The organism is Acinetobacter sp. YH12140 (genome assembly GCF_013418475.1).
GTDB lineage: Bacteria > Pseudomonadota > Gammaproteobacteria > Pseudomonadales > Moraxellaceae > Acinetobacter > Acinetobacter amyesii.
Genome location: NZ_VPBZ01000006.1, coordinates 115,343 through 173,013 on the forward strand (window position 1 = coordinate 115,343; position 57,671 = coordinate 173,013).

Sequence of the window (57,671 nt, forward strand, 5' to 3'; positions counted from 1 at the left end):
GCAGAATTCAGGTATTGTTTTTCCTTAAAAATTCCAACACGGACACCGAATATGATTGGCGCATTAATGCTCGACATTGCTGGCACAGAACTTACCCAAGAAGATATTGAACTATTACAGGCACCACAAGTTGGCGGCATGATTTTATTTGGTCGCAACATTGAATCTCCTGAACAAGTTCGTGCCCTGACCGATCATATGCGTCAAATCCGTCCTGATATTTTAATTGCGGTCGATCAGGAAGGTGGTCGTGTACAACGCTTAAAGCAAGGCTTCACACTCCTACCAGCTATGGGTAAGTTTGGTGAACTTTACTTAACTGAACCTGAAAAAGCAGTTGAACTGGCTGAACGATGTGGCTGGTTGATGGCAGCTGAAGTCCTGGCGGTCGGCATCGATTTCAGTTTTGCACCGGTGCTTGATTTAAATGATGTCAGTGATGTGATTGGTGACCGTGGTTTTGCCAAAAATATGCAAGACATTATTCCATTGGCAAGTGCTTTCTTAAAAGGTATGAAACGTGCAGGAATGGCATCTACAGGTAAGCATTTCCCAGGCCACGGTTCAGTGAAAGCAGACTCACACGTCGCTGCTGCTATTGACCATCGTAGTTATGAAGAGATCTACCAAAAAGACATGCAAAGCTTTATTCAACTGCAACCACAGCTTGATGCCTTAATGCCTGCGCATGTGATTTATGAAAATATTGATCCTAATCCTGCTGGATTTTCACCGTATTGGATTCAGAAAGTCTTACGTCAAGAGCTCCAATTTGATGGCGTTTTATTCTCCGATGATTTAAGCATGCAAGCCGCTTGTGTCGCTGGCGGCGCAGATGCTCGTATCCAAGCAGCATTAAATGCAGGTTGTGATATGGGCCTTGTATGTAATAACCGTGAATCTGCATGCATTGCGCTGGATGGCATTCAAAACTTGGCTCTCCCAAATCAAGAACGCCTAGAACGTATGCGCGGTAAAATCCCACAAATTGAGATTGGACAAAGCATTGAACTCGGGGCGGACTGGCAAAACGTGCGTAACCGTATTGTGGATTTTAAAAATCAATATTGCTAATCCAAGACTTTCAAAATTCTAGAAAATGGAGCACGACAAGGTGCTCCTTTTTGATTTATGATGAAGACAAAATAAGTGCTTCGGCGCTATACAAAAATTGCCAATAAAAACAACATTAGGTCAGGACGACATGACACAAAGTTTATCGGAACATCGACACATTTCCTTTACTGCACATTACACCGGCTATATTTGGTACAGCATGGGGATTTCGCATCCCGTTTTTGCCACACGTAAAGGCAAATTTTTAGCACGTTTAGTCCATCCTTTAGAAAGCTGGGCAGAAAAGAATGTGGGCGGTAGCATGCGTTCGACGCTTAAACAGCGCCATGCCATGATCGATCAACATTTAGATCAACTCATTACCCAATATCCACAGCTACAAGTCCTTGAAATTGCCTGTGGCCTCTCCCCGCGCGGTTGGAATTTTCGTACCAAGCATCCTGAAATTGACTATCGTGAACTCGACTTGCCAGATATGGCAAAAATCAAAACACAGGCACTTAAACAGATTGACCCGCATGCCCCTGAGGTCTTAACTGGCGACATTTTCACTCAAGATTTTGAACGTATTTTTCAGAGTTTTGACCCTGAACGCCCTTTGGTGGTGATTAGCGAAGGTCTGATTAATTATTTTGATCAAATCCTACTGAATAAATTATTGCAAGGGATCACCGAATATGGCGCCTCGTTTCAGGAATTGCATTATCTGACCGACATCTATCCAGAACCCATTAAGAACCGTTTAGCACGTTTTATTTGGGCCAGTAGTAAATTACTCAAAGTCATGTCTCGCAGCGCTTTTACTTTTCATTTTCAATCCCCTGCTGAATTACAGCAGTTTTTCAGTCATACAGGATTTGAAGAAGTAGACGTCGTTCAGCCGGCCTTATACTTTCCACAACAGCAGCAAGAACAAGTGATTCCTTTTCACGATGCAGAGCAGCACTGTGGAGATTTGGTTTGGATGGTCCATGCTAAAACAAAAAAACAGCGCTAAAGCGCTGTTTTTTTTTATATGTTCATGTTTTAACTTACAGCTTCTAATATCAACACATCTTCTTTTTGGCGTTGTACAAAGCGCAATAAACGCTCCGCCAACTCAAAACTACCATGCTTAAACAAAGCACGAACCTGCGTATCTACAACGTCAAAGATGAGACATTCAATTTTAAACTCACCTTCTTCATCTTCTAGATGTAATGCCAAATCCCGTGGATATGCGTGCATGGAGTCCAACATTTCAGCCTGCACATTCAACAACACCCCAAAATAATTTAAATCTATAATTTGAGTGTCAACCACAAGGTCTGAATGGCGATGAGATAAATGCGTGAATGGCTGTTGTACACTCACCCGCGCTTCGCCACGGCGTTCGATATTTTGCATTTGCTCTCGGCTCATTGGAATGATCCCTTCCAACTGCTGAATAGACTCACCGCGTAGATAAGTTGCAAACAAATTCATAGTTTCCTTACGACGCTGCAACTGAGGTAAATGATCCGCATTGGCAATCATGGCAAATTGCATATTCGGACATTGCAAGGCAAAGCCCGCATTTTCATGTGGCAAAGTAAAACTGTCGTACTGCCCGCAAGACACCAATACATCACACTGTGGAATTGGCACGTCTTGCAAACGCAGCAAACGGTTACAGTTAATGTCATAACGCTCTTGTTCGGTATTGGTGAATTCAGCCATTTGTCTAAAGAACAAACGCTTCGCTGTCGGTGACATCCGCGTCACATCCAGTTTGGCATGATTAACCAAATACAAAATCACCGCTTGACCAAATTCATCCATGCGCTGTTCTTTCATCAAATGCAAGGATTCTTCAAGCAACATGCGCCAGCTCTTGCGCGTTTTTTGCATTACGCCCATCAATATCATGCGGTCAATCAATTCAGGACGTTGATCCGCCAGTCCTGCAGCCACCACTGAACCGAGCGACATCCCCATCACGGATACTTTTTCTAGCCCGACGATATCCAACCAAACGCCTAACATCTGTGCCAGATCACCCAACTCTAAAGTCCCTGCCGACACCGAAGTATCGACATTGGTAATTTGCTGATTTGAGCCCATAGAGGGTAAATCAATTAAAATAATAGGTCCTGCCGCAAATAGTTGTTCGACACAATATTTGTAGGAATTAAAGTTTTGAAATGCACCACCAATAATAACAATCGGGGTGCGATGAATGGTTTCAGGTTGTGCAATGGCCATATATTCGACCTTCCAGCCATCAATCCATGTCGTTCTGGCAGGCTGTTTAAAGCTTTGCTTGTCATACAGATCGAAAAAACTGTAATGCGTACTTTCCTGTACGGTGGGATCCATTTGGATAATGGAATTCATATTCCTTTCCTCCATTCCTGCCTTATTTTTATTGTCAGGAATTCATTTAGAGACTCTGCTCGACTTAGCGTCCTGCTCTTTAATCGTTATTTGTACGACTTCAATGTCGCTATTGTTTCATTCTATACAGAGGTTCATTTTACAAGCAACTGATATCCCCGCCGCTTATCTACTTTTGCTCTAAAAACAATTTCAAAATGTTATTTCTGGTCAGCAAGTACAGTCGAATATGCACTTAAGTGCTTCATTGTTTAGTCACAGGCTGTTAATATCGAGTTGAAATTTCTAAGTGATCAAACCGCTATGCAAGAGTCTATTGAACAATACATGCAAACGGTAGGACAGCAAGCACGCACAGCATCACGTGTGCTCGCAGGGGCTTCTACCCAGACTAAAAATAATGCCTTATCAGCAATTTATACTGCTTTACAAAACAGTGAAACTGCAATTTTGGCAGCTAACCAAGTGGATATGACCAAAGCGCATAACAACAACTTGGATAGTGCTCTGCTTGATCGCTTAGAACTTACCCCCACACGCTTTAAAGGCATGCTTCAAGGTCTAAAAGATGTAATCGCACTGACTGACCCGATTGGCGAAATCACCGATATGGCCTTTCGTCCGACAGGTATTCAGCTAGGAAAAATGCGTGTGCCACTAGGTGTTGTCGGCATGATTTACGAATCTCGCCCAAATGTAACCCTTGAAGCCGCATCTTTAGCGCTTAAATCAGGTAACGCCATTATTTTACGTGGTGGTTCTGAAGCTTTGGAATCTAACCAAGCAATTGCGGCAGCGATTCAACATGGCTTAACTGCCGCAGGTGTACCTGAACATGCCGTTCAAGTAATTAATACCCCAGACCGTGCTGCGGTTGGCCAATTAATTACTATGCCTGAATATGTCGATGTGATCGTACCTCGTGGTGGCAAAAGCTTAATTGAACGTATCACCAATGAAGCACGTGTGCCTGTTATCAAACATCTTGATGGTAACTGCCATGTTTTTGTGGAAGCTCAGGCTGATTTGCAAAAAGCATTACCTATTGCGCTTAATGCCAAAACACACCGTTATGGCGTATGTAATGCCATGGAAACCTTACTTGTCGATGAATATGTCGCTGAGGAATTTTTACCACGCATTGCTGAACTCTATGCGGAGAAAAAAGTTGAACTGCGTGGCTGTGCTGAAACGCAGCGCATTTTGGGCGAATCGATTGTTCCTGCAACTGAGGAAGATTGGTACACCGAATACTTAGGCCCGATTTTGGCAGTGAAAGTCGTTACAGGCTTAGATGAAGCGATTGAGCACATCAACAAATATGGCTCACACCATACCGACTCAATCATTACCGAAAACTTTAGTCTGGCTCGTCAGTTCTTGGCGCGTGTAGATTCGAGTTCAGTGATGATCAATGCCTCAACTCGCTTTGCGGATGGTTTTGAATATGGTCTTGGTGCTGAGATTGGTATTTCAACCGATAAAATCCATGCACGTGGTCCAGTCGGTCTTGAAGGTCTGACTTCTCAAAAATGGATTGTGTTTGGTGATGGTCAAATTCGCCAATAACACCCAATAAGACAACGAAAGCTGTGCTTTTCTGATTAAAGGCACAGCTTTTTTTATGGTGATTTAAAAAATTAGACCCAGGGTTCACATATTGAAATATAAGCCTGCAAACACACAGGATATAGAATCGAAAACAGATTTTTTGACAATTAAATACTTAAGAAGAATGAGAAAAGTTAAATTTACCTGCTTTTTTGCAACAATTTGAGGATTACAGCGCAGCGAACGCATGTTATGTTCTATGTATATCCCTTAAATCGTATAAATTTTGAGGACTATTTTATTAATAAATGAAAACTATGAACTGATAAATTTTAATTATTATTGTGCTCAGGGTCGATAGTGCTTAAGTCTAATCTCCTAAAGTCTATCTAGGACGATAAAAAAACCCATGATAAAACATCATCACAGATCTAAATTGTATCAATCAATACAACTGCAATCAGATCAATATTATGGATAAGTATTTCAATTAGAATTCGGGTATTTAAACGTGTCTACATCAGTATTAGTAATTAACTGCGGATCTTCTTCTATCAAATATGCGTTAGTTTCTGAGCGCCGTGAAGATCGTATTTTTGGTCTAGCCGAGAACCTAGGTTCTGCTGATGCACGTATTAAAGGGGTCACTACAGGTGGTGATGCGCTTGAGCTGTCTATTCCACATGCTGACCATGAAAAAGCCCTTGAAACTATTTTAGAGCGTTTGGCTCACCATAATCCTCAAGCGATTGGTCACCGCGTTGTTCACGGCGGTACATTAACCAAAGCTGAGCTATTAACACCAGAAATTATTGAACGTATTCGTGAAGCAACTCCACTTGCTCCATTGCATAACCCGGCTCACTTGGTGGGTATCGAAGCAACGATGCGTTTGTTCCCTGAACTTCCGCAAGTAGCCGTATTTGATACAGCATTCCACCAAACCATGCCGTCTCATGCATACCGTTATGCATTACCAAAATTCTTGTACACACAACATAACGTACGTCGTTATGGATTCCATGGTACTAGCCATGCCTACGTATCTGAGCGTGGCTCAATGTTGGCAGGCAGCTTTAAACAAGGTGGCTGGTTAACTGCTCACTTAGGCAATGGTAGCTCGACTTGTGCGATTTGGAATGGTCAATCTGTAGATACGTCAATGGGTCTGACTCCACTTGAAGGTGTGGTCATGGGCACACGTAGTGGTGATGTTGACCCAAGTATTCACAGCTTCCTTGCAAGCAACTTAGGTTGGGATATCTACAAAATCGACAAGATGCTGAACAGCCAATCAGGCCTACTTGGTTTGTCTGATCTTTCAAATGACATGCGTACGTTGATCGAAGCATCGGAACAAGGCAACGAAGATGCCGCACTTGCCATTGAAGTTTTCTGCTACCGTTTAGCTAAATCTTTAGCAGGTTTAAGCTGTGGTCTGCCACGTATTGATGGTCTATTCTTTACCGGTGGTATTGGTGAAAATTCTGCCTACATTCGTGAAAAAACGGTTTCATACTTACCGCACTTTGGTTTCAACCTTAGTAAAGAATTAAATGACAACTTAAAACGCGGTACTGAGGGTCGTATTGACCACGGTACTGGCCCACAAATTTGGGTTGTTCCTACCGATGAAGAAGGCCGTATTGCCAAAGAAACTGAGCATGTTGTAGACGAGGTGACAGCATCTGCTACAAAAAAGCCTGATGCTGAAGCTGCGATTGCATAAGCAATCGCATCAGCCCCTTCGCCTTCAATATTAATTTTTAGCTTTAATTTAGACACCGTATGAAAACAATTTTACTCGTGCCAACTGGGGAAGGTGTAGGTTTAACATCTGCATGCTTAGGTTTAATTTATGCTTTGGAATGCCAAGGGGTCAAAGCAGGTTTTCTGAAACCATTTTCACAGGAAAATGTCGCAGATACTGTAGACCGTACAACGGCTCTTTATCGTCATTTATTTAATAATGAAACGGTAGAACCCATTCATCATGCCACCATCGTGAAGCAACTCAGTCATGATGAAAGTGATGAACTGCTCGAAGAAGCTGTTCGTTTGCACCGTGAAATTTCAAAAAAGCATGATCTGATTATTGTTGAAGGCTTGGTTCCAAACAGCCGAGATAACTTTGCCTCAGAACTCAACGCAACTTTAGCAAAAGCACTCGATGCTAAAGTGATTATTGTCAGCACAGCAGATATTCAAAATGCCACGAAAACGGCTGAGAAAATTGACAGTTCTCTACGCCAATTCGGTGGTGCAGCATCTGAACGCACTGCGGGCGTTTTGTTTATGCGCACACGTGGTTTGCCAGAAGAATCTGCGCAAATTCCTGTCACGCTTGATCCAAATCTGCGTTTAATCAGTGATACCAATAAATTTGTACTCGAATTACAACAAAGTAATCCGCAAATGGGTTCTACACAGCTACCTGTTATTGGTCTCGTTCCATTTAGCAATACGCTCAGCGTACCGCGCATGTCCGACTTGGCGACACATATTCAAGCGGAATGGATCAACCAAGGCGATGCTGCTCATCGACGCGTACTACATAGCAGCTTAGTTGCCTCTAATATTGAACATGAACTTCACAAATTTGTGGCAGGTGAACTGATTATCAGCGCCTCTGACCGTATTGATGTGTTGTTGGCTTCTAGCCTTGCAAGTAGCAATGGTATTCCACTTGCCGGTTTGGTTTTGACTGAACATCATCAACCGAACCCACAAGTTTTAGATTTCTGCCAAACCGCGATTAAGCAAGGCTTACCGATTTTACATACGCCTTTAAGCACGTTTGAAACGGCACAACAACTTTCAAATTTAGGCAATGAAATTCCTGTCGATGACGTCGAACGTGCAGAGCAAGTGACTCGCTTTGTTTCAAGCCACATCAATGCTGAATGGATTACTGAAATATTAAATGGTTCATATCAACCCCGTTTGTCCCCTTCTGCATTCCGTCATGAATTGGTACAAAAGTCCATTGCTGCGAAAAAACGGATTGTTCTACCTGAAGGTGATGAACCACGCACCATTCAGGCGGCTGCCATTTGTCAATCACGTGGCATTGCACACTGTATTTTATTGGCAAAACCTGAAGCCGTGATTGAAGTTGCAAAAGCACGTAATATCGAACTTCCACATGATTTGGAAATTATTGATCCAGATCTGATTCGTGAAAACTATGTGCCTAAAATGGTTGAGCTGCGTAAAGGTAAACTCAATGATCTACAAGCACGTGAACAGCTACAAGATACTGTGGTTTTAGGTACCATGATGCTTGCACTCGATCAGGTGGATGGCTTAGTCTCAGGCGCAGTACATACTACGGCGAATACTGTACGTCCTGCATTCCAATTGATTAAGACTGCACCGGATTATTCATTGGTTTCTTCTGTGTTCTTTATGCTGTTACCGGATGAAGTCTATGTATATGGTGACTGTGCAATTAATCCAGATCCAAATGCAGAACAGCTTGCAGAGATTGCGATTCAATCTGCAGATTCAGCAAAAGCCTTTGGTATTGACCCACGTATTGCGATGATTTCATATTCAACAGGTACTTCTGGTGCAGGCGCAGATGTCGAGAAAGTGGCTGAAGCAACACGTATTGCCAAAGAACGCCGTCCAGATTTACTCATTGATGGCCCGCTTCAATACGATGCTGCTTCGGTGGAAAGTGTGGGACGCTCTAAAGCACCTGACTCTAAAGTGGCTGGTCGTGCCAATGTGTTTATTTTCCCGGACTTAAATACAGGTAATACAACCTATAAAGCAGTTCAACGTTCTGCAAATGTAGTCAGTGTTGGCCCTATGCTGCAAGGTTTAAACAAGCCTGTAAATGACTTGTCACGTGGGGCTTTGGTCGATGACATCGTGTTTACCATTGCATTAACGGCAATCCAATCCGAACAGCAAGAAGCTTAATTTTAGTTTCGAGTTCTAAACCACCCTTTCGAAAGATTGGGTGGTTTTTTTATTCATTCCGATTTTCCCGCATTTCAATCTTATTTATATTGCGATAATTTTCATCTTATTAATTCTTGTCATCTTAGAGTCAATATTATTGCTTATGGTATGAGCGCTTTTTTAATTATTCAAAACTTAGCTATATCATGACAAACTTAAAATTTTATACTCCATGCGCCATCTCTACATTAATATGGGTTTGCTTAAGCGCACACTCCATGGCCGCAGATTCATATCTAACACCTGACTCAGCTCCAAATAGTCTTGAAATATTATCTACTCCTCCACAAGCCTATAGTGGAGATTTTATTCGTGATCAAAGTATTTTCAAACAATCTCAATATTTGAAAAATACGGCTCGCTGGCAGCAAGCACAAATTGATGCTGATGTTTCAAATGCACACTTAGGGCGACCTTTTTCACATGCATTTGGCGTAGAAATTAATGAGAAAAATACACCTATTTTATTTGAAATTTTAAGAAAAATTAAACTTGATAGTAGATACTCTACTCAAACTGCAAAAAAGAAATATAGCCGTGAACGTCCATATGGCTATTTTAATGTCAGCACTTGTACCCCTGAAGAAGAAAATGAAAAAAATCAATATGTTTCCTATCCTTCTGGACATACAACTATCGGTTGGACATATGCATTAGTCTTAGCAGAGTTACGTCCTGAGCGTCAAAGTCAAATTCTTAAACGTGGTATTGAATTTGGTCAAAGCCGAGTCGTGTGCAATATGCATTGGCAAAGTGATGTCGATGCTGGCCGTATTATGGGAGCAGCGCAATTTTCACGCCTACAGGCAGATCCACAATTTAAAGCCGATATGATCAAAGCCAAAACTGAAATTAACCATCTCATTTCTGCCTCACACAAAAAATCTGATTAAAAAGTCAGCATCTTGTCCCATTGCATGGATAGTAGATCACATGCATGGGCAGTGGTTTTTAATAGATGTGCATGTACAATATAAAAATAAAGCGCTTAGAACCATCTAAGCGCTTTATTTGATTTAGCAGGAGTAGTGATCCCTTTTTATTTTGATTCAATCTGCTTCAGTTCTGGCTTGCCATAAGCCACTTCAAAACTTGCAACGGTCGTCATTTTTCCACCTGGTTTTTCAACAAAGTCTAGAACCTTCAAGTCTGTACGCATATAGTCTTTAAAAAAGTCTAAAGTCTGATAACCGCGTTGATCATTGATAAATTTGATATGTGGATTTAACTTCAGCACATCTTCCTGCCCTGGACGGATTGGTTGACCATTGCCGGTAGAGGTTATTGATGTAGTTAAAAATTCGGTTGCAATCGATGGACTCTTAAAATCATTCAAATCACTTGGAATATTCGCTGCAAAATATTGATGCAAATCTCCTGATAAAATTACTGTATTACCATGAGGTGCATTTTTTTTGATAGATTCAATCAAGCGCTCGCGTGCGTATGGATAGCCATTCCACGTATCTTTCCCAAAATAAGCTTTGCCTGATTTGTTATAACGTACCCAAGGCATAACCTGAATTTGCTGTGCCAAGACATTCCAACGCTTATCATGGCGCATTTGCTTCGCCAACCATTGCTCTTGTGCTTTACCAAGAACCTGCTCATTTCGGCTATTTTCCGTACGGCAGTAATCTATTTTATCAAACCCATCTTCTAACTGAGCTTTGGTGCATAAAATTGGAGAACGGTACTGGCGTGTATCCAAAATATTCATCCGTAGCATTTTGCCATAATCTAAAGTGCGGTAAGCAAGGATATCTGGGCCGTTCGGCTTCTGTTTTAAACGCACAGGCATATATTCATACCATGCTTGAAACGCTGCTGCGCGGCGCAGTAAAAATATGTCTTTCTTCTCGCCTTTTTCTTCAATATCTGCAGCCCAGTTGTTATCCACTTCATGATCATCAAAAGTCATCGCAAAAGGTGCAGATGCATGTGCAGCTTGCAAATCAGGATCTGCACGGTACTGTGCATAACGAATACGATATTGCAGTAAAGTTTGAATTTCCGGACCAATATGTTGACGCGCTGGAATAGACACACGCAAGTCACCGATTGCACGTCCCCCGCCTTTACCCTCTGGTCCTTCATAAATATAGTCACCATAATGGAAAACTAAATCTATCTCTTTTTCTTTGCTCAAGTAATCATAAGCCGTGTAATAGCCTGTTTCATAATGCTGACAACCTACTACAGCAACACGAACTCGTTCTGGCATTTGGTGCGCGGCAGGTGCTGATTTTGCTGTACCTACAGAACTTTCATAACCAGCCAATCTAAATCGATAATAATAGCGTGTCATCGGTGCTAAACCACTTATCTCTACATGTACTGTGTGATGTAAGTCAGGATGTGCCTGCGCCTTCCCAGTTTGCACAATTTTCTTAAATTCAATATCTGTAGCAATATCCCAATCCACTTCAACAGCTTCCTTCGGCATCCCACCATCTACAGAAAGTGGATATGGCGCAACACGCGTCCAAATGACAAAGCCATCTGGCCAAGGTTCACCTGAGGCAACACCTAATTGAAATGGGCTAATCGGAAATTTGGCATTTGCCCACGTGCTTACTGGACTCAGTCCAGAAAATAACGCTAAAGACCCGACTCCCATCAAACCCTTTAAGAATTGACGACGATTCGAATTAATATGATTCATTTTTATTTCTCTATAAACTTATTAATAAATTAATCTGATCAGTTTTGGATTAGAAAATTGGCAGGGTATAGGTCAAGTAGATACGGCTTTGTTCCTGCTTTGTTCCTGTACTTTTTTTGAATTTTCCGTATTGAGCGGTAAAACCTAAATTTTTGAATTTGCCTTCCGGCACTTTATAACGCAAGGTATAGTCAATTTCGGACTCAGTTGCACAACCACATTTACCAAAGTCACGTCCTTGTACTTTCAGGAACGATACATTTAAGCCTTTTAAGTATTGATTATTGAAGTCATATCGATAGCCATACCATGTGGACTTTTCGCCTGCATTAGTAAAGTTCTGCAACAAACGATTTGTTGGCAAATAAATGAACGTACCATCCGCACCATTATCTAAACTGCCCTGATTCATATGCAAAAAATCGCCATCATCACCAATTTTTTGCGCACCAAATTGCAGCTGATGATTTTTAAATTTGTATTTGAAGTCTACACTGGCTGTCTGATTATCTACTTTGGCACCATAGCCTTTTTCACCACGTTCATTAGCTCCAGTCGCTTGAGTATCAAATAAACGTAAGTCCGTATTAAAACTCTGGTTTTCACTGAATGGAAATTTGTGTTTCACACCGACAAATTGTTGTACATAAAAATCATCCAGCTCACCTGCATAATACTGCAGCGTTAAATTTTTATTGGGCTTCCAGTCCGCACCGCCAAACATAAACCCATCACTGGTTTCGGTCGCGCCTTTTATAGAAAGCTTTGAAGCATCTCGTGATGCACGTGGAATTGCTTTGGTGACATAACCTCCAGTTAAAGTCAGCCCTTTAACATCTTTAGAAGTGACTTGACCACCTAAATAGGCAGATTCGAGCAAGCGAGCAAAGCTTCGACTCAAAATGGGTAAGTTAGGGCGTAACTCCCCGACTTTTACATCAGTTTTCTGATAGCGCGCTTTTAAAGTGGGATATGCACGTGTCCAATAATTTGTTGGACTACCATCACCCTCTAAAGGAAACATCAATGAATTTTTGGCTTTATCTTTGCTTCCGTCTAAACGTATACCTGCTGCCGCAGTCGCATCTAAACCAAAACCGACTTGACCTTCGGTAAAGCCAGATTGATAACTCAATTCAATACCTTGTCCCCAAACTGTCGAATCTTTATCGTTAGGCTCTTGATCTTGATCAAAATAATAATTTTTAAAATCTATTTCTGCTTTACTATCTTTAATAAATTCTGCTTGTGCTGCCTGCATTTTCAGCATGGGGGTGAAAACCATACAGCAGATGAGTGCTTTGTAATTCAACGTCTAACCTCTTTGGTCCTTGAGAAATACTGCAATAACTTAAAGGCTCTGTATGACAATACACTTGCAATCCCATGACAATTACATGAAAAATAAAACAAAAGTTAAATATAAATATTTGATAATATAAAAATTAAAGTTATTTTTTATTTTTTGTTTTTAAGCACTTAAATACGAAAAAAGTTGACCATTAAAAGAACTGCAAGCACTCCATTTTTTGACTGCTAAGCTCTAAGCCTGATTTTAAAGAAGATTGCTCAAGAACTTTTATAAAACCTTGTTTAGAATAAAATTGAATAGCTCGTAAATTACCTAATTCAACACGAAGTACAATTTTTGTATAACCTTGGTTTGCTGCATATTTTTTTAGATGAGATATTAAAAGATCAGCAACACCCTTTCCTCGATAATTCTCATGTACCCACATTGCAACCACATTAAATTCATGCTGTTCATCAATAATACCTCCAGCCATGCCGACTGCTCTTATTCCGTCAAATGCCAATAGAAACTGACATGGTATTTTTTGCGCAGCTCTATCACGCCATTCAAACTCACTATGAGTTTTGGTTTTTTCATAAGTTGCTGTAAATGCATCGGGACTGTCTTGTAATGCTTCTAGCCGTAAATTTTTCAGTATCTCCCAATCTGATTCAACAGTTGGTCGAACAGTAACAGTGCCCATTTTTAATTTTACCTGTCATCTATTTGCTTCAAATCATAACGTTTAGAATTGAAGTCTTGTAAAAAATTTGAAAGCAACAAAGATCATCGATGATTATCACACACACTGACGCAAAGACTAAAAATTAGCTATTACTCATGATTAGATTTGAAGATTTGAAGATTTGAAGATTTGAAGATTTGAAGATTTGAAGATTTGAAGATTTGAAGATTTGAAGATTTGAAGATTTGAAGATTTGAAGATTTGAAGATTTGAAGATTTGAAGATTTGAAGAAGAATATTATTTTTATAAAATTTAAAGCAAAAAAAAGAAGATAAAGCTTTAGGCTTGATCTTCTTGTTGACCGTAGAACCAAGTTGCTGCGATAAACAGAGAAAAACCAATAACTGACAACACTGGAGTAACCATATAATTCACACTCTAACTTTAATGACGTCATTATGTAAAAGTTTTATGACAGTTATATGACAAATACGAAATATTCAAAAATAATAAATATCATTTATTTTCAATAATTTAAAAATAAAAACATATCTCCCTCTCTAGTTTTGTGACAAATATTTCATGAAATATGACAGTGAAAACGTCATTTTCAGGCCATTTATGACAGCGAGACATGGCACTGTTAAACCCTATTAAACTTTCGGCCAAAGATTAAGCGAAATACCCACACAACTGTGTTTTTGTCTTATAATTTAGCCCGCTAGCTATCAGCCCGCTCAAGAGATATTTGTATGACAACTATTATCAAGCAAGATGACTTGATCACATCGGTAAAAGATGCGCTTCAGTTCATTTCTTACTATCACCCACAGGACTTCATCCAAGCGATGAGCCGTGCGTATGACCGTGAAGAAAACAAAGCCGCAAAAGACGCGATTGCACAAATTTTAATTAACTCTCGTATGTGTGCAGAAGGCCATCGTCCTATCTGTCAAGATACGGGTATTGTGAACGTATTTCTTGAAGTGGGCTTAGACGTTAAATTTGATTTAACCATGAGCCTAGACGATGCAATCAACGAAGGTGTACGTCAAGGTTATCTTGAAAACTCAAACATTCTTCGTGCATCAGTATTAGCTGATCCTGCTTTTGGTCGTAAAAATACCAAAGACAACACCCCTGCTGTAATTCACTACAAACTCGTTCCAGGTAATAAAGTTGATATTACTGTTGCTGCTAAAGGTGGTGGTTCAGAAAATAAATCTAAGCTTGCAATGCTTAACCCTTCTGACTCTATCGTAGATTGGGTACTTAAAACTGTTCCAACAATGGGTGCAGGTTGGTGTCCTCCTGGTATGCTCGGTATCGGTATTGGTGGTACTGCTGAAAAAGCCATGATGCTTGCAAAAGAAGCATTGATGGAAGAAATCAACATGGACGAATTACTTCGTCGTGGCCCACAAAACCAAATCGAAGAACTTCGTATCGAAATCTTCGAAAAAGTAAATGCTTTAGGTATTGGTGCTCAAGGTCTTGGCGGTTTAACCACTGTTCTTGATATCAAAATCAAAGACTACCCATGTCACGCTGCGGGTAAACCAGTAGGTATGATTCCAAACTGTGCTGCAACTCGTCATGCGCATTTCCAATTAGACGGTTCAGGTGTAGCGCATATTCAAGCGCCTAGCCTTGAAGACTACCCTGCAGTGACTTGGGATTCATCAACGTCTAAACGTGTTGACTTAGATAACATCACTCAAGAAGAAATGAACTCTTGGCAACCAGGTGACACACTACTTCTTAACGGTACAATCTATACAGGTCGTGACGCTGCGCACAAACGTATGGTTGACATGTTAAACAAAGGTGAAGAACTTCCAGTTGACCTAAAAGGTAAATTTATTTACTACGTTGGCCCTGTTGATCCAGTCGGTGACGAAGTCGTTGGTCCTGCTGGCCCAACAACTGCAACACGTATGGATAAGTTCACACGTCAAGTGCTTGAAGCAACTGGCATGTTCGGTATGATTGGTAAAGCGGATCGTGGCCCTGCTGCTGTTGAAGCAATCAAAGACAACAAAGCAACTTACCTAATGGCTGTTGGTGGTGCTGCTTACTTAGTATCAAAAGCGATTCGTGAAGCTGAAGTGGTTGCTTTCGCTGACTTAGGTATGGAAGCGATCTACAAATTTGTTGTAAAAGACATGCCAGTATCTGTAGCTGTTGACGTAAATGGTACTTCTGTACACGCGACTGCACCAAAAATCTGGCAAGCAAAAATTGGTAAAATCCCAGTAGTTGATGCTGCTGCGAACTAATTTCGCCACATTCAAGATCTAAAAAAAGCACCCCATCGGGTGCTTTTTTATTGTCAATATTTACACTGTCTGTCGAATGACATTCGCTATTTAATGCTTTCACACACTCAAAAACACGAGCTAATTACATTACCAAGTTAATGGATTCCACAGTTTAAAAGGCTTGGTCAACTGCACATCTTCCGCAGGATCATAATGAGGTGCTTTCAACTTCTGCGCACTTTTCCGCACTTTTCCAGTGTTTTGATCTTCTGCCACAAAGTTAAAACTGTTGGATTTCAACTCTGTAAATGCGATTTCATTTCGACCAATTTTTTCAGGCATGAGCAGCAATGGCCCTGAAACCGTTCTTTTACTGGATAAATTCTCTTCATCATATTTAATGAAGTAAGTTTGACCTGCTTCAACATCAAAGTCTAAATATTTAGGTTTTTGAAAATGATTCACCCCCAAAGGGCGACTCGATGATAAGCGGTAATTCCCCGCAGGTAACTCCACCCAGTAATAATGATTATTCAATAAACTTGGAATACGCTCACTGTTCAGAAATAAGCTGCTGGCCACAATTTCTTGACGATTCCATTTACTGTCTGGACGATATAAATACACAATCGCTGCTTGATCATGCTGAGCTTTCACTTCTTGAAAATGTCGACCTTGTTTCTGATTGACCCAACCACCAATGGTAAACATACCTAAGCGATATTGCTCAATATGACCCGGTGTACTTTCGGGATCCACGGGCTTTAATGTTGAAGCCAATGACGTTTGCTCAACGGCTGATTTTCCATGACAACCCAGCAGCGCTACACTGCTTAAAAGTAGAATTGCAACTCCACGCATGATTATCCCTCACTGCGTCTTTTTTTATTTTTACACTTTTGTTTTCAGTTTTTTACATTCAGGCATCCACGCCATCCTGCTGAGATTAACATTCTGCTTTTATTTTTGGAAATAAAAAACGTGTGCAAATCTTGGATTTACACACGTTTCAGACGAATAGCGCTTAAGCAGATTTAGAGTTCACAACTTTTAAATCTGACTTCGGTGCAGCTTCTTCAGTTTTCTTTGGTTGACGTTCTGATTTAAATTCAGGTTCCGCTTCACCATTAATCACCGCTTCATTGACGACAACCGTACCCACATCTGAACGACTTGGTAGGTCATACATCGTTTCAAGCAATGAATTTTCTAAAATCGAACGTAGACCACGTGCACCCGTATTACGGTCAAGGGCTTTTTTAGCCACGGCACGCAATGCTGAGTCTTCAAATACGAGGTCAACATTTTCCATTTCAAATAAATATTGGTACTGACGTGTCAATGCATTTTTTGGTTCTGTCAGAATCTGCATCAATGCTTCTTCGTCGAGTTCTTCCAAGGTAGCAATCACAGGTAAACGACCAATAAATTCAGGAATCAGACCAAATTTAACCAAATCTGTCGCTTCAACTTGGCGGAATAAGTCAGATAATTTTTTAGTTTCATCTTTCTTACGCACTTCAGCTGTAAAGCCGATACCACCTTTTTCTTGACGCTGCTGTACGATTTTCTCTAGACCAGAGAATGCGCCACCACAGATAAACAGGATATTTGAAGTATCAATTTGAATAAATTCTTGCTGCGGATGCTTACGACCACCTTGAGGCGGAATCGACGCAACCGTACCTTCGATCATTTTCAATAACGCTTGCTGAACACCTTCACCCGATACATCACGAGTAATAGATGGGTTTTCAGACTTACGGGTAATTTTGTCGATTTCATCGATATAGATAATGCCCTTTTGCGCTTTTTCTACATCGTAATCGGCTTTTTGAAGGAGTTTTTGAACAATGTTCTCAACGTCTTCACCCACATAACCTGCTTCAGTTAAAGTCGTTGCATCTGCCATCGCAAATGGCACATCTAAAAGACGCGCAAGTGTCTGAGCAAGCAGTGTTTTACCTGAACCTGTTGGTCCAACCAACATAATGTTACTTTTCGAAATCTCTACTCCGTCTTCTGGTTTTTTACCACTGGTGCCAACTTTTAGGCGTTTATAATGGTTGTATACCGCAACAGAGAGGGTCTTTTTCGCAACATCTTGCCCAATCACATATTGGTCAAGCGCAGCACGGATTTCATGCGGTTTTGGTAAAGGACGAGTTGCCCAGTCATTTGATTCAACTTGCTGACTGGTCTGAACTAGGTCAAGACATACGTCCACACACTCATTACAGATGTACGCGTCCTCACCTGCAATCAGTTTCCCGACTTCAGACTGCGTTTTACCGCAAAATGAACAATGCTTTTGTCCTTGAGGATGTTCGGACATATTCACTCCAATAATTAATTCTTTAAAACTTATGGGCGTTTAGATAAAACTTCGTCCACAAGACCGTATTCTTTCGCAGCTTGCGCTGTCATAAAGTTGTCACGATCAGTATCTCGAGCAACAGTTTCGTAGTCTTGACCACTATGCTCTGCCATTAAACGATTTAAACGTTCTTTGATGAATAGAATTTCACGTGCATGAATTTCAATGTCAGATGCCTGACCACGGAAACCACCGAGTGGTTGGTGAATCATGACACGGGCATTTTCAAGACAGTAACGTTTGCCTTTAGCACCGGCATTAAGCAGGAATGCACCCATCGATGCTGCTTGCCCCATGCAGTAAGTCACAACATCAGGTTTAATAAATTGCATGGTATCGTAAATCGCCATACCTGCAGTAACCGAACCGCCTGGTGAGTTGATATATAAATGAATATCTTTATCTGGGTTTTCTGCTTCTAAGAACAACATTTGGGCAACAATCAAATTTGCCATGTTGTCTTCAACTTCACCGGTTAAAAAAATCACACGTTCACGCAAAAGGCGTGAATAAATATCAAAAGAACGCTCGCCACGAGATGACTGTTCTACCACCATTGGCACTAGTGCGTTTTCAATTGTTGGAACATACATACGTTATTTATTCCTAAATTTTTCTGACTCAACCCATAATTCACAATATGAGGGATATTTGTCGAAATTGCAAAAGATTCCCAATTAAATAACAGATATTTTTTTCATAAGCATTGTGAAATCAGGACAACTTATTTGGGGGCAAATTTCGATAAAAAAAGGCGCTTAATGCGCCTTTTTTTGAAAGCTAGAAATTAGCCTTGTTGACGAGCTTGTTGCTCTTTCAATAAGTCTTCATAGCTCACAGTTGTATCAGTTACTTTAGCAGAAGCTAAGATGTGATCTACAACTTGGTCTTCTAGAATAACAGCTTCGATTTGAGCACGTTGCTGTTTATCGTTGTTGAAGTATTCAATTACTTCTTTAGGATCTTCGTAAGAAGAAGCCATGTCTTCGATGTAAGCATCAACACGTGCAGCATCAACTTCAATTTTAGCATCAGCTAATACTTTGCTGACTAATACGCCAAGTTTAACTGATTTTTCAGCTTGCTCTTTGAATAGGTCATCTGGAAGCATGCTTGAATCAAACGCTTTAGCGCCTTGAGCACCAAACTGTTGAGTGAATTGTTGGATCATTTGTTGACGTTGACGGTCAATTTCTTGAGCAACCATTGCTTCTGGAAGTTCTACTTCGTTTGCAGCTACAAGCGCATCAAAAGTTGCACCTTTCACTTGGTTACGAAGACCGTTTTTCACTTCACGTTCCATGTTTTTACGAACGTCAGCTTTCAGTTTTTCAACGCCTTCTTCTTCAGTTAGACCGAAGATTTTTAAGAATTCAGCATCAACTTCTGGAAGTTTTTGTTTTTCAACAAGCTTAACAGTGATTTTGAATTGAGCAGCTTTACCAGCAAGGTTTTCAGCTTGGTAGTCTTCAGGGAAAGTTACATCGATAACTTTCTCTTCGCCTTTCTTCATACCAACGATACCGTCTTCGAAGCCAGGGATCATACGACCAGAACCAAGTACGAGTTTAAAGTCTTCAGCAGCGCCGCCTTCAAACTTCTCGCCATCAACAGTACCTTCAAAGTCGAAAGTTACTTGCATGTCTTTTTTAGCCATGCCTTTAGTTTCAACCCATGAAGCGCGTTGTTTTTGAAGATTTTCAATCATCTTCTCAACGTCTTTGTCGTCAACTGAAGTTGTTTTACGTTCAACTTCTAGACCTTCGAACTTAACTTCAACTTCTGGATAAACTTCTACAGTTGCTTCATAAACTAAAGCATCATCTTTCATTTCAGTTTTTTCAATGTTTGGCATACCAACAGCATTGATTTTTTCTTGTTGGATCGCTTCGAATACTGTGTCACGAATGATGTCGTTTACAACTTCTTGATAGATACCAGCACCGTATTCACGACGAACAACGTTTACAGGTACTTTACCTGGACGGAAGCCGTTGATCTTCACAGTTTTGGCAGTGCGTTTCAAGCGAGCTTCAAACTGCTCGTTAATACGGCTCGTCGGTACAGATACATTTAAACGACGGGCAACGCCCGAAACCGCTTCAGAAGTTACTTGCATGGCTTCCTCGATAATTTGTTAGTTAAAACAGTTTTAAAAAAAAGTGCCACATTATATGACAACAATTAAAGATATACAAAAATGGATTATAACACTATAAATTCAGGCATGGATGCCCTTCTTATTTTTAGAATTTTTCAGCTTTTTTCGAAGAAATATTGATTATTTCTTAATTCACTATTGAAAATGAGAAACCTTCTCACTATTATTCTTAATGATATTTTTTTTAATTTATTTTCATATATTTATCTTGTCCATATTTGGTATTCTTTTATGAGTAAATTTAATCTCAACCCTCTTTCCGCTGCTTTATTTGGGGCAATTGTAACCACCACGAGTTTCGCACATGCTGAAACGACTGAATCTCAAGCTCAACAGATGGAAACCATTGTTGTTTCTGCAGCGGGCTTTGAACAAAAGATCAAGAATGCTCCTGCTTCAATTACCGTGATTACGGCTGAAGACTTAAAAAATAAACGAATTACATCCGTTGCAGATGCATTAAGTGATGTAGAAGGTGTCGATATTAGCCCTACAGCAGGGAAAACCGGCGGATTAAATATTCGTATTCGTGGTATGGACGCCGAATATACCTTGGTTTTAATTGATGGCCGCCGACAAAATAGTACAGGTGACATTGCCCCTAATGGATTTGGTGAGTCGAATAATAGTTTTATCCCCCCTGTTTCGGCTATCCAACGCATCGAAGTCATCCGCGGACCAGCTTCTACTTTATATGGTTCTGATGCAATTGGTGGTGTAGTCAATATCATTACCAAAAAAGTTTCACCTGAATGGACTGGTTCGGTCACGTTAGAAGGGACAGTACTGCCAAATCACTCAGACTTTGGTAACCAACGCGCTGTCGATGCATTTTTAACAGGGCCAATCATTCAAGATTTATTGGGCTTACAAATCCGTGCACGTAAAGCGGAACGTGATCAATCAGATTTAATACGTAGTGATGACGATGATACTGGTGCTGAACTTAGTGGCGGAAATAGCCCAACTAAATCAGATCTAGAAACTATCGGTGCTCGCTTAACCCTGACACCGCACAGCGACCATGATATTTCAGTTGAATATGAAAAAACTGAACAATGGTATGACAATAGCAAAGGTCAATTAGGGACGCTTGGCGCAAACGGTGGTTATGGTGATGCTCAAGAATATAACCGTGAGAAAATGATCCTCGCACATACTTGGAATAATGCTATTGGCAAACTTGAGTCAAGTATTATCAATACTCAAACAGAAACGGTTGGACGTTTAATTCCTGCACGTGCACAAGGAATGTCAACAGCCATCACTCCTCGTGTGTTAGAAAGTGAAGATACGATTTTTGATACTAAATTTACCACTCAACATTTTGAAGACCACCGTATTACTCTAGGCGGTCAATGGTGGGAAGCCAGTATCAGTGATGGTTTGCGTGTAAAAAAAGAAGTTTCTTTTGAGCAATTAGGTCTATTCGCCGAAGATACTTGGTCGCTGAACGACAATCTTGCATTAACACTTGGTCTTCGTTATGACGACCACGATACGTTTGGTGACTTTTGGACACCACGTGCATATTTGGTATGGAATGCAAATGAAAACTGGACCTTCAAAGGCGGATATAGTGAAGGTTATAAAGCCCCACGTTTAGAACGTTTAACTGATGGTGTGGTCAATGTCAGTGGTCAGGGTCGTACACCAACTTTTGGCAACCCAAATCTAAAACCTGAAACCAGCAAGAACTTTGAGTTTGGTACATACTTTTCTACCAATAATAATTTTGACTTCAACGTAACAGCTTTCTTTAGCCAAATTGAAGATAAAATTATGACGGGCAATAAAGAAATTAGCTGTAATACTGATAACACAACAACTTCGGGTATTAATTGGTCTAAAGCGGACTGTGAAGCATTCATGGCGTCGGTGGGAACGCCGTGGGTGATGGATTATAACCGTGGCAAACCAGATTCATGGAATGTGACTCGTCCTGTGAATGCCGAAGAAGCTGAAGTTTATGGTATTGAAGCTGGTTTAAACTGGGCATTTGCCGACAATTGGAAATTTGGACTGAACTACACTTGGACTGAAACAGAAATTAAAGATAGCAGTTTAGGCAATCCTGTACTTAATGACACACCAGAACACATGGTCAATGCGTCGCTTAAATGGCAAGCTGCTGACTTTGTGAATTTATGGGCGCGTGGCGAGTATCGAAGTGAACGTGCACGTTTCACCTCAACCTATGACAATCTAACTGTAGCGAATCAACAGGTTTATGACGCCCTAGGTGACTACAAGGAATATGCATTATTACACGTCGGTTCAAACTTTAATGTAACGCCAAACTGGGATATAGGTGTTGCTCTGTACAATATATTTGATAAAAACTTTAACGATTACGAGAAAGTCGCAGATAGCTATTACAACCATTATAGCAATACTCAGGAAGGCCGCCGTGTACAATTAAGTACAACCTTTAAATTCTAAATAACCGCATAATAAAAAACCTGTTTCGGCAGGTTTTTTTTGCATTAACAATTACGATTTATGCTTATTTAATTCACAATCATGTCTATATTTATAATCTCAATTAAACATAAAAAAACAATATATTTCATCAATATTTAAATAAAACATAGTCTTAATTAATACTTGTTATATCATTACATTAAATACTACTATCACAATATGATTATTTATCGTGATTTACAATTACACAAAGATGTAAGAACAAATAAGAATCATTATTATTCGCATACAAATTCACTATTCCAAATCGGGTTCGAAATGGCCTTCATTAAAACACGTAAGAAAATTGTTTCTTCAGCAATTGCTTCTTCTCTTTCTGTCATTGCTGTTAATGCAGTCGCGCAAGAGCAAGTTACTCAACTTCCAACGATTAACCAAGAAGTTGTTGCTGAAAAGGCACCAAGCTTAAAAGTTGATAAATCTGCGAATGCTAAATTTGTTGCTCCCCTTCTTGATACACCAAAATCTGTATCAGTGATTTCTAAGCAACTGATTGAAGACACGCAAGTCACAACTTTAAGTGATGCTTTACGTACAGTACCTGGTATTACCCTCGGTGCTGGTGAAGGCGGCAACCCAAATGGCGACCGTCCATTTATCCGTGGCTACAGCTCTGAAAGCTCAATGTATTTAGATGGTATTCGTAATTCAACCTCACAAAACCGTGAAATGTTTGCCATAGAACAAGTTGAAGTCACCAAAGGTTCTGCTTCTGCTATGGGTGGTGCAGGTACTGTTGGCGGTAGCATCAACATGATTTCTAAAGTGGCTAAAAAAGGCGACCACTTAGAAGGTACTGTTGCTGGCGGTACAGATGCTTATGCACGTGTAACACTAGATGGCAATAAAGATTTTGGCAATGGGATTGCTGCACGTGTTGCCGTTATGGGACACATGAATGAGAAAGCAGGTCAAGCTGACGGTGCTGAATACAAACGTGCAGGTATTGCCCCTAGTATTACTTTTGGCTTAGACACCCCTACTCGTGCAACTTTAAGTTATTACTATTTAAAATCGGATGACACTCCAGATTCAGGTGTTCCATATTGGGATGCTGGTTTAAGTAAACCACAGGGTAAACCTGCGGAAGTAAAACAAGGCGTTTATTATGGTTGGAAAGATCGTGACTTCCAAAAACAAGAAAACCAAGCAGGAACAATCAAGTTAGAACATGATTTAACTGACAACTTAACCCTCACAAACACTGCAATGTACAGCAAATCTAAAAATGATTATGTTTGGACAAACCCTGATGACTCCAAAGGCAATGTAGCCAATGGCAAAGTATGGCATCGTCAAAACTCTGCCATCACAGATAGCGATACCTTTACAAATCAATTAGCATTGACAGGTAAATTCGCTACAGGTGCCATTAATCACAGTTTTAATGTCGGTGCTGAATATAGCAAGCAAGAAACTGACAAAGGTGGTTATAACATCATTAACAGTAAAGATGGCAAAGTTTCCTCAACGGGGTTTTACAGCGACTGTAAAGACCTTTCAAGCAATTGGTGTACTTCTCTAAACAATCCAACTCAAAAACCATTTTTAGACCGTTTAGAAGCCCGCCAAGACTTTGATGCCACGGTTGAAAGCACTTCTGTATATTTATTAGACAGCATTGAAATCACACCACAATGGTTACTTGATCTTGGTGTGCGTTGGGACAAGTTTGAAGCTGAACAAAACTTTCGTGCTACATCTTCAGCTGCTGCATATACAGCTAACAATGATTCAGACTTCTTTACATATCAATCAGGTATAACCTTTAAACCTGTTGAAAATGGTTCAATTTATGCAAGTTATGCTACCTCTGCCAGTCCTGTTGGCTTAAATGCTGGTTGGGGAGATAACAGCGAAACCATAAATGCTAATAACCAAATGATCGATCCTGAAGAAGCGCAAACTTACGAGTTGGGTACTAAGTGGGACTTGTTAAATGATCGTTTGAATTTAACAGCAGCGATCTTCCGTACTGAAAAACAAAATACTCGTGTACAACTTGACCCAACAACTTATGCGAATGTAGGTGAAAGTAAAGTTGATGGTGTTGAATTAGGATTAAATGGTCAAATTACTGATAAATGGGATATTTCGGCAGGTTATACTTATCTTAATAGTGAATTAACAAAAAATGGTAAATCATGCCGTGGTTCAGGTTCAACAGCAACTTGTACAGATAATGCCATTTATAATGGCAACCAAATGCCTAATGTACCTAAACAAGCAGCAACATTATGGACTACCTATAAGATATTGCCGCAATTAACTTTGGGTGGTGGTGCAGTATATTCAGACAAAGTTTATGGTGATGTTGCAAACATCAAATGGGCTCCATCTTATGTACGCTACGATGCTATGGCGCGTTATACCGTTAACAAAAATGTGGATTTACAGTTGAATGTAAATAACCTTTCTGACAAACGTTATTTCACTAAAGCCTATGCATCTCACTATGCCACTGAAGCAGAAGGTCGCAGCGCAGTTCTATCTGTTAACTTCAAATATTAAGTTAAAGATTAACCCCATAATGATTCTATGGGATTAACTCAAATAGCCTCTTCAAAGAGGCTATTTTTGTATATGATCAAAACATAAATATTACAGTTCCAAAGGGTTAGGCCGTGATTCACCATATCCCAAATGTATTGAGTAAAGAACAGGTCAACTACTTCCGCACAGAAATGCAAAAAGTAGAATGGACTAATGGTCAAAAAACTACAGGCTCACTGTCTAAAAATGTAAAAAATAATCAGCAACTCGATGTTGAACATCCACTCACCCAGCATTTGGGCGATATCATTTTGCATGAATTGTCACAACACGCGCTTTTTACATCGGCAGCCCTACCCCTCAATATTTTGCCGCCCTATTTTAACCGCTATGAAAATGGTGAAACGTTTGGTTTCCATGTCGACAATGCCATTCGCTGGATGCCTGACAGCAATCAAAAAATTCGTACCGATTTGTCCTGCACGATTTTTCTAAGTGAACCCGAAGAATATGAGGGTGGTGAACTTGTGGTAGAAGACACCTATGGCTACCACGAAGTGAAATTGCCTGCCGGAGATTTGATTTTGTATCCATCTACCAGTGTGCATGAAGTTACTCCTGTGACTGCAGGCTGTCGTATTGCATCATTTTTTTGGTTGCAAAGTATGATCCGTGAAGATGCTGAGCGTCACATGTTATTTAATCTCGATCAAAGCATTCAAAATTTGCGTATGCAATTGGGTGATGCACATAGTGAAGTCGTCAAGTTGACTAGTCTGTATCACAACCTTATCCGCAAATGGGCCGAAATTTAAAGCTTAAGGTCAATAGACATGGACAAACTACCAATGACTGATCACAACATTTTAGCGCCACTGACACAAATACCAGCTCATTTGCAAACCATTGCAGATTATGAAGTCGAGGCTGAAAAACACCTTTCTCAAATGGTGTGGCAGTACTTGCAAGGCGGCTCGATGGATGAACACAGTGTCCGTGGCAATTTGTCTCAGTTTGAACAGATACAACTGCTACCACGTATGCTGAAAGATCTAACCCAAGGTCATACCCAAATCGAAATCTTAGGGCAACGTTTCCCACATCCTATTTTTGTAGCCCCGATAGGTCATCAACAACAATTTCATCCTGATGCTGAAGCTGCAACAGCCCTCGCTGCCGAAGTCCTTGGCAGCAATATGATCCTCAGTACGTTTACCAATACAGATATGCGTGAGTTAAAGCAGGACAATCCTTACAAATGGTTCCAATTGTATTGGCAAGGAGAACGCGAAAAGTCATTATCGCTGGTCAAGATGGCAGAAGAACATGCCTATAAAGCGATTGTGGTGACTGTTGATTCCCCACATACCGGTATTCGTGACCGTGAGCGTCGAGTGTTTTTTCATTTGCCTGAAGGCATGCAACATCCGCATACCCCTACACATATCCCATTGCCTGAGCTCAATGATGGAGACCATCCCGTATTTAACGGTCTGATGAAAATCGCACCAACATGGGCGGATATCCTTTGGCTCAGTCAAAACACCTCATTACCGATTATTTTAAAGGGCATTGTCAATCCACATGATGCTGAACTTGCCCTGCAACACGGTGTACAAGGCATTATTGTGTCGAATCATGGTGGGCGCATACTGGATGGTTGCATTCCCCCTCTCACCGCTTTAGAACTGATTAAAAAAGTTGTGCCTACGGATTTTCCAGTTTTATATGATGGTGGTATTCGTCGAGGTTCAGATGTGTTTAAAGCGATAGCCTTGGGTGCATCTGCCGTATTAGTTGGACGTCCTTGCATTTATGGTTTAGCGACTGCGGGGGCTTTAGGCGTTGCCCATGTACTCAAAATATTGAAAGAAGAATTTGAGATTACGATGGCATTGATGGGAACAGCCACCGTCGATGAGATCAATAAAGATTATATTTTTCAAAAAAGCTAATTTTATAGAAAAATATTTTCCAGTAATGGCATCTTGACGCAAAAATAGGAAATTATTTCCGGAATATATGGACTAATATTTAGTTATACATTTACGAGCTTACGGTAAAGCTAAGTCATGTGAATCTTTACAGATTTATTTCGACTTTCGACTAAAGACTCCGATATTAAACTTGTAAATTGCTAGAATAGACACAATCTATATAAGTAGTACCTTGCCGTTTATCCACGACATTTATCCACGGTGCTATAAGGAGTTTTCACATGATGTTGGCAGATCCAAGCAAAAAATACCGTCGCATGTACCAACGTGTAGACTTACCAGACCGTCAATGGCCAAATAACGAAATCAATAAAGCGCCGATCTGGATGAGTACCGACCTTCGTGACGGTAACCAAGCGATCTTCGAGCCAATGAACATTGAACAAAAGTTCAAAATGTTCCAAATGCTTGTGAAAATTGGTTTCAAACACATTGAAATCGGCTTCCCTTCTGCATCACAAATCGACTTTGATTTCACGCGTTTGTTGATCGAAGGCGGTCATATTCCTGATGATGTGTACATCGAAGTTTTGGTTCAAGCACGTGATCATTTGATTCAACGTACATTTGAATCATTACAAGGTGCGAAACGTGCCATCGTGCATATCTACAACTCAAACTCTCCAACTTTCCGCAATAAAGTGTTGAATGTTGATGTTGCTGGTGCAAAACAATTAGCAATTAACGCCGCAACGAAAGTCAAAGAATACGCTGCAAAACAGCCTGAAACTGAATTTGTATTCCAATACAGTCCAGAGTGTTTTACTGCAACAGAATTAGAAGTTGCTAAAGATGTCTGTGATGCGGTCACTGAAATTTGGGAAGCATCTCCAGAGAACAAAGTGATTTTAAACTTGCCTGCAACGGTTGAAGTTTCAGGTCCGAACGTCTATGCAGACCAAGTGGAATGGATGCACCGCAACATTCAACGCCGTGACGGTGTGATTATTTCTGTACACTGTCATAACGACCGTGGCTGTGGTATTGCCGCTTCTGAGTTGGCGATTATGGCTGGTGCTGACCGTGTCGAAGGTTGTGTGTTTGGTAACGGTGAACGTACAGGTAACGTGGACGTTGCAGCGATTGCATTGAACATGTATACCCAAGGTGTTGCACCAAACTTAGATTTCTCAAACATTAACGAAATCATTTCAATCATTGAAGAATGCACAGGCTTGCCGGTACACCCTCGTCATCCGTATGCTGGTGATTTGGTCTTCACCGCGTTCTCTGGCTCACACCAAGATGCCATTAAAAAAGGTTTCGAGTTCCAAAAGAACGAAGAAATGTGGGATATGCCTTATTTGCCAATCGACCCGAAAGACTTGGGCCGCGACTATGATGCCGTGATTCGTGTCAACTCACAGTCTGGTAAAGGCGGTATTGCGTACTTGTTAGAATCAAATTACAACGTGGTGTTGCCTCGTCGTATTCAAATTGAGTTCTCGCAAATCGTACAGCAAAAAACAGATGAAGACGGTACTGAGATTTCTGCGCAAGCGATCTGGTCATTGTTTAAAGACACTTATGTGGCTGCCAAAGATACGCATTATGCGGCGAAAAACTACCGCTTACATGATGAAAATGGCAAACAAGTCATTGAGCTTGATGTCGAAGTGAACGGTGAGATCCAGCAATTACGCGGTGAAGGCAACGGCCCAATCTCTGCTATCTTAAATGCCTTGCAGTTACCGATTGATGTCTTGAACTATGAAGAACGCAGCATCAGTTCAGGCGCGCATGCCAAAGCCTTGGCGTTGATTGAGCTTCAAGTGAAAGGCACAGGCAAGTCTGCATTCGGCGCAGGTGTACATGACAACATCGTGACTGCATCTATCGAGGCGATTATTGCCAGCACTAACCGTTTAATTGAACAAGGTGTTTTAAGTACTGAACAAGTGATTGCTGCTGCAGTCTAATTCAATGCTTTAAATATCAAATAGCAATAAAATGACTTTAGAAGGATACCCTCAAGTGGTATCCTTTTATTATTCATACTAAAGATTTAAGGCGAATTATTCCTGTGTCTTTTCCAGCTGACTCAGTGGGTTTAGTTACCCCACAAAAGTTTATTTTTGAAGAGCCGTTAGAGCTCGAATGCGATCGCATACTCCCACGTTTTGAGCTCATGGTTGAAACTTATGGCGAACTGAATGCGGACAAATCCAATGCCATTTTGATTTGTCATGCTCTGTCAGGCCATCACCATGCAGCAGGTTATCATCATGAAGATGACCGTAAGCCGGGTTGGTGGGACGCATGTATTGGACCAGGCAAAGCCATTGATACGTCAAAATTCTTTGTCGTAGCACTAAATAATATTGGCGGCTGTAGCGGTTCTACTGGACCGACCTCTCCAAATCCTGAAAATGACAATCGTCCTTATGGTCCTGATTTCCCATTAGTGACTGTCCGTGACTGGGTCAAAACCCAAGCCATGTTGTCTGATCGTTTAGAAATTCAGCAGTGGTATGCGGTGATTGGCGGCTCTTTAGGTGGTATGCAAGCTCTACAATGGTCTGTGGACTATCCAGATCGTTTACAAAAGTGCGTGATTATTGCGAGTACACCAAAACTGTCTGCGCAAAACATTGCCTTTAACGAAGTGGCGCGTCAGTCGATTTTGTCTGACCCTGATTTCCATGATGGTCGCTATTTAGAAAATGATAGTTATCCTAAGCGAGGTTTGATCTTGGCCCGTATGGTCGGTCATATCACTTACCTCTCTGAAGAAGCCATGAAACAAAAATTTGGCCGTGACTTAAAGTCAGGTAAATTTATGTATGGCTTTGACGTCGAATTCCAAGTCGAAAGTTATTTGCGTTATCAAGGTGAGCAATTTAGCCGTAACTTTGATGCCAATACCTATTTGATCATGACCAAGGCTTTAGATTATTTCGATCCATCACGTGAATATGAGCAATCATTAAAAACCGCGATGTCTAAAACCAAGTGTCAATTTTTAGTTGTTTCGTTTACAACGGACTGGCGTTTTGCCCCTGCTCGTTCGCAAGAAATTGTAGATGCATTAATTAGCAATCATAAGCCTGTGAGCTATGTGGATATTGATGCTGAACAAGGCCATGACTCTTTCTTGTTCCCGATTCCGTTATATGTGAAAAGCTTACGTGCATTCCTAGGCGGTGTAAAACACCTGCAAGAAACACCGAAGGAGACCAACTAATGCGTATTGATCATCAACTGGCTGAACGTTGGATTAAACCAGATTCAAGCGTACTCGATTTAGGGTGTGGTGACGGTGAACTGCTTGCACATATGAGCAAAAAGCACAATATTCGTGCATATGGCTTAGAAATTGATCAAGAAAAGATTGCAATTGCAATCAGTCGCGGGTTAAATATCATCCAACAGGACTTGAACTTAGGTTTAAGTCGCTTTGCCGACCAGTCTTTTGACTATGTAGTTATGGCACAAGCCTTGCAAGCTGTAGATGCACCAGACGTTCTCTTAAGAGACATGGTGCGTGTGGGGAAACAGGCTATTATTACCTTTCCAAACTTTGCACATTGGAAGACTCGTTCTTTCCTTGCATTAAAAGGAATGATGCCCGTTTCAGACGCGTTACCCTATATGTGGTATAACACGCCCAATATTCATTTATGTACTTTCCGTGATTTTGAAGCGCTGTGTGCTGAAAATAACATCCGGATTATTAACCGACTTGCCGTGAATGGGGATCAACAAGACAGTTTACTCAGTAAACGTCTCCCAAATCTATTTGGTGAAGTCGCAATTTATCGAGTGAGCGCTCTATGAAAAAATTATTATTAAGCACGACGCTACTGATTGGACTTTTTAGCATACAAGCCCATGCGGATTATGTTGCTCCATCATCTTCAGTTTCTAGCCAAGCTGCTCAATATTCAATTATGGATATTCACAGCTTAAGTAAAGCTGCTAAAGCAGGTCAGCCCGGTGCTCAGTTTTACTTAGGCACTAAATATCAACAAGGTAAAGACGTTGCCAAAGATGAACGTCAAGCTTTTGCATGGTATAAGGCTGCTGCTGATCAAGGTTTATCTGCAGCACAGCTTAATGTAGGTCGTATGCTTGCAGATGGCATTGGGACTAAAAAAGATGAAGCGCTTGCTCGTCAATATTTCGAAAAAGCAGCCAGCCGTGGTGATAACCGCGCAAGCTTTAACTTAGCCATGATGGAAGAGCAAAAGAAAAACTACATGGGTGCATACCAATGGTATGAGCTTTCTACCCGTGATGGCATGCTCGACAACAAAGTGATTAGCTTGTCTGAAGGTAAGAAAACTGCTTTGGCAGCCAACTTAAGCCAAGACCAAATTCGTCAAGCACGTGACCGTGCAGACAAATGGATTCAAGCGCAATAAGTTTTTGAATCTTAAAAAGCACCTTCGGGTGCTTTTTTATTGCCTGTCAACCACAGCATCTTGTTAAAATAGCCTCAAATCTTGTTTTATGGTGAATATTCACATGGCTTCAACTGATTGGTTATCTCAAGGCACTTTGGTGCTTGCAAGTAATAACAAAGGTAAAATTGCAGAATTTGAAAAAATGTTTGCGGAACTGAATTTGCCTGTTGAAGTGATTCCACAAGGTCAGTTGAACATTGAAGATGCCATTGAAGACGGTCTAAGCTTTGTTGAAAATGCCATTATCAAAGCGCGTCATGCGTCGAAAATTTCAGGCAAGCCAGCCATTGCAGATGATTCTGGCATTTGCGTACCTGTGCTTGGTGGCGCACCGGGGATTTACTCTGCGCGCTATGCAGGTGAACATGGCAATGATGCCGCAAACAATGCCAAGTTGCTTGCTGACCTCAAACCACTCCGTAAAGAGGGTGAAGCCATCGAAGGGATGTTTGTATGTGTCTTGGCTTTGGTCCAACATGCAGAAGACCCACTCCCACAAATTTTCCAAGGGGTTTGGCGCGGTGAAGTGATGGAAGCAGCACGTGGTGAAAATGGCTTTGGCTATGACCCACTGTTTTGGCTGCCAGAACTGAATGTTTCTAGTGCTGAATTATCAAAAGAAGAAAAAAATAAAATCAGCCATCGTGGTCAAGCGATGAAATTATTTAAAGCAAGTTTGAAATAATTTAAATTGGAGTTAATCTTAATGCCAAAGTTTAACTCCAATCCCTGAATAAAAATAGAATAATTTTGGCACTTCAACCGATACAGATCATATGCAACACTTGCCATCACACTTCAACTGAAATACCGACACGCTCTTTTCTTGGTTTTCAAAAACTAAGCTGCCCTCATTGCCATGCGCAACTAACCTACCCGCTCACCTCAGGCTTTCGTACCACTTACGCTATTTTTGCAGTGTTGATCGTACTGTCGATCATGCTTAATCTGTCGCAAGGTCAGATTGGATTTCCAGGCCTGATAGGTATCGCGATGATATATGCCCTCGTGCGTGATTGGCAGATTCGCAAACAGCTCAAGTAGTCACCCTTTGTGGGCATCTATAATTCACTTTCATTTTAAAGCGAAAAAAGATGCAAAATTAACCCATAAAAACTGACGACGATACAGCTCATAATCGTGCCTGAAGCAATATAACGTGCCGAAGTGCCTGTTCCTTGATAATGCGTTTCTAAAGCCACAATATTGGCTGCAGGGGGTAAGCAGAACAGCATGAACATCACCCCAATATATTTCTCGATCTGGGGAATCGGAAGAAAGGCATAACTCAAACTACAGATCACCGCGCCAACGGTGAGTTTCATCGCATAAATACGACTACTGTTCATCAGATCACGCCACTGTACCTTAGTTTGGCGCAGCCACATGCCTAAGACGCACATCCCTGTGAAACTCATTCCAATTTTTGCAGCCTGATACAGCCAATCTAAGAGCTGATGTTCTTCTATATGCTGTAATCCAACTATTCGACAGACACCTGCAATCATCAAGGCAAATACAGGCGGTGACATCGCCACTTTTTGAATCACGCTCGACCATGGGAGTTGGGCTGAACTGACGGCTGTCACGGCCCACATATTGCCAAAGATAGAGCCACCGACATACAGAGCCACCATCGCTGCACTAATTTCAGGGCCAAACAGTGCTAATGCAAAAGGAAAACCCAGCCAAGCTAAGTTCAAATAACTGACACACAAGGCACGTAAACTATCTTTTAACAGCCAGCGAAATAAATAAAACATCAGCACGGCAACACTAAAGCTAAAAAGCATGAGTGCTAAACTTCCTGCTTGATAGAACACCATGTTGTAGATGATCACGGCTGGAATAAAACAGCGTGCAAGTAAGCTAGAGAAAATCGATTTGAGCGATGATGTTCCTGATAATGATGCCAATCCGAGGCCACTTAAAAAACCCAATATCGGAAGAAGAAACGCCACTACACCACCCTCACTGCTCAATCCATGCATAGTAACACTGAACATAAGCTTCGCGGCTGTCTTTAAACTGCAACATCTTGGTCACTTCACTGTCATCTACAACTGCTGAAATGTTGTGCAGACCAACAAGAGGATAACAAGATGGCTGGACTATCGATTTGGCATGTACTGATTTTTGCAATTGTGGTGATTTTACTCTTTGGTACATCAAAACTAAAAAACTTGGGCAAAGATGTCGGAGGCGCAGTCAAAGATTTCAAAAAATCGATGCGTGATGAAGACGCAGCAAATACACAGCTTAATGAGCCTCGCACGCTAGAGCATGAAGCTCAAAATAAAACCAATTCCTCAGTTCAAAGCTAAGGAGTTGTCATAATGCTTAATATTGGTATTAGCGAATTACTGGTGTTCAGCATTATTGCGCTGATCGTACTCGGCCCGGAAAAACTGCCTGAAGGTATCCGCTTTGCAGGTAAATGGTACGGGAAAGTTAAACGATTGATCAGTAACGTGCAAACAGATATTGATCGTGAGCTTCGCATGTCCGAACTTCGTGAAGAAATGCAAAAAGAAATGCAACGTATTCAACAGCTCGAAGCGCGTATGCAGGCTCAGATGAATGAATTGCAACAAACGCAACACCCCATAGAACAGACTGCGCAAAAACAACAAGAAGCAGTCCTACCTGACAATAAAAATTTATCCCCACGTTATCAGTACATCGAACGTGGTCAGAGCACGATATTTGCCGTGGTTACACCCCAAATGAAAATAAAGCACGAAATTAAAACAGATCAAGCTCCTGTATTAAGTTCGACCGATGCATTAGCAGAATATCAGGTGGCCGTATGACAGATCTTTCACTAAATAATTCACAGAACACTGTGCCTGATTTGGAAGAAATGCCGATCACCAAACATTTGGTGATTTTGCGTCGGCATTTGATCAAAATTACAGGGCTCATTTTGATTCTGTTCTTTTGTTTATTGCCCTTTGCCAATCAAAGCTATCAATTGATGTCAGAGCCTCTGCGTGCGCAGTTGCCGATGAACTCATCCATGATCGCAACGGATGTGACCGCCACCTTTATGGCGCCGTTTAAGCTAAATTTCTTTGTCGCGCTAATGCTCGCGATGCCCTTCGTGATTTATCAACTTTGGGCCTTCATCAAACCTGCACTGTATGAAAAAGAGCGGCATTTGGCGATGCCCTTATTATTCGGCAGCATCGTCCTCTTCTATGCCGGAATTGCATTTGCCTATTGGGTTGCCCTACCATCCATCCTGCATTTTTTTATGAGTGTTTCCCCTGAAACAGTCGCGCCAATGACGGATATCAATAGTTATTTAAGTTTCTGCTTAAAGCTTTTTTTGGTGTTTGGACTGACCTTTGAAATTCCAATCATCACGTTAATTTTGATTTTGATCGGGGTGGTATCTACTCAAACCTTGGTAGAGAAGCGTCGTTTTATTATCGTCGGCTGTTTTTTTGTCGCCATGTTTGCCACGCCACCCGATGCGCTTTCGATGATCATGTTGGCCATCCCCATGTGGATGCTGTTTGAGCTAGGTTTATTTTTTGGCAAGCTGATTGAAAAACGACGTGCATCTGCACCTTAAACAAACTTATTTTTCGACAATTTTGGTGAGTTTTACACCTAAGAGGCTGAGATAGCCTCTTTTTTTTATGCACCCATTTAATGTTTTGCAATTTACATGCAGCGAAATCTAAACGCCTATTTCATCAGTTTGCAACATTAGCTTCAAAGCATTGTCATATTTTATCGATAGCTTTATGTGATCAACTTTTACCCAGCACACATTTGCCAGGATTTAAATTCATGACAAACATGCCATATAACGAAGATCAAGAACTTGATAACAACACTTCGGATAACCTTCATTTTCGTGACATTTTAGAACAACGCATCAGCCGTCGTAGCTTGATTACCAAGACTGCGAGTGGTGCAGTCGCACTTGCATTGGCATCTTCATTAACGGGGTGTAATGATGACAATGACTCAGATTCAAATAGTAATACTAAACCACCTGTCACTGATCCTAATCAAAAACCGACCAAGTTCAATTTCACACCAGTAAAAAAGAATTTAGACGATATCGTGACTGTTCCTGAAGGCTATCAAGCGCATGTGCTATATGCGATGGGTGACTCGATTAACCCTGCATACCCAGCGTGGGATGATAACAATGTCCCTTCTGGCCCGAGCTTCCAATTCCGCTCTGGTGACTGCCATGACGGTATGAGCTTCTTTGGTTTAAATATCACCTCTGGACGTTATGATGCCAAACAGTCTGACCAAGGTTTGTTGGTGATGAACCATGAATACATCAATCCAACCTTCTTACACCCACAAGGCCCAACCAAAGTAGATGGTCGTCGCCCTGAAGATGAAGTCATCCGTGAAGTCAATGCACACGGTGTTTCTGTGATTCAAATTAAAAAAGACAGCAAGACTCAAGCCGTTAAACTGGTACAAAATTCTCCATTTAACCGTCGTATTACCGCATCGACCGTAATGGACTTTAAAGGCCCTGTAGCAGGCTCAAGCTTAGTCAGTACGAAGTTTTCAGCCAATGGTCAACAAACCCGTGGTACACACAACAACTGTGGTAATGGTTATACCCCTTGGGGCACTTACCTGACGACAGAAGAAAACTTCATTGGTTACTTCGCTCGTGCGAAAGCAGATGATGCCAAACGTAGTCCGGCTGAAATTGTGGCACTCAACCGTTATGGCCTAAAAGCGGGTGCGAACTCGCGCTATGGTTGGGAAACAGCGATTGGAAGTAATGAGTCTCAAGATTTATATGACCGTTGGTCGGCGAATGTTACCGGTACTCAGGCAGCAGAAGATTATCGTAATGGTCCAAACACCTTTGGTTGGATTGTCGAAATCGATCCATTTGACCGTCGTGAAAACCCCGTAAAACGTACAGCACTGGGTCGCTTTGCACATGAAGACTGCCGTGCAAGTCGCTTACGTGAAGATGACAACCTCGCGTTTTACATGGGTGATGACTCACGCGGTGAATACATCTATAAATTTGTATCCGACCAAAAATGGAATAAAAAAGATGTCAACGGTGGCTATGCCGCGGGCGACAAATACATGAACAACGGTAAGTTATACGTTGCCAAATTTAACAATGATGGCAAAGGTCAATGGATTGAATTGAGCTATAACGTCAATGGTTTAAACCAAAGCAACAGCGTGTATCCGTTTAGCTCACAAGCAGATGTTCTGACCTTCGCACGTCTTGCCGCAGATGCTGTCGGTGCTACCAAAATGGACCGTCCTGAATGGGTCGCTGTGCATCCAGACAATGGTGAAGTCTATGTGACCCTCACCAATAACTCGAACCGTGGTACGACGCATGCACTAGATGCTGCCAACCCTCGTAACTACACCGACCCTGAAGGTGGTAAAGGCAACGTCAACGGTCATATTATCCGTTTCCGTGAAGATGGGGATACAACCACAGCGCTCAGCTTTACTTGGGATATTTACCTGTTTGGTGCTGAAGCAAAAATGGCGAGCAACATTAACTTATCCGGTTTAAATGACAACAACGACTTGTCTTCACCCGATGGGATGTGGTTCGACCCACGTGGTGTGTTATGGATTCAAACCGATGACGGTGCTTATACCGATACCACCAACTGTATGATGCTTGCTGCGCTTCCGGGTCAAGTCGGTGATGGCACAAAAGCCACGACATCATCGGGTCAAGAAACCATTGTGGGTGCAAAACTGAATGATGAAAACTTACGTCGCTTCCTGACAGGACCAAAAGAGTGTGAAATCACAGGTGTGACGATGACACCTGACTACAAAGCGATTTTTATCAATGTGCAACATCCCGGTGAAGATTCAGCATCCTATTCTGAACCGACCAGCCACTGGCCTGCATCACAAACCAATGCAGCAGCGATTTCACGTCCTCGCTCAGCGACCGTAGTCATCACCCGTAAAGATGGTGGGGTGATTGCTGGCGAAGCGGTAGAACAAGCTCAGCCAACGCAAAAAACCGCATAAGGCACCTCTAAAAAATAAGCCGACGAATCGTCGGCTTTTTTTTATGGCTTTAAATGCACTTCTATCTGGGTGATCTGTCCTTGTTGCTCACCCTGCTGCTGTTTTTCCTGCCAATGCCACTGTGAATCCCGCATACACAATAAATTTGAACAGCGGGTGCCATACACCGGACTTTGAATAAAGGTTGAAGACAGCAAATGTTCCATTTCCGCCTGAATCCCAGTATTGGGTAACAATGATGGAATGATTTTACGTTCATCTTCCAAAATATCCCACGCAGCAGCGTCTATATCCGCCTGTGGTTGCTGGCTTTGTAGCATCGGCAAAAATTCTTGCGTGAAACGTTTGCGTAAATGTCGGGTCTTTTCCCAATGTTCAGTCATTAAACCATTGGATGTGACATAAACCCCTTTGGCTAAGACTTGTGGCGCTTCACCGCGATTACTCATATAAACGGCTTGAGTGGCGTCGCCAACGAATAAATTAAAGCCGGCATAATTACATTGGACTTGTTCAAGTGCTTGCGCAAAACGAATGGGCGTTTGCTCAGATTCTAAAAATTGCTGAATCAAAGCGCCACGTGAAGTGGGATATGCAGTCTGATCACGACCATCACGAAAATTGGTCACAATCGCCCAACGCCCTTGAGCGGTTATCCCCATCCATGTTCCACCAGACTGTAAGTCCTGCCCTGCAATAATCGGACTATCTACCCATTGCTTTAGGCCTGCCGTCGGTCGATGATAAAACTCGTCACGATTCGAAATCAGGCAGAGTGGCATGTCATCCAAGACCTGCCAAGCAAAAGCCACAATGCACATATTCAACTCTCAATATCTTTACACATTGAATGTACAACATTTTTCAGCACATTCAGCTAAAATCTGTGCAAAACATAATGACAAGGAACAGCAATGCTGACATATCCAAATATCGACCCTGTGGCGATATCACTGGGGCCACTACAAGTTCACTGGTATGGTCTGATGTATTTATTGGCCTTTTTATTTGCATGGGGCTTGGCAAGCTACCGTGCAAAACAACGTGACGGCTGGAACGCAGAAATGGTCTCTGACCTGATTTTCTATGGTGCATTAGGTGTCGTGATTGGTGGACGCTTTGGCTATGTCTTCTTTTATGGTTTCGATCAGTTCCTTGCCAACCCATTGTGGCTATTCCAAGTTTGGACAGGCGGCATGAGCTTCCATGGCGGTTTCCTTGGGGTCATGATTGCCATGTTACTGTGGTGCAAGAAATATAAAATGACTTGGTTCCAGACCCTCGACTTTATTGCACCCTGCGTTCCGACAGGCTTAATGTTTGGTCGTATTGGGAACTTTATTGGTGGCGAACTATATGGTCGTGCAGTGACCGACCCTAATTTTGCTTTCGGCATGATCTTCCCGACCGATCCACTCCAGTTGGTGCGCCATCCGTCGCAGCTTTATCAAGCCCTCTGTGAAGGTTTAATTCTGTTTATCGTGCTGTGGTGGTTTAGTTCAAAACCTCGTCCACGTTATGCCGTTTCAGCCCTGTTCCTCATCGGATATGGTATAGCACGCTTCACCGTTGAATTCTTCCGTGAGCCGGACAATGGTCAACTGTTCATTGGATGGATGAGTAAAGGTCAGTTCCTGACAGTTCCGATGATTCTGATTGGACTATGGATGATGTGGTATGCCTACCAGAAAAAAATCTATGACTGGGGTCCACAAAAAAATCATTAATATTTTCTAAATGTCTTTAAGCAAGCGAGGTTTAAGCCTCGCTTTTTTATGCGCTGAAATTTACTCCTTCATACGCATTTACTGCACATGAAGTGACTGAATTAGACAACTGATCTGTGCTAAAGTTTATTCAGCTTATTTTTAAACTATCGATCCATGCTTGAATTTTGGTTTAATCCCAACGTTTCTGTACTTAAAAAAATCTTGTTTTTTATTGCGATGGTCGTACTGACCGGTGTTCTGTATTGGATGGAACCCCTAACACTTCAAGCCATTCTAATGTTCATGGGTACAGGCGTGATTTTCCTGATTTGTCGTTATTGCAAGATTCATTTTGCAGCAAAAAACCCAACAGGTTTGCTCTATCGTTTATTGACGTGGATACCGATTGCACTGCTGTTGGCATTGGTTTTTATCAACATGAATAAGGGTGAAATTCTGATTCCGGGTGCTCAAGGCATTGGCTTTATGGCTTTGGCGATCTGCCTGCTTTCCCCGATTTCACTGCTGAATAAAAACGAGAAAACTTCACCCCAAGGTAAAGTTTAAATGTTGACGTTTTGGTACTCTGAGCGCTGTAACCGACAAATCAAGCTCATCATTTGTATCAGTACCTGTGTGCTTATTTTTCAATGCGCTGAACAAAAACAACTAGATCCCCGCTTTGCGGGCATAAGTTTAGCCATTGGTTTGATGATTAATCTGCTTTATAAGCTCAGACAAGACAAACTAAAAACACTGTCTCCGTCATTAAAATGCGGTTTGGCTAGTTTGCCAATTTTATGTTTAGTGTGCTTAATTTATTTTCTACCCAATGAGCAACGCTGGATTTTAGCGCTGCAATGTGTGGGCTTTACTGCAATTGGATTATTTATCGTCTCGATCTACAGTCAGCGTGCAAAAAGGTTTGAAGACTAACCTTTTATTCAGCCACGGGCTGTTAATCTGCTAAGCGATAATAGCTATATTTCACATTTGGAGTTCGATAGACCGCATAGCCCGCTTGACGATAATCAGACACCCAGTCCTTACCTGAATATGCTGCGATATGACCATAACGACTACTTTGATTGCGGTCGATAATATAAATATCGCCTTTCTTAGGACGATCAAACGCTAAATTAATTTTTTGATAACCAATTTTTTGTAATGTGCTGCCCCAGTCTGCTGCGGCAACGGGGTGACCGTTAAAACGTGCCCCTGCGGACTCAAGTGCTAGACGAACACTGCGGGCACATTTCTGAGTACTGCTTTGGCGGGTAATGCCTTGTAAAAATCCAGTCAAACGATCGATATCGATACGCTGACCATTGCGGGATACCACATTTTTAGTCGCTGCTTTTTGAGTGGTATTGGACTTGCCCGTATTTTTACTCGCCTGAGAACGAATTATGATATTTGCCTGAACTGGAGCATGCACTTCACTCAAGTTTACATTGTGATCATAAGCCATTCTTTAACCCACACTCCCGCCTATATTTAGGCATTCAAAAATTTTAACGAGGGTGATAGTACCGCGTAAATCATGTTTTTTCATGTAAAAAATGTAAGATTTCTTAAACAAATCTTCACATTTAAATACGACCGTCTATTTTTAATTCAAATAGATTTATTTTTGATATCAAACTCTTATTCAGAAATAACAACCCAAAATCATCTCTTCACAATGAGAAAAATCACGTGTATTTTTTAATCAAACTTATCTGTATTTTTTTCAACAACGAGCATGAAACATCGCTCAATATGTGAACAATAGGGCTTAAGTCTTCTAAGCTCATGCTTGATTGAACAGACATATTGTCTCGTTAACACTTGATGTAATTGTTATTAATAGACGTCTTCAGCTCAGACAACTCAGCGCTTGTTGCCTGCAAAATTTGGTCATCACCCAATAAACACCGTATGCTTTTGATTTTTTAAACCTGACCATATTCAAGCGCCCATCGCAGTTCCTTCCACACGCAAAACAAGCTAATATGTGCCACAAGAAATTTAGCAAATTATGAGAGAGACATGCGCCAGTATTTAGACCTTTTACAACACATTCTCGACAACGGCGGCGACAAGGGCGACCGTACGGGTACGGGAACACGTTCTGTATTTGGTCATCAAATGCGCTTCGATCTTTCTCAAGGTTTCCCTTTACTCACCACCAAGAAAGTTCATTTCCGCTCTATCGTGATTGAACTGTTGTGGTTCCTTAAAGGCGATACCAATGTTCAATATTTGCAAGACAATAAAGTCTCGATTTGGGATGAATGGTCTACAGCAGAACAAACTGCACGCTTCGGTCGTCCTGCCGGAGAATTAGGTCCTGTTTACGGTCATCAATGGCGTAATTTCGGTGCAACCAAAAAAGCCGATGGCCTATATGAACAAGATGGTTTTGACCAAATTAAATGGTTGGTCAATGAAATCAAAACCAATCCTAACTCACGTCGTCTAATCGTCTCTGGTTGGAACCCAAATGAGGCAGGTAATGTTGCATTGCCACCATGCCATACCTTGTTTCAATTTTTTGTTCAAAACGGAAAATTATCTTGCCAATTATATCAACGTAGTGCTGACGTTTTCCTGGGTGTGCCGTTTAACATTGCCAGCTATGCCCTGTTAACACACATGATTGCACAAGTTTGTGGTCTAGGTGTAGGTGACTTCGTTTGGACCGGTGGGGATACACATTTGTATGCCAACCATTTCGAACAAGCGCAGTTGCAATTGACACGTGAACCAATGGGTCTGTGCCAATTAAAACTCAATCCTGAAATTACCGATCTTTTCGATTTTAAATTTGAAGATATTGAAATTGTAGGTTATGAATCACATCCTGCGATTAAAGCCCCTGTTGCTGTTTAATTTTTAGAAATCCCAAGTGAAAAGCAAAATCCTGCTTTACCTCAAGCGGGATTTTGCATTCTAATAGACGGCAAATATTTCGGCTATTTGAGTTCAAACTATGGCATTTCAAAATTTAGAAATCGTGCACGTTGTCGCTATGGATCAGCAGCGCTGCATTGGTAAAGGGAATGATTTGCCGTGGCATATTTCTGCAGATTTACAACACTTTAAAGCCATCACCCAAGGTGGTGTGGTGGTTATGGGACGCAAAACCTTAGAGTCTATGGGACGTACCCTACCGAAGCGTGTCAATTGGGTCATTACACGAGATAGCAATTGGTCATTTGAAGGCACCAAAGTCGCATATAGTATCGACGAGGCGTTAACGCAAGCTGTTGCTGATGTCGCGAGTTCAGAAAAACAAACGAGTCTTTTTATTATTGGTGGTGGTGAAATTTTTAAGCAAACCATCGGCATCGCAGACCGTTTAGAACTCACGCATGTTGAACTCGATGTTCAAGGTGATGCGCATTATCCTGAAATTCCTGCGGACTTTCAAAAAGTGGCGTCAGAACAACATATCGACGACAAAACTGGGATTGCTTTTGAGTTCGCAACTTACCGAAAATAAAGAAAAATCTTAAGCTAAAAGAAAAATATGCAACAGAGTGACCAACAAGCAATGTTCAAAAAAATAGGGCGAAGTATTCTTCATGCCCTATTTAGTGTGTTTGTCCTCTGTTCTTCGATTTGGCTCTGTGCCGCCCTGTGGATACAGCAACCGGCAGGCTGGTTAGGCAGCCGCATTATCATTGGAATCTGGATCGCTTTTGCTCTAAGCATTTTAGGCATCTATATTACCCAACACTTTTTTAGCCGTCGTAAAGATGTCTTGATTTATATTGCGGGCTTTATCTGTGGTCTATTTTGGTATTTTGGCATGGAGGCACGCCAAGATCGTGAATGGAATCCTGAAGTAGCAGAAATTCTACATTATGAAAAGCAAGGCAATTTCGTCACCTTGCACAATGTGCGTAATTTCGACTGGCATGCCGATGGTAGCTATACCCCGCGTTGGGAAACCCGCCAATATGACCTAAGTCAAATCAATGGCGTCAACATCATTACCTCGTATTGGATGGGGCCGCAAATTGCCCATACACTGGTCAGTTTTGATTTTGCTGACAGACCACCGCTGACGTTTTCGATTGAAATTCGCAAAGAGAAAAATGAAGAATTCTCTGCGATTGGTGGTTTTTTCCGTAAATATGAACTGAGCCTCATTGCATCAGATGAAAAAGATATCATCTATACCCGCAGTAATACACGCGGAGAACAGGTTTATTTCTTCCCCGTAAACATGCCAAAATCTGAAATGCAGGCGCTGTTTGTAGAATATCTCCATAAAGCCGATGAACTACAGACTCAACCCAAATGGTACAACACGCTCACCAGTAATTGTACAACACTGGTGTTTGACATGATTCAAGCGGTTTCCAAACATCAGCTTCCAACCGATTACCGCTTATTTGCATCGGGTTATTTGCCGAATTATTTGTATGACCTTCATGCCATAGACCAAAATTGGGATATGAAAACATGGTATCAAAAAGCCCATGTTAACCCTCGTGTCTCTCAAATCAAGCAACTGAGCAGTGAACAATATTCCAAATTAATTCGACAAGGTTTGCCGCATTCACATTCAAATCCAAGCGCCAATCAATTGTAATTCTTAAATAATGATACAAATATGGCTAGCATATCTGTGCGATATTTGCTTAGATAGTTGAAATGCTTCCACGGGGAAATTCCGATGCTAAAACAAATATTTGTTGCTGCAACTTTGGTTTCAACTTTAGTGGTGACAGGCTGTGAAAGCATGCCTGCACAAGACAACACCATAACTGAAAATTTAAACCTATTACAGAATCGTACTTGGATTGCCACTCAGATTGGCAACACTCCAATCAAAACAGCACCCAATGCGCATAATATTCCAAGCATTCAATTCGATGCGGCTTCAAAACGTGTCTCAGGTGCAGACGGCTGTAATCGTATAATGGGTGGCTATAATGCTGGCAAAGACACCATAACGTTTGGCCCGATTGCTGCGACACAAATGGCTTGTCTCAATAACAATGGGCTAGAGCGACAGTACCATGCAGCACTCGAAAAGGTAACGCATTATCAAGTTTTTGGAAAAACCTTGAAATTGCTAGACCGTCACGGCAATTTATTAATTCAATATGAAAGCGCTGTTCAACCGCGTTAAATCATTAAAAAAGTCTGCTTCGGCAGACTTTTTTATTCACTGTTCAGTCATGCCAGAGACATTTAATGCACATAAACTAGTGATTAGTATACAGACGTACATTGCAGTTTTTAGCTATAACCCCATATTAAATATCAGGGAACAAAATAGGATTTCACTATGCAACAAGCGGTATTTGGTGGTGGGTGCTTTTGGTGTGTAGAAGCAGTTTTTCTACAACTAAAGGGCGTGCAAACAGTCGTCAGTGGTTATGCAGGGGGAGTTACTCAGCATCCGAGCTATGAGCAAATCTGTGAGGGAAACACCCAACATGCAGAAGTCATTCAGATCAATTTTGATGACAGCCAAATCAGTTTTAGCCAATTGCTAGATGTATTTTTCGCAACTCACGATCCAACCACGCTGAACCGTCAAGGCAACGATGTCGGTACACAGTATCGCTCAGTGATTTTCTATCAGGATGAATCACAAAAGCAAATCGCTGAGCAACGTATTGAAGAATTAAAAGCTGAAGGCATCAATATCGTGACTGAACTGAGTCCAATGCCAACCTTCTACCCTGCCGAAGAATATCATCAAAACTTCTTTGCACGTAACCCAAACCAAGGTTATTGTAATTTTTCAATACCACCTAAACTCATGAAATTACGTAGCAAATTTCAAGACCTACTCAAATCTGAGTGATCTAATTAAACGGCATCTATTTTCAAAATAGAGACATAAAAAAAGCGACATTTCAGTCGCTTTTTTTAGTTATCTTTGCTCAGTGCTTAGTTATCACTGGCAAAGGCGATATCGCTGAGTCCGGCTCCACTCGCACGCGACATCACTTGTGCAACTGTGTCATAACGTGATTCTTTATCGGCTTTTAATACCAATGCAGGCTTACGTTCTTGCTGACCAGCTGTATTTAGACGACTTTCTAAATCTTCGAGCGTGACAATATCACCATTCCAAGCAATATCACCCGCTGAGTTAATGCTGATGGTTACGCTTTCAGTTGGCAGATCAATCACTTCTGCAGTCGTTTGTGGCAAGGTTAATGGAATTGATGGGTTGGCAACAGTCGCAGTCACCAAGAAGATGATCATCAATACCAACATAATATCGATGAGCGGAATGAGGTTCATCTCATTCATGCCAGCATCGTTGTCTTCACCCAATTGAAAAGCCATTAAGCTTGACCTCCAGCTAAACTTTGCTGTGCAGTTTTCACGTCTTCTTTCTTCGCTGCAGATTCTTGTTGCAACATAGTATCAATCAATAAACCATGCGCTTGATCTTGCAATTCATTCGAAAGTGTACGGTTAAAACGAACACAGATGTTATAAGCCAAAACCGCAGGAATCGCCACAGCCAAACCAAGACCCGTCATGATCAAGGCTTCACCAACTGGTGTTGCTACTTGTGCAAGACCTGCTTGACCGCTTTTTCCTACTGCTACAAGGGCATGAAAAATACCCCACACAGTACCGAACAAACCTACGAACGGTGCAATTGAAGCAATCGTACCCAATACAGATACGCCTTTTTCAGCATTAGCTTTTTCTACCGAAATTTGACGTAGTAATGCTTGTTCTGCCACAGCCTTACGTTGTTCAAAAGCCAAAGGAGCAAATTTCGCTTTCAGTTTGCTTAGTGCATCTGCAAGGTGGTTATACGCCACTTGTTTGAGCTGACGTGTGCCCATAATACGAAGAACGAAGATCGTCCAAGTCGCAATCGACATTGCAAGTAACACGAAATACAGTGTTTTGCTGACTGCATCTGCATGTTGCCAATAAACTGAAAAGTTCATATTCGAACTCCTAATGGGTTAGCCGGAATCTTAATTAAGTTTAAAGTTGAATGGTTGATCAACTCGCGTCGGAGTTGCCACACCATTATCAATATATTTGGATAAACGTGCACGCTTCACTGCATCAGTCACTTTACGGTTTACAGCAGCGCCACAAGTCGAGTTTTTAATCGTTGCTGATTCGACTTTACCTTCAGCACTTGCAGCAATCGCAACTACAACTGTACACGACGCTTTTAATTCACCATTTTCAAATTGAACATTCGGTTTCTTAATCCAACTGACACCATTACCAATGCTCACAGTTTTAGGTGTCGGTGGCGCAGGTGGTGCTGGAGGCGCAGGTGGTGGTGCAACAGGTGCCGGAGGTGTTGGTTCAACACGAACGACTTTCGTTTCAGAAACCACAGTTGAAACAACAGGTGTTGGTGGTACGTTTTTGACCGCTTCAACAGTTGGTTTCGGCGCATCTTTCTTTTTCACCTGTTCCACTTTTTCCACTTTCTTCGGTGGAGGTGGTAAAGGCTTATCTACAATTTTAACTTCTTTTGGCTTTGGTGGCTCTTTCTTCGGTTCTGGTTTTGGCTTCGGAGGTTCTGGTTTTTTCTCTTCAACAATCTTCACAAAGCGAACTTTAATCGGATCTTTTTCGATCGGTTTAAGTTCTGGTGCTTTCATATTGCTGACCGCCCATAATACTCCCATATGCCCTACCACAACAGCGAGAAGCGCAGTAATGATTTTCTTTTTCATCGGGTTAGGTGATTGCATCATTGGAGCGGGAGATTGACTCATTAAACTCAGTTACCTTGAAGAAGCGATTGCATTTATTTTGTCAAAAATACAATCATGCTCATCGGTTAGCACAATTAAAGTACGGCAATAATAAATGAGAAGTGTTTTCATTTGCAACTATTAATTCGTCAGATTTAATGACTTTTTTTAATCATAATATAAAAAAGGCATACCTAAAGTATGCCCTTTTATTAAAAAATTCATCTCGTTTTATTGAAATACAACAGTTTTATTACCATCGACAATAATACGATCTTCAAGATGCCATTTGACTGCACGTGCGAGTACATTACGCTCTACGTCCTGACCTAACTCACGCAATTGTTCAACAGTAAAGTCGTGGCTTACACGCTCTACGTCTTGCTCAATAATCGGCCCTTGGTCAAGATCAGCAGTCACATAGTGCGCTGTTGCACCAATTAGTTTCACGCCTTTTTCATGCGCTTGCTTATATGGGTTCGCACCAACAAAGGCTGGGAGGAATGAATGGTGAATGTTGATCACTTTCATTTCCCATTTTTGAACAAATTCTTCGTCTAAAATTTGCATATAACGAGCAAGAACGAGTAAATCATTGCCTTGCATCAATTGATCAATTTGCTCATAAGCTTCACGTTTATTTTCTTTGTTCACAGGAACAACTTCAAACGGAATGCCGAAATTTTCTACAGATTCACGTAAAGCATCGTGGTTAGACACGACTTTGGTGATTTCACATGGTAAACCACCACGTGCATGACGCCACAACAGTTCAAGCAAAGCATGGTCAACTTTAGACACCAAGATACCGACTTTCTTCACATCACTGACTAAAGCTAAACGCCAGTGCATGTTGTAACGCTCAGCAACATTGCTCGCAAATGTTTGAGTTAGACTTTCTTTACGGCTTTGTAAATTGTCCAATTCGAACTCAACACGCATGAAGTATCGCCCCCCTTGAGCTTCAGTCGCGTATTGATCAAGTGCGGTAATATTTGCTCCCTGATGATACAAAAAGCTCGATACAGCTTGCACAATCCCTGGTTTATCTTCACAGGTAATGAGTAAGCGTGCTGTGTTAGCGGTCGACATATTCATGTTGGTTTATATCACTAATCAGTTAAATTGAAAAAAGAGCCGAGTATTCTAACGCTTTTTAAAGCCAGACTAAATAGTCTTATTCAGTAACCTGATGCTTTACGTTTGAAAGACTTGCAAATAAGTCCGACGGCCCTAAAGTTTCGAGCAATCGCTCATAGGTTTCACGGCTTTCACCACGTAGATATGCGCCTTCTAAGAACACCATTTGTCGCAGTGCTTGCCACACCCACTTTTCTTCCAAAGTGTTGGAGTCGGTAATATGGCCCGACATATAAAGGAAGTTGGTCCAGTTGGTCAGCACGATCCACAAATTAATGGTTAAGGCCTCAATTTCAGAATCAGTCATCTGCATTAAACCTGCATCGACAAAGGCACGATAAATTTTCTGGCCTTGTTGCATGACTTGACCAGCAAAACGTGGATACATTTTACGGAAATCTTCATTATTTTCGACCAAGTGATAAACATCACGATGTAAAAATCGATAAGCCCATAATTGGCTACTTAACACTTGGAAATAGCGAATTTTATCATTGGCATCAAGCTGACGATCATCAGGAAGCGCTAACATTTCTAGCGTTTCATGCTGATATTGCTCCATTAATTCCTTAATAATTTCACTTTTATTTCGGAAATGGTAATACAAGTTACCAGGACTCATTCCCAGTTCAGCAGCAATATGATTGGTTGTCACTGAACGCTCGCCACGCTCATTAAACAACTGCAAACTCAGCTGCAAAATACGTTCTTTCGTTTTTAAGGTTTTGGTGTGAGACATCCTAAAACAACCATTTATTTCAAAGCATTAGAACACTAACACATAAAGTAACTTGACTATTTAGAGTATTTGCTCTAAAAATTAATTAATCGCTAATTTGGATATGGTCGTGCGACATGAATAGTCAAACAAAAACAACTTCAATGACACCACATTCTTTTGATCACCAGCATCTCAACAATATGTTGGAACAGCAGAAACAAGCATATTTACGTTACCCATTGCCTACAGCGAAGGAACGTATAGACCGTTTGGCTCGGCTTAAGCGTATCTTAGTTAAGTATCAAGATCAATTTGCTGATGCAATTAATCAAGACTATGGTAACCGTTCTATTGGTGAAACCAAGATTGGTGAGTTGCTCACATGTCTTGAACACATCAAATATTATAGCAAGCATTTGACAGACTGGATGAAACCATCCAAACGCCATGTCGGAATTATTCACCAACCTGCAAAAGCATGGGTGCAATATCAACCACTTGGTGTCGTCGGCATTATTACGCCATGGAACTACCCACTGCTTCTTTCTATAGGCCCACTGATTTGTGCTTTGGCTGCGGGCAACCATGCCATGATCAAAATTTCGAGTGCCTCTGCGGCATTCGGTGATGTGCTCGAAAAAGCTCTCGCAGAAGCATTTCCTCAAGAATTGGTCGCAGTCGTCAATGGTGGTGGTCCAATTTCAGATGCGTTTAGTCACCTTGCCTTCGATAAAATGATTTTCACGGGCTCAACCAATGTCGGTAAAACCGTCATGGCTGCTGCGTCTGAAAACTTAGTTCCTGTGATTTTAGAATTAGGCGGAAAGTCACCTGTATTGGTTCATCCGTCTATTGACCTTGCGGATGTTGCACAGCGTCTTGCGGTTGGTAAACTTTGGAATGCAGGTCAAACTTGTGTTGCACCTGATTATGTGTTCTTACCTCGTGGTAAAACTGCTGAATTTTTAGATCACTATAAAGTGTGCGTTGAAGCTATGTACCCAAGTATTGCTCATAATCAGGACTACACCTCGATTATTAATGACAAGCAGTACAAGCGCCTACAAGGTTATTTAGAAGATGCGCGTGATCAAGGCGCACAAATCATCAGTTTTAACCCACAAAATGAAGATGTGGACGCTGTACGTAAAATTGCACCGACTGTTTTAACGGGTGTCACTCCAGACATGCAAATTATGCAGCATGAAATCTTCGGTCCGATCCTTCCGATCATGGAATATGATCAAATTGACGAGGTTATTGCTTTTATTAATAGCCGTCCTCGTCCACTTGCTTTATACTATTTCGACTTTGATCAGGCACGTGCCGACTATGTCGCAACACGTACCCATTCAGGACATTTCGGACAAAACACGGTATTAACCCATGTTGCTCAAGATGACCTGCCGTTTGGCGGTGTGGGGGCTTCGGGTATGGGTAAATATCATGGTCCAGAAGGTTTCTTCAGTTTGTCGCATGAACGCTCGGTGATGTCGAATCCAAAACTCTATAGTTTGAAATTCATTCTTCCACCGTTCAATAAGCCGATCCACAAACTGATTTCGAAGACACTTCTTCGATAAACGATCAAGGCATGAACGATCACACCAGGTGATCGTTCGTTTTATGCAAAATCGCTTGTCTTTTAAGCGCATTTTTGATATAAAACGCCCCTTGAATGAATTCAATGTTTTTTTTGACTGGCCATACAGATTTGCTGTTGGCTAAATCAATGGAGTTACACCATGTCTAAGGTTTGCCAAGTTACCGGCAAGCGTCCAGTCGTTGGTAACAACGTCTCACACGCCAACAACAAAACTAAACGCCGGTTCGAGCCGAACCTGCATCACCACCGTTTTTGGTTAGAAAGCGAAAAACGTTTCGTACGTCTTCGTCTAACTACTAAAGGTATGCGTATTATCGACAAATTGGGCATCGAAAAGGTTGTTGCTGACCTACGTGCTCAAGGTCAAAAGATCTAAGGAGCTACGAACATGCGTGATAAAATTCGCCTAGTTTCTTCTGCTGGTACAGGTTATTTCTACACTACCACTAAGAACAAACGTACTATGCCGGAAAAAATGGAAATCAAAAAATTTGATCCAAAAATCCGTCAACACGTAATTTTCAAAGAAGCTAAAATCAAATAATTTTAGTTTTTTGAAAAAAACGACCTGCTTAGGTCGTTTTTTTTTGCATTTTTTTTATTCGAATTGCTAAACTTTCAAAATGCTTTTGGCACTTTTTGTGCTTGTCTTTTTTACCCTTAACTTAGGCTTAAGGAGTTTTTAGTGCCTCATGATGTAGAACTCATAATATTACTTGCTGTTGGCTTTGGTTTTGCCTTAATTTTTGGCTATATAGCTGCGCGCCTGCGACTTCCTCCCCTCATCGGCTATCTGATTGCCGGTATTATTATTAGCCCAAATACGCCTGGAGTAGTTGGTGACATCCATCTCGCTAACCAGCTGGCCGAACTCGGTGTCATGTTCCTCATGTTTGGCGTGGGTATGCACTTTTCACTCAATGATTTGATGCAAGTCCGTCGTATTGCTTTGCCCGGTGCCATTTTACAAATTGCAGTGGCGACCTTACTGGGTATGGGAATTTCCATGCTTTGGGGCTGGAGCATGGGCTCAGCCTTAGTGTTTGGCTTAAGTTTGTCGTGTGCAAGTACGGTGGTTCTCCTCAAGGCTCTCGGTGACCGAGGCTTACTTAACTCCGTGAATGGTAAAATTGCCGTAGGCTGGCTCTTGGTTGAAGATCTGGTCATGGTCTTGGTTCTGGTCTTACTCCCTGCCACAGCAGTATTGCTTGGTGGACAGCCACTCACAGAAAGTAGTGCAGATGAAAATATTTGGCTGACCTTAGGTCTAACTTTACTCAAAGTCGCTGGCTTTATTGCCTTCATGCTGATCATTGGTAAACGCTTAGTGCCAATGATTATGCAAGTGGTTGCACGCTTAGGCTCACGTGAATTATTCACGCTTACCGTGGTTGCAGCAGCTGTGTCGATTGCCTTTGGTGCCTACAAGGTATTTGGTGTCTCCATGGCACTCGGCGCATTTTTTGCCGGTATGGTGGTCAAAGAGTCTGACTTTAGTCACCGTGCAGAAGAAGAAACCCTTCCGCTTCGTGAAATTTTTTCGATTTTGTTTTTCGTCTCCGTCGGCATGCTGTTTGATCCACGGATCTTGATTGAACAACCGCTTCACGTCTTAGCTGTGGTCGGCATTATCATGATTGGTAAGACCATCGCTGCAATGGCGTTGGTGTTGTTCTTCCGTTACCCCATCAATACCGCATTAACCGTTGGGGCGAGTTTGGCGCAGATTGGTGAGTTCTCGTTTATTTTGGCGACCTTAGGTGTATCTCTAAACCTCCTTTCCATGGAAGGACAAAACCTGATATTGGCAGGTGCATTAATCTCGATTACGCTAAATTCATTTGTATTTTCTGCCATCGAGCCTATGCAGCGACTCATCCGTGAGCGCTCGAATTTGGCCCGTTTACTGGAACGTAGTAGTGACCCATTGGCCATGTTGCCGGATGAGGTCTCACAGGATTATCTGCGTGATCAGGTGGTGCTGATTGGTCATGGTGAAGTCGGTCGTCGTATTACCCGCGAATTAATGAATGAAAACATTAAAGTGGTTATTGCTGAAGAAAACCGTGAAATCGTGGAAAACTTGCGGGAAAAAGGCATCGCTGCGGTATCCGGTGTAGCAACAGAACCTGGGGTTTTAATTCAAGCCCATATTCAACACGCACGCCTTTTGGTCATTTCACCTATGGATATTTTAGATATTCATAAAATTGTCGATATTGCCAAAATGCTGAATCCTTCTATCCAAGTATTGGTTTGTGCGGAAAGCAAAGAAGAAGCTGAAGTCATTCGTCGTGACAATATCGGTGAGGTTTATTATGCCAAAGAGGAAATGGCGAAAAATATGAGCAATCATATTTTAAATCAAATCCAAATTGCCCATCACCAAACTCCGACACACTAAACTAAGTTCCTAATTAAGTTCTTATGGGCAATACCCAAAAGGCGATGCATTTAAGCATCGCCTTTTTTTAATGGATATAATTCATTAATTTTAAAATTACAAATAATTGAATTTAAAAAACATATTGATAAAATAAGAATCAAACGAAGCATCATTTTTAAAAACTTCAAACAAGAAACGAGAAAAACATGTACATCCTCTATTTAGGCCTTGCCATTATTTTGATTGGCGGTCTGGGCTTTCTCATCGCTGCATTTAAAACCAGTATTTTATGGGGACTGGGCTGTCTATTGTTTTATCCCATTTCCATCGTCTTTCTGATTCTGTATTGGCAAGATGCCAAAAATCCTTTTTTCTTACAGTTCATCGGGGTCTTTATTGTATTTTTAGGTTCGATGCTGATCTCACCTACTGAACTGGGCACAGTCTAAGTGCCATTTTGGATATAAAAAAACGCACCAAAAGGTGCGTTTTCATTATCATGATCCGCAAAGTCAGCAGCTATATGATTAGCTCATATATTTTGGCTTTTCATCAACTACTTCGGCATGCCATTCATCCACTTGTTTTTCTAACAAACCAAACAATGCAGCCTGAATCATTTGCTGAGCTATCACACTCATTTGATCGCCCAAAATATTGCGTAATTCTTCATTGAATTGGATAGTCACCAAAGGCTCTTTTTCTGAGCCTGCATTACGCAATGCCAACTCACCACCTTCCAATTGAACCAGCTCTAAAATTGCTTCCTGGTTCCCAAAGAGTTCTTTCAACTGTTCTATAGACATATATCCCTCCATGCGCAACATGGTGATAAAGGCATCTGCACTTTGTATTACTTAGATAATCTTATATCGGGTTAAATAAATTTATTTCAAGTAGCAATAGTCCAATTAGAACTCCACCATCTCGTTACGAAATCCATCAATTAATTGAGTTAGATCACGATGCCATTCACGCAAAATAGCGGTATCTGGCAACCATGCTTGCGGTGTTTGGGTAACTTTAATAATTAAATTTGAAGACGTTTCATCTTCTGGCTCTGGTGCAGACGGTTCAGGTGCATACTGACACATACGATGTGCGCGTTTCAGCTCTGCAATAAAACCTTGCTTGGCCAATTGCTGCATAACAGTCACTTCAGGTGATACCTGACCTTTTTCAGCCATCAGCGTTTCAATCGACTTTAACGTGGGCGCAGGATCATTTAAACGATAGTAACGCACCAACTCTTGTAAAAACGCAAGTACTGCACCATGCAAATGAAAAACCGCTGCTTCGCGATAAGCCTGAGCTTGTTGAACATGATCGGTCTGCTCAGCTTGCTGACATGCAAGACGGGTAAAATATAACTTTTGATTGGTACGATCAGCATGAAAGCGAGCAACACGAGACATGAACAATTCCCTAAATTTTGGCGTTTTTCTACATGAATAAGCTTAAACGGATTTTTAGGAAATTCACAATAAATATTATGGATGATCGATTTCAATTAAATAAATGTCACGCTTTGCGGGAACAGGCATATCCCAATCAATCATCCTGATATTTTCCAGACGCCAAGCCCAGTACCCTGCTGCCCAATATGTCGCCTGCGCTTGCTCTACCTCTGTTTCAGTCCATACATGAACGTCATATACATCGACCATCGCCACTGCACGTCCAATATCTTCATCTCCGCTTTCATGTAAGTAGCGTTGATTTTCCACGATCACTAAATCTTTTAAAGGCAAATGTTCGGGCTGCCATGAGCGGACTTCAAGCGTTTTACGTCCGCACGCAATGTTCGAACCAGATGGCGCAACAATCGACAAAGCCGAGTAGCATTTTTTCATAGATCACCGATAAAAAAAGGAGCGTAACGCTCCTTTTTAAATTTATGCTTTAGGCTTATCTTCAGCCGCTTTTACGCGAATACCCGCACCTTTGACTTTCAAAGTATTCAGGCCTTTAATCGCTTTTACAGCTTCACGACCATTTGGCATTTCGACAAAACCAAACCCTTTCGATTTACCTGTGCTTGCATCCATAACAACAACAGCAGACTCTACTGCGCCAAATGGTTTAAACAGTTCAACCAATTCTGCTTCAGTAACTGAACGCTCTAAGTTACGTACTAAAATTTTCATTCAATCTTCCAAATAGACAGCATCATCAAAAAGCATTTGTCTATTTTGCTTTTTAACTTGCGTGTAAATCACGTCAAAAATCTATTTTAATCGAGATCGATACCAAAATCTAAATTAATCGATTTTCTTTCGATTAAAGCACTTTTTACGGTTTGCTGACGGGTTTTATAATGTGTTTCCAAACTACATAGGTTTCGAGTTAAATCATTCATAAAATAACTTTCTACTTTACGCCCTTGCTCATCCACAGTTTCACGTGCCCAGTGGTTCAAGTTTTGCTTAGTCAAAATCAATTCATTTTGCGCACGTGTCAGCGCCACATATAACACGCGACGCTCTTCTTCCACCTCATCGAAATTACCCTGAGCACGTGCATGCGGGTATTGCCCTGGTGTCACATTTGCCACATAGCAAACCTTTTGTTCTGTCCCTTTAGCAGAGTGAATGGTAATCAAAGTGACCACATCACTATCTGATTGCCGTTCAATTTCAGAAATGGACACAGGATCGAGCACATACTCTTCAAGAAATTCACTGAGCTGTGTATGCTTTGATGCTAGTTGTTTCACCAGATCAAAATCCCCGACACGTCGGTTCCAATCTTTTTTATAGTTTTCTTCTAGCTGCTCAGAAATCGCTTGAACAGCCAAGCTTACACATTCTTTGACCTGATCCTTCAACACCGACATTTGCTTCATCATCAGAATCGCTTGGTCAGGTACTTTGCCAAATTTTTCCAACTTGGTTGCAATGGCTTGCATTTCTGGCTCAAGTAAAATCTGCTGCGATAACTTACTCGCACCTACATCACCCACACCATTCCATAAGGTTAAAAAGCGCATCCACGCGATATCATCTAAAGGATTGGCCACTACACGCAATACACTGAGTAAGTCTTTTACATGGGCTGTTTCAAGTAATTTCATGCCGCCAATAAAGCGATACGGCACGTTTGCGGCAATACAAGCTGCTTCAATATGACGGGCGGCAAAGCTTGAACGCACAAGCACCATATGATCCGACCATTTGCTGCCTTCGAGGTAATGACGTTCTTTGATGTCGATGGCAATCCATTTGGCTTCATCAAACTCATTCGGGAAAATATGCATTTTCGGCTTAATCCCTTCCCCACGATAAGCATCTAAGCGTTTGTCATATTTAATTTCGCTTTCATCCAACAACCAATTCGACAGATCTAAAATTTCTTGGGTTGAACGATAATTTTTTTCGAGTTTGAAAATCTGTGCGTCGGGTACCCGCTCTTTGAAATGATGAATATTTTCAAAGTCTGCACCACGGAAGCCGTAAATGGACTGTGCATCATCGCCGACACAGAACAAACTGACACGTTCTTTTAATGGCTCAAGTAACGCCCATTGCAGCGGATTGGTATCCTGCATTTCATCGACCAACATGTGGCGACAAATCGAAGCCACATAATCGACCAGTCCATCTGATTCCGCCAAGGCTTTTGCCACAATCGCCAAGATATCGTCATAATCTAAAAAACTACGCGCACGTTTACGAGCTTCGTATTCTTTCATGATATCCGCGATTTGATCTTTTAAAGCAAAGTACTCAGGCATTTGCTTTTCCATGGCAATGCTAAGTTTTTGACGCGTATTCCGCGCAAAAGAATATAGGTCACAGAGTTCTTTTGGCTTGGGTAAGTGATTGGGGTTTTTCTTATCATCACGGCCACGAATCAGGCGGAACATCATGAGTTGATCATCACGATCAATAATCGAAAACTGTTCTAGACCAAAAGCTTTTGGAATGCGGCGCAAGAGGTACATACAAAAGGTATGAAAGGTTGATGCACGTAGCCCTTTGGCTTGCTCACCCAGAGCCAGCTCCACACGAGCGACAATTTCACTCGCTGCACGGCGAGTAAAAGTCAAAATTTGAATTTGATTGGCAGGCACGCCTTGATCAATTAAATAGGCAGCACGCGCCACGATAGTTTTGGTTTTACCACAACCTGCTCCTGCCAAAACCAAGCTATGCTGTGCTTCTGTTGTTGCGGCTTGTTTTTGTTGAGGATTTAATTCATCAATCAGGTTGGCTAAACTCATGGTGTCTCATCGTGCTATGTGAATTGGTAGTTTAACAGAGCTACCCTAAATTCACAGCGTAGACGACTACAAAGTGACTCAATTTGACGCGGAAACACACCGTTTTAACCATGACTATTCATTTAAAATTTTCATTGTTTATACAGTAAAAAATCAGTAGATTTATAAATCAATATCATTAGAAAAACAAAGACCTATTTAAATCCATAGGCTTATAACTTGAGAAAATAACCGTCTCTAGGAATCATGACATGTTCAATAAATTTTCACAGCTTTCATTGTTGGTACTGAGTAGTAGTTTTTTTCTAAGCCCAAGTATTCAAGCTGCAGATGGACTTAGCCCCATGACACCTAGTGAGTGCCAAAAAGATTTTAACTTTAGCTCTGAAT

The 57,671-nt window shown here is 41.4% G+C and carries 55 protein-coding genes (1 of these 55 cut by a window edge); 34 read left to right on the forward strand and 21 right to left on the reverse strand.

Going from position 1 to position 57,671, the window contains the following annotated elements; translation table 11 throughout:
• Window positions 1–51: 51 nt before the first annotated feature.
• Window positions 52–1,074 carry a beta-N-acetylhexosaminidase gene (gene nagZ, locus FTU75_RS09835; protein ID WP_180115866.1) on the forward strand — a complete coding sequence of 341 codons (1,023 nt, stop codon included), beginning with the start codon at window positions 52–54 and terminating at the stop codon, window positions 1,072–1,074.
• A gap of 130 nt (window positions 1,075–1,204) precedes the next feature.
• Window positions 1,205–2,074, forward strand: a complete 870-nt coding sequence (locus FTU75_RS09840) for a class I SAM-dependent methyltransferase (protein ID WP_180115867.1) — start codon at window positions 1,205–1,207, stop codon at window positions 2,072–2,074.
• A gap of 29 nt (window positions 2,075–2,103) precedes the next feature.
• Here FTU75_RS09840 and FTU75_RS09845 read toward each other — a convergent pair whose 3' ends face one another.
• Entirely contained in the window at window positions 2,104–3,432 is a 1,329-nt protein-coding gene (locus tag FTU75_RS09845) for an alpha/beta fold hydrolase (RefSeq protein ID WP_180093321.1), read from the reverse strand.
• A gap of 303 nt (window positions 3,433–3,735) precedes the next feature.
• On the opposite strand from FTU75_RS09845, the gene FTU75_RS09850 reads away from it, so the two are divergent.
• The 4 genes from FTU75_RS09850 (at window position 3,736) to FTU75_RS09865 (ending at window position 9,848) form a co-directional block, all read left to right on the forward strand.
• Window positions 3,736–5,001 carry a glutamate-5-semialdehyde dehydrogenase gene (locus FTU75_RS09850; RefSeq protein WP_180115868.1) on the forward strand — a complete coding sequence of 422 codons (1,266 nt, stop codon included), beginning with the start codon at window positions 3,736–3,738 and terminating at the stop codon, window positions 4,999–5,001.
• Window positions 5,002–5,494: 493 nt separating this feature from the next.
• The gene (locus tag FTU75_RS09855) at window positions 5,495–6,712 is read left to right on the forward strand and encodes an acetate kinase (RefSeq protein ID WP_180088985.1); all 1,218 of its coding nucleotides are present in this window, start codon (window positions 5,495–5,497) and stop codon (window positions 6,710–6,712) included.
• Window positions 6,713–6,771: 59 nt separating this feature from the next.
• Window positions 6,772–8,913, forward strand: coding sequence for a phosphate acetyltransferase (gene pta / locus FTU75_RS09860; RefSeq protein ID WP_180115869.1), 2,142 nt, complete (start codon window positions 6,772–6,774; stop codon window positions 8,911–8,913).
• 260 nt (window positions 8,914–9,173) lie between these two features.
• Entirely contained in the window at window positions 9,174–9,848 is a 675-nt protein-coding gene (locus tag FTU75_RS09865) for a phosphatase PAP2 family protein (RefSeq protein WP_180115870.1), read from the forward strand.
• A 146-nt stretch (window positions 9,849–9,994) separates the two neighbouring features.
• Here the strand turns inward: FTU75_RS09865 and FTU75_RS09870 are convergent, their stop codons facing one another.
• From FTU75_RS09870 to FTU75_RS09880, 3 genes are all read right to left on the reverse strand, one after another.
• Window positions 9,995–11,620: an alkaline phosphatase gene (locus tag FTU75_RS09870; protein WP_180115871.1), complete on the reverse strand. Its 1,626-nt coding sequence runs from the start codon at window positions 11,618–11,620 to the stop codon at window positions 9,995–9,997.
• 49 nt (window positions 11,621–11,669) lie between these two features.
• Complete coding sequence (locus tag FTU75_RS09875; protein ID WP_180115872.1) at window positions 11,670–12,890, reverse strand: OprD family outer membrane porin; 1,221 nt, start codon at window positions 12,888–12,890, stop codon at window positions 11,670–11,672.
• 232 nt (window positions 12,891–13,122) lie between these two features.
• A complete protein-coding gene (locus FTU75_RS09880; protein ID WP_180115873.1) occupies window positions 13,123–13,617 on the reverse strand; it encodes a GNAT family N-acetyltransferase in 495 nt (164 codons plus the stop codon).
• Between the two features lie 735 nt (window positions 13,618–14,352).
• Between FTU75_RS09880 and FTU75_RS09885 the strand changes: the two genes are divergently transcribed.
• Window positions 14,353–15,879, forward strand: coding sequence for a fumarate hydratase (locus FTU75_RS09885; RefSeq protein WP_078189659.1), 1,527 nt, complete (start codon window positions 14,353–14,355; stop codon window positions 15,877–15,879).
• 129 nt (window positions 15,880–16,008) lie between these two features.
• Here FTU75_RS09885 and FTU75_RS09890 read toward each other — a convergent pair whose 3' ends face one another.
• The 4 genes from FTU75_RS09890 to tig form a co-directional block, all read right to left on the reverse strand.
• Entirely contained in the window at window positions 16,009–16,722 is a 714-nt protein-coding gene (locus tag FTU75_RS09890; RefSeq protein WP_180007185.1) for a DUF2846 domain-containing protein, read from the reverse strand.
• Window positions 16,723–16,885: 163 nt separating this feature from the next.
• Window positions 16,886–18,196, reverse strand: coding sequence for an ATP-dependent protease ATP-binding subunit ClpX (gene clpX, locus FTU75_RS09895; RefSeq protein ID WP_078189661.1), 1,311 nt, complete (start codon window positions 18,194–18,196; stop codon window positions 16,886–16,888).
• A 29-nt stretch (window positions 18,197–18,225) separates the two neighbouring features.
• A complete protein-coding gene (gene clpP, locus FTU75_RS09900; RefSeq protein WP_078192707.1) occupies window positions 18,226–18,831 on the reverse strand; it encodes an ATP-dependent Clp endopeptidase proteolytic subunit ClpP in 606 nt (201 codons plus the stop codon).
• Between the two features lie 194 nt (window positions 18,832–19,025).
• Window positions 19,026–20,357, reverse strand: coding sequence for a trigger factor (gene tig, locus FTU75_RS09905; RefSeq protein ID WP_078192708.1), 1,332 nt, complete (start codon window positions 20,355–20,357; stop codon window positions 19,026–19,028).
• 273 nt (window positions 20,358–20,630) lie between these two features.
• On the opposite strand from tig, the gene FTU75_RS09910 reads away from it, so the two are divergent.
• The 9 genes from FTU75_RS09910 to rdgB all read left to right on the forward strand — a co-directional run bounded on the left by FTU75_RS09910 (window position 20,631) and on the right by rdgB (window position 32,464).
• Window positions 20,631–22,841, forward strand: coding sequence for a TonB-dependent receptor domain-containing protein (locus FTU75_RS09910; RefSeq protein WP_180115874.1), 2,211 nt, complete (start codon window positions 20,631–20,633; stop codon window positions 22,839–22,841).
• Window positions 22,842–23,141: 300 nt separating this feature from the next.
• Window positions 23,142–25,394, forward strand: a complete 2,253-nt coding sequence (locus tag FTU75_RS09915; RefSeq protein WP_180115875.1) for a TonB-dependent siderophore receptor — start codon at window positions 23,142–23,144, stop codon at window positions 25,392–25,394.
• A 113-nt stretch (window positions 25,395–25,507) separates the two neighbouring features.
• The gene (locus FTU75_RS09920; protein ID WP_180115876.1) at window positions 25,508–26,191 is read left to right on the forward strand and encodes a Fe2+-dependent dioxygenase; all 684 of its coding nucleotides are present in this window, start codon (window positions 25,508–25,510) and stop codon (window positions 26,189–26,191) included.
• A 33-nt stretch (window positions 26,192–26,224) separates the two neighbouring features.
• Window positions 26,225–27,331: an alpha-hydroxy acid oxidase gene (locus tag FTU75_RS09925; RefSeq protein WP_180115950.1), complete on the forward strand. Its 1,107-nt coding sequence runs from the start codon at window positions 26,225–26,227 to the stop codon at window positions 27,329–27,331.
• Window positions 27,332–27,594: 263 nt separating this feature from the next.
• Window positions 27,595–29,292: a 2-isopropylmalate synthase gene (gene leuA, locus FTU75_RS09930; protein WP_111884051.1), complete on the forward strand. Its 1,698-nt coding sequence runs from the start codon at window positions 27,595–27,597 to the stop codon at window positions 29,290–29,292.
• A gap of 104 nt (window positions 29,293–29,396) precedes the next feature.
• A complete protein-coding gene (locus tag FTU75_RS09935) occupies window positions 29,397–30,557 on the forward strand; it encodes a homoserine O-acetyltransferase (RefSeq protein ID WP_078192713.1) in 1,161 nt (386 codons plus the stop codon).
• Entirely contained in the window at window positions 30,557–31,150 is a 594-nt protein-coding gene (gene metW, locus FTU75_RS09940; protein WP_180034926.1) for a methionine biosynthesis protein MetW, read from the forward strand. Before FTU75_RS09935 ends, metW begins: the two co-directional genes overlap by 1 nt.
• Window positions 31,147–31,737: a tetratricopeptide repeat protein gene (locus FTU75_RS09945; RefSeq protein WP_078189669.1), complete on the forward strand. Its 591-nt coding sequence runs from the start codon at window positions 31,147–31,149 to the stop codon at window positions 31,735–31,737. Before metW ends, FTU75_RS09945 begins: the two co-directional genes overlap by 4 nt.
• Window positions 31,738–31,840: 103 nt before the next feature.
• On the forward strand, window positions 31,841–32,464 hold the full coding sequence (gene rdgB / locus FTU75_RS09950; RefSeq protein ID WP_180055642.1) for an RdgB/HAM1 family non-canonical purine NTP pyrophosphatase: 624 nt from the start codon (window positions 31,841–31,843) through the stop codon (window positions 32,462–32,464).
• Between the two features lie 394 nt (window positions 32,465–32,858).
• Here rdgB and FTU75_RS09955 read toward each other — a convergent pair whose 3' ends face one another.
• Window positions 32,859–33,740 (reverse strand): permease, encoded by an 882-nt coding sequence (locus FTU75_RS09955; protein WP_180088989.1) that lies wholly within the window; start codon window positions 33,738–33,740, stop codon window positions 32,859–32,861.
• 141 nt (window positions 33,741–33,881) lie between these two features.
• Between FTU75_RS09955 and tatA the strand changes: the two genes are divergently transcribed.
• From tatA to FTU75_RS09975, 4 genes are all read left to right on the forward strand, one after another.
• The gene (gene tatA, locus FTU75_RS09960; protein WP_078189673.1) at window positions 33,882–34,103 is read left to right on the forward strand and encodes a Sec-independent protein translocase subunit TatA; all 222 of its coding nucleotides are present in this window, start codon (window positions 33,882–33,884) and stop codon (window positions 34,101–34,103) included.
• A 12-nt stretch (window positions 34,104–34,115) separates the two neighbouring features.
• Entirely contained in the window at window positions 34,116–34,592 is a 477-nt protein-coding gene (tatB, locus tag FTU75_RS09965; RefSeq protein ID WP_180040547.1) for a Sec-independent protein translocase protein TatB, read from the forward strand.
• Window positions 34,589–35,359: a twin-arginine translocase subunit TatC gene (tatC, locus tag FTU75_RS09970; protein ID WP_078192716.1), complete on the forward strand. Its 771-nt coding sequence runs from the start codon at window positions 34,589–34,591 to the stop codon at window positions 35,357–35,359. The genes tatB and tatC overlap by 4 nt, the downstream gene beginning before the upstream one ends.
• Before the next feature lie 221 nt (window positions 35,360–35,580).
• On the forward strand, window positions 35,581–37,797 hold the full coding sequence (locus FTU75_RS09975; protein ID WP_180115877.1) for a PhoX family phosphatase: 2,217 nt from the start codon (window positions 35,581–35,583) through the stop codon (window positions 37,795–37,797).
• Between the two features lie 41 nt (window positions 37,798–37,838).
• Here the strand turns inward: FTU75_RS09975 and FTU75_RS09980 are convergent, their stop codons facing one another.
• Window positions 37,839–38,618, reverse strand: coding sequence for an NRDE family protein (locus tag FTU75_RS09980; protein WP_180084705.1), 780 nt, complete (start codon window positions 38,616–38,618; stop codon window positions 37,839–37,841).
• A gap of 93 nt (window positions 38,619–38,711) precedes the next feature.
• On the opposite strand from FTU75_RS09980, the gene lgt reads away from it, so the two are divergent.
• The 3 genes from lgt to FTU75_RS09995 all read left to right on the forward strand — a co-directional run bounded on the left by lgt (window position 38,712) and on the right by FTU75_RS09995 (window position 40,442).
• On the forward strand, window positions 38,712–39,524 hold the full coding sequence (lgt, locus tag FTU75_RS09985; RefSeq protein ID WP_180007176.1) for a prolipoprotein diacylglyceryl transferase: 813 nt from the start codon (window positions 38,712–38,714) through the stop codon (window positions 39,522–39,524).
• Between the two features lie 156 nt (window positions 39,525–39,680).
• On the forward strand, window positions 39,681–40,073 hold the full coding sequence (locus FTU75_RS09990) for a hypothetical protein (RefSeq protein WP_180115878.1): 393 nt from the start codon (window positions 39,681–39,683) through the stop codon (window positions 40,071–40,073).
• Window positions 40,074–40,442, forward strand: a complete 369-nt coding sequence (locus tag FTU75_RS09995) for a hypothetical protein (RefSeq protein ID WP_180115879.1) — start codon at window positions 40,074–40,076, stop codon at window positions 40,440–40,442.
• 22 nt (window positions 40,443–40,464) lie between these two features.
• Here the strand turns inward: FTU75_RS09995 and FTU75_RS10000 are convergent, their stop codons facing one another.
• Window positions 40,465–40,977 carry a peptidoglycan amidohydrolase family protein gene (locus FTU75_RS10000; RefSeq protein ID WP_078189680.1) on the reverse strand — a complete coding sequence of 171 codons (513 nt, stop codon included), beginning with the start codon at window positions 40,975–40,977 and terminating at the stop codon, window positions 40,465–40,467.
• A gap of 560 nt (window positions 40,978–41,537) precedes the next feature.
• Here FTU75_RS10000 and thyA point away from each other — a divergent pair.
• The 5 genes from thyA to msrA all read left to right on the forward strand — a co-directional run bounded on the left by thyA (window position 41,538) and on the right by msrA (window position 45,318).
• Entirely contained in the window at window positions 41,538–42,380 is an 843-nt protein-coding gene (gene thyA, locus FTU75_RS10005) for a thymidylate synthase (RefSeq protein WP_078189681.1), read from the forward strand.
• Window positions 42,381–42,480: 100 nt separating this feature from the next.
• Window positions 42,481–42,993 carry a dihydrofolate reductase gene (locus FTU75_RS10010; RefSeq protein ID WP_180115880.1) on the forward strand — a complete coding sequence of 171 codons (513 nt, stop codon included), beginning with the start codon at window positions 42,481–42,483 and terminating at the stop codon, window positions 42,991–42,993.
• A 27-nt stretch (window positions 42,994–43,020) separates the two neighbouring features.
• On the forward strand, window positions 43,021–44,091 hold the full coding sequence (locus tag FTU75_RS10015) for a DUF4105 domain-containing protein (protein ID WP_180115881.1): 1,071 nt from the start codon (window positions 43,021–43,023) through the stop codon (window positions 44,089–44,091).
• 84 nt (window positions 44,092–44,175) lie between these two features.
• Entirely contained in the window at window positions 44,176–44,634 is a 459-nt protein-coding gene (locus FTU75_RS10020; RefSeq protein WP_111884063.1) for an META domain-containing protein, read from the forward strand.
• A 159-nt stretch (window positions 44,635–44,793) separates the two neighbouring features.
• Window positions 44,794–45,318 (forward strand): peptide-methionine (S)-S-oxide reductase MsrA, encoded by a 525-nt coding sequence (gene msrA, locus FTU75_RS10025; protein WP_180115882.1) that lies wholly within the window; start codon window positions 44,794–44,796, stop codon window positions 45,316–45,318.
• An 86-nt stretch (window positions 45,319–45,404) separates the two neighbouring features.
• Here msrA and FTU75_RS10030 read toward each other — a convergent pair whose 3' ends face one another.
• From FTU75_RS10030 to FTU75_RS10050, 5 genes are all read right to left on the reverse strand, one after another.
• A complete protein-coding gene (locus FTU75_RS10030; protein WP_078192724.1) occupies window positions 45,405–45,809 on the reverse strand; it encodes a biopolymer transporter ExbD in 405 nt (134 codons plus the stop codon).
• The gene (locus FTU75_RS10035) at window positions 45,809–46,432 is read right to left on the reverse strand and encodes a MotA/TolQ/ExbB proton channel family protein (RefSeq protein WP_078192725.1); all 624 of its coding nucleotides are present in this window, start codon (window positions 46,430–46,432) and stop codon (window positions 45,809–45,811) included. Before FTU75_RS10035 ends, FTU75_RS10030 begins: the two co-directional genes overlap by 1 nt.
• A gap of 30 nt (window positions 46,433–46,462) precedes the next feature.
• Entirely contained in the window at window positions 46,463–47,227 is a 765-nt protein-coding gene (locus FTU75_RS10040; protein ID WP_180115883.1) for a TonB family protein, read from the reverse strand.
• 210 nt (window positions 47,228–47,437) lie between these two features.
• Complete coding sequence (purU, locus tag FTU75_RS10045) at window positions 47,438–48,304, reverse strand: formyltetrahydrofolate deformylase (protein WP_078192727.1); 867 nt, start codon at window positions 48,302–48,304, stop codon at window positions 47,438–47,440.
• 79 nt (window positions 48,305–48,383) lie between these two features.
• Window positions 48,384–49,085: a TetR/AcrR family transcriptional regulator gene (locus FTU75_RS10050; RefSeq protein ID WP_078192728.1), complete on the reverse strand. Its 702-nt coding sequence runs from the start codon at window positions 49,083–49,085 to the stop codon at window positions 48,384–48,386.
• Between the two features lie 116 nt (window positions 49,086–49,201).
• Here FTU75_RS10050 and FTU75_RS10055 point away from each other — a divergent pair, with 116 nt between their 5' ends.
• From FTU75_RS10055 to FTU75_RS10075, 5 genes are all read left to right on the forward strand, one after another.
• A complete protein-coding gene (locus FTU75_RS10055) occupies window positions 49,202–50,650 on the forward strand; it encodes a coniferyl aldehyde dehydrogenase (protein WP_180034939.1) in 1,449 nt (482 codons plus the stop codon).
• A gap of 162 nt (window positions 50,651–50,812) precedes the next feature.
• The gene (gene rpmB, locus FTU75_RS10060) at window positions 50,813–51,049 is read left to right on the forward strand and encodes a 50S ribosomal protein L28 (protein WP_000048256.1); all 237 of its coding nucleotides are present in this window, start codon (window positions 50,813–50,815) and stop codon (window positions 51,047–51,049) included.
• A gap of 12 nt (window positions 51,050–51,061) precedes the next feature.
• Window positions 51,062–51,217 (forward strand): 50S ribosomal protein L33, encoded by a 156-nt coding sequence (rpmG, locus tag FTU75_RS10065; protein WP_001205031.1) that lies wholly within the window; start codon window positions 51,062–51,064, stop codon window positions 51,215–51,217.
• A gap of 141 nt (window positions 51,218–51,358) precedes the next feature.
• Window positions 51,359–53,077, forward strand: a complete 1,719-nt coding sequence (locus FTU75_RS10070) for a cation:proton antiporter (protein WP_180073299.1) — start codon at window positions 51,359–51,361, stop codon at window positions 53,075–53,077.
• Between the two features lie 188 nt (window positions 53,078–53,265).
• Complete coding sequence (locus FTU75_RS10075; protein WP_180115884.1) at window positions 53,266–53,508, forward strand: hypothetical protein; 243 nt, start codon at window positions 53,266–53,268, stop codon at window positions 53,506–53,508.
• Window positions 53,509–53,586: 78 nt separating this feature from the next.
• On the opposite strand, the gene FTU75_RS10080 is transcribed toward FTU75_RS10075, so the two are convergent.
• The 5 genes from FTU75_RS10080 to FTU75_RS10100 all read right to left on the reverse strand — a co-directional run bounded on the left by FTU75_RS10080 (window position 53,587) and on the right by FTU75_RS10100 (window position 57,281).
• Complete coding sequence (locus tag FTU75_RS10080) at window positions 53,587–53,865, reverse strand: hypothetical protein (protein ID WP_078192732.1); 279 nt, start codon at window positions 53,863–53,865, stop codon at window positions 53,587–53,589.
• A gap of 105 nt (window positions 53,866–53,970) precedes the next feature.
• On the reverse strand, window positions 53,971–54,474 hold the full coding sequence (locus tag FTU75_RS10085) for a DUF6586 family protein (RefSeq protein WP_078189695.1): 504 nt from the start codon (window positions 54,472–54,474) through the stop codon (window positions 53,971–53,973).
• Between the two features lie 75 nt (window positions 54,475–54,549).
• Window positions 54,550–54,912, reverse strand: coding sequence for an ASCH domain-containing protein (locus tag FTU75_RS10090; RefSeq protein WP_180115885.1), 363 nt, complete (start codon window positions 54,910–54,912; stop codon window positions 54,550–54,552).
• A 42-nt stretch (window positions 54,913–54,954) separates the two neighbouring features.
• Window positions 54,955–55,206 carry an RNA-binding protein gene (locus FTU75_RS10095; protein WP_078189697.1) on the reverse strand — a complete coding sequence of 84 codons (252 nt, stop codon included), beginning with the start codon at window positions 55,204–55,206 and terminating at the stop codon, window positions 54,955–54,957.
• 86 nt (window positions 55,207–55,292) lie between these two features.
• Complete coding sequence (locus tag FTU75_RS10100) at window positions 55,293–57,281, reverse strand: ATP-dependent helicase (protein ID WP_168377891.1); 1,989 nt, start codon at window positions 57,279–57,281, stop codon at window positions 55,293–55,295.
• A 251-nt stretch (window positions 57,282–57,532) separates the two neighbouring features.
• Between FTU75_RS10100 and FTU75_RS10105 the strand changes: the two genes are divergently transcribed.
• Window positions 57,533–57,671, forward strand: the 5' end (the start) of a protein-coding gene (locus FTU75_RS10105; protein ID WP_180115886.1) for a S41 family peptidase. The gene runs 974 nt beyond the window's last position; 139 of the gene's 1,113 nt are visible here — the first part of the coding sequence; its start codon is at window positions 57,533–57,535; the stop codon falls past the right edge of the window.

Coding starts and splice junctions, on each gene's coding strand:
- nagZ (WP_180115866.1), top strand. CDS start 52: ATGATTGGCGCATTAATGCTCGACATTGCTGGCACAGAACTTACCCAA.
- FTU75_RS10020 (WP_111884063.1), top strand. CDS start 44,176: ATGCTAAAACAAATATTTGTTGCTGCAACTTTGGTTTCAACTTTAGTG.
- FTU75_RS09995 (WP_180115879.1), top strand. CDS start 40,074: ATGTTGACGTTTTGGTACTCTGAGCGCTGTAACCGACAAATCAAGCTC.
- FTU75_RS09840 (WP_180115867.1), top strand. CDS start 1,205: ATGACACAAAGTTTATCGGAACATCGACACATTTCCTTTACTGCACAT.
- FTU75_RS10075 (WP_180115884.1), top strand. CDS start 53,266: ATGTACATCCTCTATTTAGGCCTTGCCATTATTTTGATTGGCGGTCTG.
- tatC (WP_078192716.1), top strand. CDS start 34,589: ATGACAGATCTTTCACTAAATAATTCACAGAACACTGTGCCTGATTTG.
- FTU75_RS10090 (WP_180115885.1), bottom strand. CDS start 54,912: ATGAAAAAATGCTACTCGGCTTTGTCGATTGTTGCGCCATCTGGTTCG.
- FTU75_RS09865 (WP_180115870.1), top strand. CDS start 9,174: ATGGCCGCAGATTCATATCTAACACCTGACTCAGCTCCAAATAGTCTT.
- FTU75_RS09870 (WP_180115871.1), bottom strand. CDS start 11,620: ATGAATCATATTAATTCGAATCGTCGTCAATTCTTAAAGGGTTTGATG.
- FTU75_RS10015 (WP_180115881.1), top strand. CDS start 43,021: ATGCAACAGAGTGACCAACAAGCAATGTTCAAAAAAATAGGGCGAAGT.
- FTU75_RS09885 (WP_078189659.1), top strand. CDS start 14,353: ATGACAACTATTATCAAGCAAGATGACTTGATCACATCGGTAAAAGAT.
- leuA (WP_111884051.1), top strand. CDS start 27,595: ATGATGTTGGCAGATCCAAGCAAAAAATACCGTCGCATGTACCAACGT.
- FTU75_RS10095 (WP_078189697.1), bottom strand. CDS start 55,206: ATGAAAATTTTAGTACGTAACTTAGAGCGTTCAGTTACTGAAGCAGAA.
- FTU75_RS10080 (WP_078192732.1), bottom strand. CDS start 53,865: ATGTCTATAGAACAGTTGAAAGAACTCTTTGGGAACCAGGAAGCAATT.
- FTU75_RS09980 (WP_180084705.1), bottom strand. CDS start 38,618: ATGTGCATTGTGGCTTTTGCTTGGCAGGTCTTGGATGACATGCCACTC.
- FTU75_RS10100 (WP_168377891.1), bottom strand. CDS start 57,281: ATGAGTTTAGCCAACCTGATTGATGAATTAAATCCTCAACAAAAACAA.
- tatB (WP_180040547.1), top strand. CDS start 34,116: ATGCTTAATATTGGTATTAGCGAATTACTGGTGTTCAGCATTATTGCG.
- purU (WP_078192727.1), bottom strand. CDS start 48,304: ATGAATATGTCGACCGCTAACACAGCACGCTTACTCATTACCTGTGAA.
- pta (WP_180115869.1), top strand. CDS start 6,772: ATGAAAACAATTTTACTCGTGCCAACTGGGGAAGGTGTAGGTTTAACA.
- FTU75_RS09890 (WP_180007185.1), bottom strand. CDS start 16,722: ATGCGTGGAGTTGCAATTCTACTTTTAAGCAGTGTAGCGCTGCTGGGT.
- FTU75_RS09910 (WP_180115874.1), top strand. CDS start 20,631: ATGAGTAAATTTAATCTCAACCCTCTTTCCGCTGCTTTATTTGGGGCA.
- FTU75_RS09975 (WP_180115877.1), top strand. CDS start 35,581: ATGACAAACATGCCATATAACGAAGATCAAGAACTTGATAACAACACT.
- msrA (WP_180115882.1), top strand. CDS start 44,794: ATGCAACAAGCGGTATTTGGTGGTGGGTGCTTTTGGTGTGTAGAAGCA.
- FTU75_RS10000 (WP_078189680.1), bottom strand. CDS start 40,977: ATGGCTTATGATCACAATGTAAACTTGAGTGAAGTGCATGCTCCAGTT.
- FTU75_RS09990 (WP_180115878.1), top strand. CDS start 39,681: ATGCTTGAATTTTGGTTTAATCCCAACGTTTCTGTACTTAAAAAAATC.
- tig (WP_078192708.1), bottom strand. CDS start 20,357: ATGCAAGTAACTTCTGAAGCGGTTTCGGGCGTTGCCCGTCGTTTAAAT.
- FTU75_RS10085 (WP_078189695.1), bottom strand. CDS start 54,474: ATGTCTCGTGTTGCTCGCTTTCATGCTGATCGTACCAATCAAAAGTTA.
- clpP (WP_078192707.1), bottom strand. CDS start 18,831: ATGTATGTTCCAACAATTGAAAACGCACTAGTGCCAATGGTGGTAGAA.
- lgt (WP_180007176.1), top strand. CDS start 38,712: ATGCTGACATATCCAAATATCGACCCTGTGGCGATATCACTGGGGCCA.
- FTU75_RS10035 (WP_078192725.1), bottom strand. CDS start 46,432: ATGAACTTTTCAGTTTATTGGCAACATGCAGATGCAGTCAGCAAAACA.
- FTU75_RS10010 (WP_180115880.1), top strand. CDS start 42,481: ATGGCATTTCAAAATTTAGAAATCGTGCACGTTGTCGCTATGGATCAG.
- FTU75_RS09925 (WP_180115950.1), top strand. CDS start 26,225: ATGACTGATCACAACATTTTAGCGCCACTGACACAAATACCAGCTCAT.
- tatA (WP_078189673.1), top strand. CDS start 33,882: ATGGCTGGACTATCGATTTGGCATGTACTGATTTTTGCAATTGTGGTG.
- FTU75_RS10030 (WP_078192724.1), bottom strand. CDS start 45,809: ATGGCTTTTCAATTGGGTGAAGACAACGATGCTGGCATGAATGAGATG.
- FTU75_RS09845 (WP_180093321.1), bottom strand. CDS start 3,432: ATGAATTCCATTATCCAAATGGATCCCACCGTACAGGAAAGTACGCAT.
- FTU75_RS09915 (WP_180115875.1), top strand. CDS start 23,142: ATGGCCTTCATTAAAACACGTAAGAAAATTGTTTCTTCAGCAATTGCT.
- metW (WP_180034926.1), top strand. CDS start 30,557: ATGCGTATTGATCATCAACTGGCTGAACGTTGGATTAAACCAGATTCA.
- FTU75_RS10055 (WP_180034939.1), top strand. CDS start 49,202: ATGAATAGTCAAACAAAAACAACTTCAATGACACCACATTCTTTTGAT.
- thyA (WP_078189681.1), top strand. CDS start 41,538: ATGCGCCAGTATTTAGACCTTTTACAACACATTCTCGACAACGGCGGC.
- FTU75_RS09875 (WP_180115872.1), bottom strand. CDS start 12,890: ATGCTGAAAATGCAGGCAGCACAAGCAGAATTTATTAAAGATAGTAAA.
- rdgB (WP_180055642.1), top strand. CDS start 31,841: ATGGCTTCAACTGATTGGTTATCTCAAGGCACTTTGGTGCTTGCAAGT.
- rpmG (WP_001205031.1), top strand. CDS start 51,062: ATGCGTGATAAAATTCGCCTAGTTTCTTCTGCTGGTACAGGTTATTTC.
- clpX (WP_078189661.1), bottom strand. CDS start 18,196: ATGTCCGAACATCCTCAAGGACAAAAGCATTGTTCATTTTGCGGTAAA.
- FTU75_RS09850 (WP_180115868.1), top strand. CDS start 3,736: ATGCAAGAGTCTATTGAACAATACATGCAAACGGTAGGACAGCAAGCA.
- FTU75_RS10050 (WP_078192728.1), bottom strand. CDS start 49,085: ATGTCTCACACCAAAACCTTAAAAACGAAAGAACGTATTTTGCAGCTG.
- rpmB (WP_000048256.1), top strand. CDS start 50,813: ATGTCTAAGGTTTGCCAAGTTACCGGCAAGCGTCCAGTCGTTGGTAAC.
- FTU75_RS09945 (WP_078189669.1), top strand. CDS start 31,147: ATGAAAAAATTATTATTAAGCACGACGCTACTGATTGGACTTTTTAGC.
- FTU75_RS10040 (WP_180115883.1), bottom strand. CDS start 47,227: ATGAGTCAATCTCCCGCTCCAATGATGCAATCACCTAACCCGATGAAA.
- FTU75_RS09880 (WP_180115873.1), bottom strand. CDS start 13,617: ATGGGCACTGTTACTGTTCGACCAACTGTTGAATCAGATTGGGAGATA.